The organism is Micromonospora sp. NPDC005979, from assembly GCF_040614415.1.
GTDB lineage: Bacteria > Actinomycetota > Actinomycetes > Mycobacteriales > Micromonosporaceae > Micromonospora.
Genome location: NZ_JBEXUR010000006.1, coordinates 226,409 through 281,824, shown reverse-complemented (window position 1 = coordinate 281,824; position 55,416 = coordinate 226,409). Strand labels below are relative to the sequence as shown.

At 71.2% G+C, this 55,416-nt stretch carries 56 protein-coding genes and 2 pseudogenes (2 of these 58 only partly in view); 28 read left to right on the top strand and 30 right to left on the bottom strand.

Annotation, left to right across the window (positions count from 1 at the left end):
- The 3 genes in view from ABZ272_RS13225 to ptsP are tightly spaced (at most 9 nt apart) and all read left to right on the top strand, a layout consistent with a single transcriptional unit that may run on beyond the window.
- Positions 1-652 carry the 3' portion of a zinc-dependent dehydrogenase gene (locus ABZ272_RS13225; RefSeq protein WP_355050169.1) on the top strand. The gene continues 389 nt to the left of window position 1, outside the view, so only the last 652 of its 1,041 coding nucleotides appear in the window; its start codon lies off the left edge, out of view; the stop codon is at positions 650-652.
- 9 nt (positions 653-661) lie between these two features.
- Positions 662-937 carry an HPr family phosphocarrier protein gene (locus ABZ272_RS13220; RefSeq protein ID WP_355050168.1) on the top strand — a complete coding sequence of 92 codons (276 nt, stop codon included), beginning with the start codon at positions 662-664 and terminating at the stop codon, positions 935-937.
- On the top strand, positions 930-2,615 hold the full coding sequence (gene ptsP / locus ABZ272_RS13215) for a phosphoenolpyruvate--protein phosphotransferase (protein WP_355050167.1): 1,686 nt from the start codon (positions 930-932) through the stop codon (positions 2,613-2,615). Before ABZ272_RS13220 ends, ptsP begins: the two co-directional genes overlap by 8 nt.
- On the opposite strand, the gene ABZ272_RS13210 is transcribed toward ptsP, so the two are convergent.
- The 9 genes from ABZ272_RS13210 to ABZ272_RS13170 all read right to left on the bottom strand — a co-directional run bounded on the left by ABZ272_RS13210 (position 2,579) and on the right by ABZ272_RS13170 (position 11,345).
- Positions 2,579-3,640, bottom strand: a complete 1,062-nt coding sequence (locus ABZ272_RS13210; protein ID WP_355050166.1) for an LLM class flavin-dependent oxidoreductase — start codon at positions 3,638-3,640, stop codon at positions 2,579-2,581. The genes ptsP and ABZ272_RS13210 overlap by 37 nt on opposite strands.
- Before the next feature lie 61 nt (positions 3,641-3,701).
- Positions 3,702-4,937 (bottom strand): vanadium-dependent haloperoxidase, encoded by a 1,236-nt coding sequence (locus ABZ272_RS13205; RefSeq protein ID WP_355050165.1) that lies wholly within the window; start codon positions 4,935-4,937, stop codon positions 3,702-3,704.
- 61 nt (positions 4,938-4,998) lie between these two features.
- Positions 4,999-6,045 carry an aldo/keto reductase gene (locus ABZ272_RS13200; protein WP_355050164.1) on the bottom strand — a complete coding sequence of 349 codons (1,047 nt, stop codon included), beginning with the start codon at positions 6,043-6,045 and terminating at the stop codon, positions 4,999-5,001.
- Positions 6,046-6,065: 20 nt separating this feature from the next.
- Positions 6,066-7,403 (bottom strand): LLM class flavin-dependent oxidoreductase, encoded by a 1,338-nt coding sequence (locus ABZ272_RS13195; RefSeq protein WP_355050163.1) that lies wholly within the window; start codon positions 7,401-7,403, stop codon positions 6,066-6,068.
- Positions 7,400-8,137, bottom strand: coding sequence for an ABC transporter ATP-binding protein (locus tag ABZ272_RS13190; protein ID WP_355050162.1), 738 nt, complete (start codon positions 8,135-8,137; stop codon positions 7,400-7,402). Before ABZ272_RS13190 ends, ABZ272_RS13195 begins: the two co-directional genes overlap by 4 nt.
- On the bottom strand, positions 8,113-8,949 hold the full coding sequence (locus ABZ272_RS13185) for an ABC transporter permease (protein ID WP_355050161.1): 837 nt from the start codon (positions 8,947-8,949) through the stop codon (positions 8,113-8,115). Before ABZ272_RS13185 ends, ABZ272_RS13190 begins: the two co-directional genes overlap by 25 nt.
- Positions 8,946-10,010: an ABC transporter substrate-binding protein gene (locus ABZ272_RS13180; RefSeq protein ID WP_355050160.1), complete on the bottom strand. Its 1,065-nt coding sequence runs from the start codon at positions 10,008-10,010 to the stop codon at positions 8,946-8,948. Before ABZ272_RS13180 ends, ABZ272_RS13185 begins: the two co-directional genes overlap by 4 nt.
- A complete protein-coding gene (locus tag ABZ272_RS13175) occupies positions 10,011-10,523 on the bottom strand; it encodes a flavin reductase family protein (RefSeq protein WP_355050159.1) in 513 nt (170 codons plus the stop codon).
- A gap of 330 nt (positions 10,524-10,853) precedes the next feature.
- Positions 10,854-11,345: a GNAT family N-acetyltransferase gene (locus ABZ272_RS13170; RefSeq protein ID WP_355050158.1), complete on the bottom strand. Its 492-nt coding sequence runs from the start codon at positions 11,343-11,345 to the stop codon at positions 10,854-10,856.
- Between the two features lie 328 nt (positions 11,346-11,673).
- On the opposite strand from ABZ272_RS13170, the gene ABZ272_RS13165 reads away from it, so the two are divergent.
- Positions 11,674-13,317, top strand: coding sequence for a lectin (locus tag ABZ272_RS13165; RefSeq protein WP_355050157.1), 1,644 nt, complete (start codon positions 11,674-11,676; stop codon positions 13,315-13,317).
- A 60-nt stretch (positions 13,318-13,377) separates the two neighbouring features.
- Here ABZ272_RS13165 and ABZ272_RS13160 read toward each other — a convergent pair whose 3' ends face one another.
- Positions 13,378-14,871 carry a sulfatase gene (locus ABZ272_RS13160; RefSeq protein WP_355050156.1) on the bottom strand — a complete coding sequence of 498 codons (1,494 nt, stop codon included), beginning with the start codon at positions 14,869-14,871 and terminating at the stop codon, positions 13,378-13,380.
- A gap of 107 nt (positions 14,872-14,978) precedes the next feature.
- Between ABZ272_RS13160 and ABZ272_RS13155 the strand changes: the two genes are divergently transcribed.
- The gene (locus ABZ272_RS13155) at positions 14,979-15,929 is read left to right on the top strand and encodes a hypothetical protein (RefSeq protein WP_355050155.1); all 951 of its coding nucleotides are present in this window, start codon (positions 14,979-14,981) and stop codon (positions 15,927-15,929) included.
- A gap of 37 nt (positions 15,930-15,966) precedes the next feature.
- Here the strand turns inward: ABZ272_RS13155 and ABZ272_RS13150 are convergent, their stop codons facing one another.
- From ABZ272_RS13150 to ABZ272_RS13135, 4 genes are read right to left on the bottom strand one after another with little or no spacing between them, the layout of a single operon-like run.
- A complete protein-coding gene (locus ABZ272_RS13150) occupies positions 15,967-16,737 on the bottom strand; it encodes a hypothetical protein (protein WP_355050154.1) in 771 nt (256 codons plus the stop codon).
- 49 nt (positions 16,738-16,786) lie between these two features.
- Entirely contained in the window at positions 16,787-17,758 is a 972-nt protein-coding gene (locus ABZ272_RS13145) for an ABC transporter permease subunit (RefSeq protein ID WP_355050153.1), read from the bottom strand.
- Positions 17,755-18,654, bottom strand: a complete 900-nt coding sequence (locus tag ABZ272_RS13140; protein ID WP_355050152.1) for an ABC transporter ATP-binding protein — start codon at positions 18,652-18,654, stop codon at positions 17,755-17,757. The genes ABZ272_RS13145 and ABZ272_RS13140 overlap by 4 nt, the downstream gene beginning before the upstream one ends.
- Complete coding sequence (locus tag ABZ272_RS13135) at positions 18,651-19,046, bottom strand: GntR family transcriptional regulator (protein ID WP_355050151.1); 396 nt, start codon at positions 19,044-19,046, stop codon at positions 18,651-18,653. Before ABZ272_RS13135 ends, ABZ272_RS13140 begins: the two co-directional genes overlap by 4 nt.
- Before the next feature lie 83 nt (positions 19,047-19,129).
- Here ABZ272_RS13135 and ABZ272_RS13130 point away from each other — a divergent pair, with 83 nt between their 5' ends.
- The gene (locus ABZ272_RS13130; RefSeq protein WP_355050150.1) at positions 19,130-19,567 is read left to right on the top strand and encodes a VOC family protein; all 438 of its coding nucleotides are present in this window, start codon (positions 19,130-19,132) and stop codon (positions 19,565-19,567) included.
- Positions 19,568-19,585: 18 nt separating this feature from the next.
- Here the strand turns inward: ABZ272_RS13130 and ABZ272_RS13125 are convergent, their stop codons facing one another.
- Together ABZ272_RS13125 and ABZ272_RS13120 are read right to left on the bottom strand one after the other, a co-directional pair.
- The gene (locus ABZ272_RS13125) at positions 19,586-20,188 is read right to left on the bottom strand and encodes an AAA family ATPase (protein ID WP_355050149.1); all 603 of its coding nucleotides are present in this window, start codon (positions 20,186-20,188) and stop codon (positions 19,586-19,588) included.
- Between the two features lie 216 nt (positions 20,189-20,404).
- Positions 20,405-21,271 (bottom strand): NAD(P)H-binding protein, encoded by an 867-nt coding sequence (locus ABZ272_RS13120; RefSeq protein WP_355050148.1) that lies wholly within the window; start codon positions 21,269-21,271, stop codon positions 20,405-20,407.
- Between the two features lie 70 nt (positions 21,272-21,341).
- On the opposite strand from ABZ272_RS13120, the gene ABZ272_RS13115 reads away from it, so the two are divergent.
- Complete coding sequence (locus ABZ272_RS13115; protein WP_355050147.1) at positions 21,342-22,235, top strand: LysR substrate-binding domain-containing protein; 894 nt, start codon at positions 21,342-21,344, stop codon at positions 22,233-22,235.
- Positions 22,236-22,309: 74 nt separating this feature from the next.
- On the opposite strand, the gene ABZ272_RS13110 is transcribed toward ABZ272_RS13115, so the two are convergent.
- Positions 22,310-24,157: a glycoside hydrolase family 15 protein gene (locus tag ABZ272_RS13110; protein WP_355050146.1), complete on the bottom strand. Its 1,848-nt coding sequence runs from the start codon at positions 24,155-24,157 to the stop codon at positions 22,310-22,312.
- Positions 24,158-24,316: 159 nt separating this feature from the next.
- On the opposite strand from ABZ272_RS13110, the gene ABZ272_RS13105 reads away from it, so the two are divergent.
- Positions 24,317-25,552: a low temperature requirement protein A gene (locus ABZ272_RS13105; RefSeq protein WP_355050145.1), complete on the top strand. Its 1,236-nt coding sequence runs from the start codon at positions 24,317-24,319 to the stop codon at positions 25,550-25,552.
- An 82-nt stretch (positions 25,553-25,634) separates the two neighbouring features.
- Here the strand turns inward: ABZ272_RS13105 and ABZ272_RS13100 are convergent, their stop codons facing one another.
- The 7 genes from ABZ272_RS13100 to ABZ272_RS13070 form a co-directional block, all read right to left on the bottom strand.
- Positions 25,635-26,201 carry a hypothetical protein gene (locus ABZ272_RS13100; RefSeq protein WP_355050144.1) on the bottom strand — a complete coding sequence of 189 codons (567 nt, stop codon included), beginning with the start codon at positions 26,199-26,201 and terminating at the stop codon, positions 25,635-25,637.
- A 109-nt stretch (positions 26,202-26,310) separates the two neighbouring features.
- A complete protein-coding gene (locus ABZ272_RS13095) occupies positions 26,311-27,153 on the bottom strand; it encodes an oxygenase MpaB family protein (protein ID WP_355050143.1) in 843 nt (280 codons plus the stop codon).
- Positions 27,150-28,367, bottom strand: coding sequence for an MAB_1171c family putative transporter (locus tag ABZ272_RS13090; protein ID WP_355050142.1), 1,218 nt, complete (start codon positions 28,365-28,367; stop codon positions 27,150-27,152). The genes ABZ272_RS13095 and ABZ272_RS13090 overlap by 4 nt, the downstream gene beginning before the upstream one ends.
- Before the next feature lie 7 nt (positions 28,368-28,374).
- Entirely contained in the window at positions 28,375-28,899 is a 525-nt protein-coding gene (locus ABZ272_RS13085) for a hypothetical protein (RefSeq protein ID WP_355050141.1), read from the bottom strand.
- A gap of 57 nt (positions 28,900-28,956) precedes the next feature.
- Positions 28,957-29,466: a hypothetical protein gene (locus ABZ272_RS13080; RefSeq protein WP_355050140.1), complete on the bottom strand. Its 510-nt coding sequence runs from the start codon at positions 29,464-29,466 to the stop codon at positions 28,957-28,959.
- Between the two features lie 295 nt (positions 29,467-29,761).
- Complete coding sequence (locus tag ABZ272_RS13075) at positions 29,762-30,811, bottom strand: SMP-30/gluconolactonase/LRE family protein (RefSeq protein WP_355050139.1); 1,050 nt, start codon at positions 30,809-30,811, stop codon at positions 29,762-29,764.
- Positions 30,812-30,899: 88 nt separating this feature from the next.
- Complete coding sequence (locus ABZ272_RS13070; protein WP_355050138.1) at positions 30,900-32,381, bottom strand: family 43 glycosylhydrolase; 1,482 nt, start codon at positions 32,379-32,381, stop codon at positions 30,900-30,902.
- 326 nt (positions 32,382-32,707) lie between these two features.
- Between ABZ272_RS13070 and ABZ272_RS13065 the strand changes: the two genes are divergently transcribed.
- On the top strand, positions 32,708-33,424 hold the full coding sequence (locus ABZ272_RS13065; RefSeq protein WP_355050137.1) for an alpha/beta hydrolase: 717 nt from the start codon (positions 32,708-32,710) through the stop codon (positions 33,422-33,424).
- Between the two features lie 34 nt (positions 33,425-33,458).
- On the opposite strand, the gene ABZ272_RS13060 is transcribed toward ABZ272_RS13065, so the two are convergent.
- The gene (locus ABZ272_RS13060) at positions 33,459-34,805 is read right to left on the bottom strand and encodes a PLP-dependent aminotransferase family protein (protein WP_355050136.1); all 1,347 of its coding nucleotides are present in this window, start codon (positions 34,803-34,805) and stop codon (positions 33,459-33,461) included.
- Positions 34,806-35,211: 406 nt separating this feature from the next.
- On the opposite strand from ABZ272_RS13060, the gene ABZ272_RS13055 reads away from it, so the two are divergent.
- From ABZ272_RS13055 to ABZ272_RS13010, 10 genes and pseudogenes are all read left to right on the top strand, one after another.
- Entirely contained in the window at positions 35,212-36,681 is a 1,470-nt protein-coding gene (locus tag ABZ272_RS13055; protein ID WP_355050135.1) for an anthranilate synthase component I family protein, read from the top strand.
- Positions 36,678-37,241 (top strand): annotated as a pseudogene (locus ABZ272_RS13050) (aminodeoxychorismate/anthranilate synthase component II); the annotation flags it as partial. The gene ABZ272_RS13055 and the pseudogene ABZ272_RS13050, both read left to right, overlap by 4 nt.
- 125 nt (positions 37,242-37,366) lie before the next feature.
- Complete coding sequence (locus ABZ272_RS13045; RefSeq protein ID WP_355050134.1) at positions 37,367-38,155, top strand: phenylalanine--tRNA ligase beta subunit-related protein; 789 nt, start codon at positions 37,367-37,369, stop codon at positions 38,153-38,155.
- Positions 38,152-39,387 carry an ATP-grasp domain-containing protein gene (locus ABZ272_RS13040; RefSeq protein ID WP_355050133.1) on the top strand — a complete coding sequence of 412 codons (1,236 nt, stop codon included), beginning with the start codon at positions 38,152-38,154 and terminating at the stop codon, positions 39,385-39,387. Before ABZ272_RS13045 ends, ABZ272_RS13040 begins: the two co-directional genes overlap by 4 nt.
- Positions 39,378-40,598, top strand: coding sequence for an MFS transporter (locus tag ABZ272_RS13035; RefSeq protein WP_355050132.1), 1,221 nt, complete (start codon positions 39,378-39,380; stop codon positions 40,596-40,598). The genes ABZ272_RS13040 and ABZ272_RS13035 overlap by 10 nt, the downstream gene beginning before the upstream one ends.
- 29 nt (positions 40,599-40,627) lie before the next feature.
- The gene (locus ABZ272_RS13030) at positions 40,628-41,932 is read left to right on the top strand and encodes a TrpB-like pyridoxal phosphate-dependent enzyme (protein WP_355050131.1); all 1,305 of its coding nucleotides are present in this window, start codon (positions 40,628-40,630) and stop codon (positions 41,930-41,932) included.
- Between the two features lie 59 nt (positions 41,933-41,991).
- Entirely contained in the window at positions 41,992-42,690 is a 699-nt protein-coding gene (locus ABZ272_RS13025) for a flavodoxin family protein (protein ID WP_355050130.1), read from the top strand.
- Positions 42,680-43,027 (top strand): cupin domain-containing protein, encoded by a 348-nt coding sequence (locus ABZ272_RS13020; protein ID WP_355050129.1) that lies wholly within the window; start codon positions 42,680-42,682, stop codon positions 43,025-43,027. Before ABZ272_RS13025 ends, ABZ272_RS13020 begins: the two co-directional genes overlap by 11 nt.
- On the top strand, positions 43,024-43,389 hold the full coding sequence (locus tag ABZ272_RS13015; RefSeq protein WP_355050128.1) for a chorismate mutase: 366 nt from the start codon (positions 43,024-43,026) through the stop codon (positions 43,387-43,389). The genes ABZ272_RS13020 and ABZ272_RS13015 overlap by 4 nt, the downstream gene beginning before the upstream one ends.
- Positions 43,386-44,846, top strand: a complete 1,461-nt coding sequence (locus tag ABZ272_RS13010) for a UbiD family decarboxylase (protein ID WP_355050127.1) — start codon at positions 43,386-43,388, stop codon at positions 44,844-44,846. The genes ABZ272_RS13015 and ABZ272_RS13010 overlap by 4 nt, the downstream gene beginning before the upstream one ends.
- Here ABZ272_RS13010 and ABZ272_RS13005 read toward each other — a convergent pair.
- Both ABZ272_RS13005 and ABZ272_RS13000 read right to left on the bottom strand, forming a co-directional pair.
- A complete protein-coding gene (locus ABZ272_RS13005) occupies positions 44,791-46,302 on the bottom strand; it encodes a PLP-dependent aminotransferase family protein (protein WP_355050126.1) in 1,512 nt (503 codons plus the stop codon). The two genes, ABZ272_RS13010 and ABZ272_RS13005, sit on opposite strands and share 56 nt — an antisense overlap.
- A 23-nt stretch (positions 46,303-46,325) precedes the next feature.
- Positions 46,326-46,820, bottom strand: coding sequence for a MarR family transcriptional regulator (locus ABZ272_RS13000; protein ID WP_355050125.1), 495 nt, complete (start codon positions 46,818-46,820; stop codon positions 46,326-46,328).
- 202 nt (positions 46,821-47,022) lie between these two features.
- On the opposite strand from ABZ272_RS13000, the gene ABZ272_RS12995 reads away from it, so the two are divergent.
- Both ABZ272_RS12995 and ABZ272_RS12990 read left to right on the top strand, forming a co-directional pair.
- The gene (locus ABZ272_RS12995) at positions 47,023-47,397 is read left to right on the top strand and encodes a DUF6069 family protein (protein WP_355050124.1); all 375 of its coding nucleotides are present in this window, start codon (positions 47,023-47,025) and stop codon (positions 47,395-47,397) included.
- 318 nt (positions 47,398-47,715) lie between these two features.
- Positions 47,716-48,090 carry a hypothetical protein gene (locus ABZ272_RS12990; RefSeq protein WP_355050123.1) on the top strand — a complete coding sequence of 125 codons (375 nt, stop codon included), beginning with the start codon at positions 47,716-47,718 and terminating at the stop codon, positions 48,088-48,090.
- Positions 48,091-48,131: 41 nt separating this feature from the next.
- On the opposite strand, the gene ABZ272_RS12985 is transcribed toward ABZ272_RS12990, so the two are convergent.
- The gene (locus ABZ272_RS12985) at positions 48,132-48,569 is read right to left on the bottom strand and encodes a DUF6223 family protein (protein ID WP_355050122.1); all 438 of its coding nucleotides are present in this window, start codon (positions 48,567-48,569) and stop codon (positions 48,132-48,134) included.
- 219 nt (positions 48,570-48,788) lie between these two features.
- Between ABZ272_RS12985 and ABZ272_RS12980 the strand changes: the two genes are divergently transcribed.
- The 3 genes from ABZ272_RS12980 to ABZ272_RS12970 all read left to right on the top strand — a co-directional run bounded on the left by ABZ272_RS12980 (position 48,789) and on the right by ABZ272_RS12970 (position 51,555).
- Positions 48,789-49,907 (top strand): histidine kinase, encoded by a 1,119-nt coding sequence (locus ABZ272_RS12980; RefSeq protein ID WP_355050121.1) that lies wholly within the window; start codon positions 48,789-48,791, stop codon positions 49,905-49,907.
- Positions 49,904-50,566: a response regulator transcription factor gene (locus tag ABZ272_RS12975; protein WP_355050120.1), complete on the top strand. Its 663-nt coding sequence runs from the start codon at positions 49,904-49,906 to the stop codon at positions 50,564-50,566. Before ABZ272_RS12980 ends, ABZ272_RS12975 begins: the two co-directional genes overlap by 4 nt.
- An 80-nt stretch (positions 50,567-50,646) precedes the next feature.
- Positions 50,647-51,555 (top strand): hypothetical protein, encoded by a 909-nt coding sequence (locus ABZ272_RS12970; protein ID WP_355050119.1) that lies wholly within the window; start codon positions 50,647-50,649, stop codon positions 51,553-51,555.
- A 119-nt stretch (positions 51,556-51,674) separates the two neighbouring features.
- Here ABZ272_RS12970 and ABZ272_RS12965 read toward each other — a convergent pair.
- Together ABZ272_RS12965 and ABZ272_RS12960 are read right to left on the bottom strand one after the other, a co-directional pair.
- Positions 51,675-52,061 (bottom strand): annotated as a pseudogene (locus ABZ272_RS12965) (helix-turn-helix transcriptional regulator); the annotation flags it as partial.
- 107 nt (positions 52,062-52,168) lie between these two features.
- Positions 52,169-52,306 carry a hypothetical protein gene (locus ABZ272_RS12960; RefSeq protein WP_355050118.1) on the bottom strand — a complete coding sequence of 46 codons (138 nt, stop codon included), beginning with the start codon at positions 52,304-52,306 and terminating at the stop codon, positions 52,169-52,171.
- A 184-nt stretch (positions 52,307-52,490) separates the two neighbouring features.
- On the opposite strand from ABZ272_RS12960, the gene ABZ272_RS12955 reads away from it, so the two are divergent.
- The 4 genes from ABZ272_RS12955 to ABZ272_RS12940 all read left to right on the top strand — a co-directional run.
- Positions 52,491-53,270 carry a basic amino acid ABC transporter substrate-binding protein gene (locus ABZ272_RS12955; protein WP_355050117.1) on the top strand — a complete coding sequence of 260 codons (780 nt, stop codon included), beginning with the start codon at positions 52,491-52,493 and terminating at the stop codon, positions 53,268-53,270.
- Between the two features lie 78 nt (positions 53,271-53,348).
- A complete protein-coding gene (locus ABZ272_RS12950; protein ID WP_355050116.1) occupies positions 53,349-54,143 on the top strand; it encodes an amino acid ABC transporter permease in 795 nt (264 codons plus the stop codon).
- A gap of 5 nt (positions 54,144-54,148) precedes the next feature.
- Positions 54,149-54,985, top strand: coding sequence for an amino acid ABC transporter ATP-binding protein (locus ABZ272_RS12945; protein ID WP_355050115.1), 837 nt, complete (start codon positions 54,149-54,151; stop codon positions 54,983-54,985).
- Positions 54,986-55,217: 232 nt separating this feature from the next.
- A protein-coding gene (locus ABZ272_RS12940) for a multicopper oxidase domain-containing protein (protein WP_355050114.1) crosses the window boundary here: on the top strand, positions 55,218-55,416 show its 5' end (the start). Its footprint extends 806 nt past the window's final position; the window shows 199 of its 1,005 coding nt (coding positions 1-199); the start codon lies at positions 55,218-55,220; its stop codon lies off the right edge, out of view.

The following is a 55,416-nucleotide window of genomic DNA, read 5'->3' as shown; positions in this document are numbered from 1 at the left end:
CGATGGGCTCAACCGGATCCCCGAGGGCCTCAGCTTCGCCGAGGCGTCCGTCGCCGAGCCCCTCGCCTGCGTCCTCAACGGCCAGAACCTCGCCGCGGTGGGGGAGGGCGATGATGTGGTCGTGGTGGGCTCCGGCCCGATCGGCTGCCTGCACGTCCGCCTGGCCCGCTCGCGCGGCGCGGCCCGGGTGTTCCTCATCGACCTCAACCGCGAACGCCTCGACCTGGCCGCCAACCTGGTCCAGCCGGACGCGACGATCTGCGGCGCGGAGACCGATGTGGTCGACGCGGTGCTCAAGCTCACCGAGGGTCGGGGTGCCGACGTCGTCATCACCGCCACGGCCGCTGGCGTCGCCCAGGAGCAGGCGGTGCAGATGTCGGCGCGGCAGGGCCGGATCAGCTTCTTCGGCGGCCTGCCCAAGGACAAGCCCGTCATCTCCCTGGACTCGAACCTCGTGCACTACCGGGAACTGACCATCGTCGGCGCCAACGGCTCCAGCCCGGAGCACAACAAGGAGGCGCTGCGGCTCATCGCCGACGGCTCGGTGCCGGTCGCCGACCTCATCACCCACCGCCTGCCGCTCGACCGCACCCTCGACGCCTTCGGCATCGTGGCGCGCGGCGAAGCGATCAAGGTGACCATCGAACCGTAGGAGGATCCGTTGCCCACCAGAACAGTCCTCGTCGGCTCCGCCAGTGGGCTGCACGCCCGCCCGGCGGCGCTGTTCGTCGCCGCGGCGGCGAAGCAGACGGTGCTGGTCACCATCCGTATCGGCGACAAGAAGCCCGTGCCGGCCCGCAGCATGCTCGGCGTGCTGTCGCTCGGCGCCAAGAAGGGCACCGAGGTCACCCTGGAGGCCGACGGCGACGACGCGCAGGCCGCCGTCGACACCCTGGCCGACCTCCTCGAACGTGATCTGGATGCCGTCGATGCGTGAACTTCGGGGACTCGGGGCCAGCCCCGGTGGGGCGGCGGGGCCGGTCTACCGGCTGGCCCCGCCGCCGGCCCTGCCCCCGTTGGCGGAGGCCGTCGACCCCGACACGGAGAAGACAACCGTCCGGGCCGCGGTCCTCGCCGTCGCCAACGAGCTGACCCGTCGCGCCGACACCACCCGGGACGCGACCGCCGCCGACGTGCTACGCGCGCAGGTGTTGATGGCGCAGGACGAGACGCTCCTCGACGCGGCCGACCTCGCCATCGACGACGGCGCGGACGCCCCGCACGCGATCACCGACGTGCTCGCCGAACACCGGGCCGCCTTCGCGGCCGCGGGCGGCTACCTCGCTGAGCGGGTCAGCGACCTCGACGACCTCCGGGATCGCCTCGTCGCGGCGTGTCTGGGGATGCCGATGCCCGGCGTGCCGAACCCTGGTCATCCGTACCTGCTCATCGCCCGCGACCTGGCGCCCGCCGACACCGCCGGCCTCGAACCCGATCTGGTCCTGGGTCTGGTCACGGCCGAGGGCGGGCCGACCAGCCACACCGCGATCCTGGCCCGGACCCTCGGCATCCCGGCCGTGGTCCGCTGTGCGGGCATCCTGGACCTGGCCGACGGCGAGTTGGCCAGTCTGGACGGCGCGAGCGGCGTCGTGGTGGCCGGTGTCTCCGCCGAGACGGTGACCAGCGTCAACGCGGATCGGCTCGCGGAGATCGAACGCCGTACCCGCTCGCAGGGACCCGGGCAGACCGCGGACGGCCATCGGATCGCGCTGCTGGCCAACATCGGTTCCGCCCACGACCTCACCGGCGAGGTGGAAGGTGTCGGCCTTTTCCGCACCGAGCTGCTCTACCTCGACCGCAGCGACCCGCCGTCGCACGAGGAACAGGTCGCCGCGTACCGCGACGTCTTCGCCGCGTTGCCCGGCCGCAAAGTCGTCGTACGTACCCTTGATGCCGGTGCCGACAAACCGCTGCCGTTCCTGCGCCTGGCCGAGGAACCCAACCCCGCGCTGGGAATCCGCGGCCTGCGGGTCGCGCGGCAGACGCCGTCGGTGCTCAGCACGCAGCTGGCCGCGATCGCGGCGGCGGCCGCGGCGACGGACGCCGACGTGTGGGTGATGGCGCCGATGGTGGCCACGGCGGCGGAGGCGGCGGCGTTCACCGAGTCCTGCCGCGAGCACGGCCTGCCCACCGCCGGCGTGATGATCGAGGTGCCGGCTGCGGCCCTGCGTGCCAGCCAGCTGCTGGACCACGCGGACTTCCTCAGCGTCGGCACCAACGACCTCAGCCAGTACACCTTCGCCGCCGACCGCATGTGCGGAGACCTCGCCGACCTGCTCGACCCGTGGCAGCCCGCGCTGATCTCGCTCCTGGCCACCTGCGCGGCAGCCGGCGTCGAGGCGGGCAAGCCAGTCGGTGTGTGTGGCGAGTCCGCCGCGGATCCCGATTTCGCCCTGGTGTTGGCGGGCCTGGGCATCACCAGCCTGTCCATGGCACCCCGCAGCATCCCGGCGGTGCGTGAGTCGCTGGCCGCGCACACCCTGGACGAGTGCCGCCGGATCGCTCAGGCCGCCCTCGCTGCCCCCAGCCCGGAGGCAGCCCGGGCGGCAGCCTCCGGTGCTTCGCGCAAAATCCCCGCTCAGGAGCGCAGCAGCGGTAGCAACTGCTCGCCCTGACGCCTGATCTCGCCCAGGTAGGGCGTGTCGGACAGTACGAAGTGAGTGACACCGAGCCGCTGGTATTTGCGTAGCGAGCTCGCCACCTCCTCGGCGGAGCCGACCAGCCAAGTGGTGCCTGCTCCGCCGCCACCGAACCTGCCGGGGGTGGTGTAGAGGTTGTCGTCGAGGACCTCTCCTCGTGCGGCGAGGTCGAGCAGGCGGCGCTGGCCGACGGCGGTCCGCCACCTGTGGTCGCGGGCGACACCGGTGCCCTTGGCCATGGCGGCGACCTTGGCTTCGGCGTCGGCCCAGGCCTGTTCGGTGGTGTCCCGCACCAGTGTGGTGACCCGCAACCCGAACTCCAGCGGTGCGTGCTCGCGTCCCAGTTTCTCGCTGAGCTGTTTGAGTCGCTCGATCCGCTCGGCCACGCCGTCGAGTGGCTCGCCCCAGAAGAGCTGGACATCGGCCTCGGTCGCGGCGACCTCCTCGGCGGCGGGGGAGGCGCCACCGAAGTAGAGCCGAGGATGGTGGCGACCGCCGTGAACGACCGGTCGCAGCGCCAGGGTGGAGCCGGTGACGGCGAAGTGCTCACCCTGGTAGGTGACGCTCTCCTGGGTCCAGAGCTTGCGCACGATCTGCAGAAATTCCCGGGTACGGGCGTAGCGGTGAGCCGGGTCGCTCTCGCCGTCGCCGTACGCGGCCAGGTCGTCCTTGCCCGAGACGATGTTGATCAGCGTGCGGCCCTGGCTGAGGTGGTCGAGGGTCGCGGCGGCGGAGGCGAAGTTGGCGGGCCGCCAGTAGCCGGGTCGGATCGCGATCAGCGGCTGGAACGTGGTCGTCCGGGCGGCGAGCGCGGTGGCCACGGTGAAGGTGTCGGGCCGACCCCAACCGGTTCCGATGAGAGCGCCGCCCCACCCGTGCTCCTCGAGAGCCCGGGCGTGGTCGGTGAGGGTATCCAGGCTGTTGTGGTTGTCGATCACGTCGTCGCCGCGATGGCCGGGCTGGACCTGGTTCGGGATGTACCAGAGGAATTCGAGGCTCATCAGTGGGTCTCCCCGGTTCGGGGGCGGGGCGGCGAGAGCCGCCCCGCCCCGATGGGTCCGGTCAGCGGAACAGCCGTGGTGCGTTGCGCAGCGTGTGCGCGGCCACGTCGCGGCCGAGCCGGACGCCGACCTCGTCCGCGGTACGGGTGTGGATGCCCGACCACACCCGGGCGTCGACGTTCTCCCTGGTGGGTTGCCGCCAGTCGCGGTAGGTCCGGGTGGCGCCGGGCTGGCTCGGGCTGGTGATGGTGTACGGCTCCCGGGCCTGCGGCCCCAGCAGCGCGGTGAGCACCTGTTCGGCGGCGCCGGAGTAGGTGTTGTGCCCGCTCGGGTAGTCCGGATGCGCCGGCGTGGTGTGCAGCGGCGTCCAGGCCGGATCGCCGCCCGCCTCGGCCCGGATGGCGGTGACCGGTCGCCAGCGGAGGTACGCGTACTTGGCGTCGGAGGTCGCGATCTGGGTGTCGACGAGCGCGACGTGGAAGATGGCCACGAGGCCCGCTCGCCCGGCGACCGACCCGGTGGACTGCGCGAGCGCGGCGCGCAGGATCCCGGTGTAGAGGGTCAGTGAGGAGCCGAGCCAGAAGGTCGCCGTGTCGGTCTGCTGCGGTGTGCGTACGGCGCTGTCCACAGCCCCGTACGCCCGGACCTCGGCGAGGTCCGCCCGGTAGGGCTCCGAGTCCAGGGCGGGCGGTGGGCCGGGCCGGTACCGGTCCGCGCGGTCGAGCAGGAACGGCCGGGCGAAGCGAGTTCCGGCCTGCTGAGCGGGGGAGAAGTCCGGTGGGGTGGGCTGCCAGCTTCCCGGGCCCGGTTGGGGGTTCGGATACGCCGGGTTCACCGAGGCCGCGTCGAGCCCGTCGCCCGTCCGCTGGGCCAGCAGCCGGCGTGCCTCGGCGCGGCCGGTGGCCGTGCCCCGGTCCTTGGCCCGCCCGTCCGGGATCCGGTCCAGTGTGGTCGCCAGTGCCGTGTCGAGCGCGGCAGCATTCTCGGGAATCAGGAAGCTCAGCGCGGTGTGGACGGCGGACGCGAGCGCGGCGTCCCGGTAGTGGCGGGGATCCCCGGTAGGCGCGGTGCGGGTGGCGCGGGCGGCGGCGAGCCAGCTGATCGCCCACGCGCGACTGTTGGCGACCTGCGGCCGGGTGCCGGTCGCGACGGCGGCAGCGGTGGCGTCGTACCACTCGAGAGCAGTGTCCGTCGTCGTGGTGGCCGCGGCCGGCACGGCGGGCAGGCCGGCGACCAGGACGGCGGCGGCGATAATCGCCACACCACGGCGCCAGCCGCGGCGGCTCGACAGGATCATGATGCGGTTGCTCCTCGGGTGGGAAGGGTGGAACGGGCGGGGAAGTGGTGTGCTCGGCTGCTCATCGGACCGGTCCGGCGACGCGTCGGCGGTTGGCCGGATCGGTCAGCGACGGCGGCTGGTAGCCGGCATCGGCGGGGTTGAGCGTGGTGCCGGGCGGGACGATGGCGTCGATGCGGTCCAGCACGTCCTTGGACAGCGTCACCTTGGCGGCGCCGAGCTGTGACTCCAGGTGTGCCAGGGTGCGCGGTCCGATGATCGCCGATGTGACCGCCGGGTGTTCGAGGACGAAGGCGATCGCGAGGTGGATGAGGGAGAGGCCGGCCTCGTCGGCGAGCGTGGCCAGCTCGTCGACGGCGGTCAGCTTGGCGGCGTTGGCGGGCAGCGTCGGGTCGAACCGGGCCGGCAGCCGTTCGGCGCGTCCGGAGATCGGCGCCTGCAGGCCGGAGTGGTAGCGGCCGGACAGCCAGCCGCCCGCCAGCGGGCTCCACCCGATGACCGCCAGCCCGTACCGCTGGGCCACGGGTAGCACCTCGCGCTCGACACCGCGGGCCAGGATCGAGTACGGCGGCTGCTCGCTGACCACCCGCTCCCGGCCGCGCCGCTCCGCGATCCACTGCCCTTCGACGATCGTGGACGGCTCGAACGTGGACGTGCCGATGTAGCGGATCTTGCCCTGACGTACCAGGTCGGTGAGCGCGCCGAGGGTTTCGTCGAAGTCGGTCTCCGGCTCCGGCCGGTGTGCCTGGTAGAGGTCGATCCAGTCGGTGCCCAGCCGGCGCAGGCTGTTCTCCACCGATCGGACGATCCAGCGGCGCGAGTTGCCGCGGTGTTGCGGGTTGTCACCGACCTGGCCGTGGAACTTGGTGGCCAGGAAGACGTCGTCGCGCCGCCCGCCCGCGAGGGCCTTTCCGACGATCTCCTCCGACTCGCCGTTGGAGTAGACGTCTGCGGTGTCGATGGCGTTGATGCCCTCGTCGAGGGCCCGGTGGATGATCCGGATACCGTCCTCGTGGTCCGGGTTGCCCCGTTGTCCGAAGTTCATCGCGCCCAGGGTCAGGGAGCTGATGCGGACGCCGGTGCGTCCGAAGGGCCGTTGGTCGACCATGACTTCTCCTTCGCGCTGGGTCAGCGGGACGCGGTGGTGAGTTGCCGCGTGAACTGGTTTGTCGGTCGGGTCAGCCCGTAGTGCTCGCGCAGGGTGGTCCCGGTGTACTCGGTGCGGAACAGCTTGCGGCGTTGCAGGATCGGCACGACGTGGTCGACGAATGTCTCCAACCCGGACGGCAGCACGGGAGGCATGATGTTGAATCCGTCCGCCGCGCCGCCGTGGTACCACTGCTCGATGGCGTCGGCGACCTGCTCCGGCGTGCCGGCGAAGGTGCGGTGCCCGCGCCCGCCGCCGAGCCGGCCGATGAGTTGGCGGACGGTCAGGCGTTCGCGCCGGGCCAGGGTGACGATCAGCGTGTAACGGCTCTTCGCGCCCTCGATCTCGTCCTCGCTCGGCAGGTCGGCGGGGAGTTCCCGGTCCAGGTCGAGGTCTTCCGGGGCGACCCGCAACGTCGTGGCGAGCTGCTGCCGGGCGTACTCCGGTTTGATCAACCGGTCCAACTCCTCCTCCAGCGCGCGGGCCTCGGCCTCGGTGGCCCCGATGGCCGGCACGATGCCCGGCAGGATCTTGATGGTGTCCGGGTCGCGGCCGGCCTGCGCGGCACGCTGCTTGAGGTCGCGGTAGAACGCCTGCGCCTCGCCGAGTGTCTGCTGGGCGGTGAAGACGGCCTCCGCGTAGCGGGCGGCCAGGTCCTTGCCGTCCTCGGACGACCCGGCCTGCACCAGCAGTGGATAGCCCTGGGGTGAGCGCGGGACGTTGAGTGGGCCGGCAACCTTGAAGTACCGCCCGGAGTGCTCCGGCGGATAGAGCAGCTCGTCGTCGCCCCACCGCCCGGCGTCCTTGTCGCCGAGCGGCGCGGCGTCGTCCCAGCTGTCCCAGAGTTTCTGGGACACCTCGATGAACTCGGCTGCCCGCTCGTACCGGTCCCGATGCGCCGGCAGGTCGTCCAGGTTGAAGTTCCGGGCCGCCTTCTCGCCGGCGGTGGTGACGATGTTCCAGCCCGCCCGTCCGCCACTGACGTGATCCAGCGAGGCGAAGCGGCGGGCCAGGTTGAACGGCTCGTTGTACGTCGTCGACGCCGTCGCGATGAGCCCGATGCGGCTCGTCGCTCCGGCCAGGGCGGTGAGCAGCACGGTCGGTTCCAACGTGCCGCCCGGCCGTCGACCGATGCTGTTCCAGAGCACCGGGCTGTCGGCGAGGAACAGCGAGTCGAGCTTGCCGCGTTCGGCAATCCGGGCCAGGCGCGTGAAGTGTTCGACGTCGGTCTGCGCGAACGGGTCGCTGTCGGGCAGGCGCCAGGCGGCCTCGTGGTGGCCGACGCCCATCAGGAACGCGTTGAGGTGCAGCATGGTCATCCTTCTGTCTGGTCGACGCCCAGCGCCCGCAGCAGGGTTTCGCGGTACGCGAGGAACTGCGGCTGTCGGTACGACCTCGGGGCGGGCAGGTCGATGGCGAGGTCGACGGCGATCCGCCCGCTGTCCAGCAGCAGCACGCGGTCCGCGAGAGTGATGGCTTCGTCGACGTCGTGGGTCACGAGCAGCACCGTGGGGCGGTGCCGGGCATGCAGCACGCGCAGGAGGGCATGCATGCGCAGGCGGGTCAGCGCGTCCAGCGCGCCGAACGGCTCGTCGGCGAGCAGGAGGTCCGGTTCGGACACCAGCGCCCGGGCCAGCGCCACGCGCTGCTGCTCGCCGCCGGACAGCTCATTGGGCCAGGCCCGATCCCTGCCGGCGAGGCCGACCTCGGCGAGCGCGGCACGGCCACGTTCGGTGGCGTCCGACCCGCGCAGGCCGAGGACGACGTTGTCCAGCACGCGCTGCCACGGCAGAAGCCGGGCATCCTGGAAGACGACAGATGATTTTTGCGGTACGTCGATCAGGCCTGAGCCGGTGGCGTCGCCGTCCAGGCCGGCGAGCGCACGCAGCATGGTGCTCTTGCCCGAGCCGCTGCGCCCCAGCAGCGCGACGAACTCGCCACTGGTGATCTCCAGGTCGAATCCGTCGAGGATCACCCGGTCCCCGAATCCTCGCGCCAGGCCGTGCACGCGCACGGCGCGAGACGCGGTCAGTCCGCCAGCGTGCGTCGCCACGACAGCGCCCTCCTCTGCGCGAGCCGGACGGCGCCGTCGGACAGCAGCCCGAGCAGTCCGTACAGCACGAGTCCAACGATGATCACGTCGGTCTGGCCGTACTCGCGGGCCAGCTCCATCATGTAGCCGATGCCGCTGGTCGAGTTGATCTGCTCGACGACCACCAGGGACAGCCACGCCCCGACGACCGCGAACCGCATGCCGAGCAGGAAGCCGGGCAGGGCGCCGGGCAGCACGATCCGGCGGATGAAGGCGGTACGCCGCAGCCGTAGCGACTCGCCCAGTTCGACGTACCGGCTGTCGATGGTGCGCAGCCCGTTGTGGGTATGTATGTAGACGGGAACGAACACGCCCAGCGTGATGGTGATGACCTTCATCTGCTCGCCGATGCCGAACCAGAGGACGAGCAGCGGAATCAGCGCGAGGGCCGGGATGGCCCGCTTGATCTGGACCGGGCCGTCGAGGATGGCCTCGCCCCACCGGCTCAGACCGGCGAGCAGGGCCAGCGCCGTGCCGACGGCCGTGCCGATGGCGAGGCCCAGGCCTGCCCGTTGAGCCGAGATGGCCAGGTTGTCCTGCAACCGGCCGTCGGCGATGAGGTCACCTGCCGTGGTCACCACGGCCCAGGGCGCGGACAGGGTGCGGGGGTCGATCCAGCCGGCGGCCGAGCCGGCCACCCACACCGCCAGCAGCAGGGTCGGGCCGATCGCCGCCCCGAACGGGATGGGGCGGCGCGGCGTGAGCCGGCGTCGCGGCCGGCCGGCGCGAACGGCGGCGTCCGACCGGGGTCGGGCCAGGGTCGAGGCGGTCACTGGGCACCTCCGGCAGTCAGTGCCTGCGCGCCCAGCGATTCGTACCGTCGGTCGTACAGGTCCTCAGCCGTGAGGCGCTTGTTGCCGGTCTCCTTCGCCAGCAGGTCGATGGTCTCCTGGTGCCGGGCGATGGCCTCGGTCCAGCTCGCCGGGATGTCGGCCACGCCACTGTTCGCGACCAGCCACCTGCCGTCGTCGGCGGTCAGGCCCTGGTCCTTGACGTAGTACCGCTCGATCCACTCATCCGGATTGGCCTCGCGCCACCGCCAGGCCCGCGCCCACGCCTGCACGTACTCGCGGATCGCCGCGGCCTTCGCCGGATCACCGAGTACGGTGACCGGCGCGTACAGGTGACCGGGGTCGTCGCGCAGGCCGTGCGCGATCGTCGTGCCACCGTCCCGGGTGTACTTGGTCTCGTACCGCTTGATCTGGACACCGCCGATCGGCGCGACCTCGACCTGGCGGCTGGCGAGCGCGGTGTTGTAGACGTCGCCCGTGCTCGGCAGCTCGACCAGCTTGACGTCCCTCTTGCCAAGGCCGGCCTTGTGCAGTACCCGCAGTACCAGTGCCCCCTGCGCCTGGCCCGGGCTGTACGCGATCTTCTTGCCCGCGAGGTCGGTGAGGGTGGCGACCGTGACGCCCGGTGCGATGCCGAGCCGGTAGATGGCGTGGTTGAGCGGGTCCTGGCGGAACTTCGAGGCCACGATCTTCGTGGGGATACCGGTCCAGTGCGAGTGGATCGGCGGGATGTCCGCCACCGAGCCGATGTCCAGCGCCTTCGCGCGGAACGCCTCCAGGGTCTGCGGGCCGCCGCTGATGTTCGCCCACTCCACCTCGAAGCTGAACTTGTCCGCCTCGCCGGAGAACTCGATCGCCTTCTGGTGCTCCTTGTCCCCGACGACGAGCTTGGTGCCCTTCGGCACGGCCTGCGGCAGCGGAGCGCCCGCGGCCAACGCCGCGACGGGTGTGTCGTCGCCGGCGCAGCCGGTCAGGCCCAGTGTGACCACGCCGAGGGTCGCGGACAGGAAGGCCCGACGGTCCAGGAGGGATGGTGAGGTCACTTACAACTCCTTCGTCGCTGGTTGCAGGGCGGCGTAGCGCCCCATGTGGTAGAGCAAAGGCGCACCGTCGCGGTGGCTGGCGGTCAGCGGTTCGGCGATCACGATGGTGTGGTCGCCTGCGGGTACCCGTTGGGTCACGCGACACAGGAGCCACGCGACCGGTTCGTCCAGCAGCGGCACGCGGTGCGGCCCGTACCGCCACGCCGGATGTGCCGCGAACCGGTCGATGCCGCTCGTCGCGAAGGTCCGCGCGACGTCCTCCTGGTCCGCACCGAGCAGGTGCACCGCGACGTGCTCCGCGTCGGCGATCGTCGGCCAGCTCGACGACGATCGGGCCAGGCAGAACGACACCAACGACGGCCGTAGCGACACCGACGTGAGCGAGGAGACGGTGAACCCGACCGGTGGCTCGCCCGCGGCGGTGACCACCGCGACCCCGGCGGCGTGCCGCCGTAGAAGAGCACGAAACATGGTCGCGTCGAGCGGAGTCACGGGTTCGGCGATGACGGTCATGGCTGTCCTCCTGGGTCGACGACGACAGCTACGCGCCGTCACGGGTACGCGTGGACCCAGGGCGGCGAGCAACCGTCGATCGGTACGAGGAATTGGCTGCCGGTCGTCGTCGATCCGGCGGCGCGAGTGGAAACAGAGGGGATCGCGGGCTCAGCGGCAGCAGCCGCAGGCGGCGGTCCAGCCACGGCAGCATCCCCGCGACACCGCGATGGCGGTGCCCTGAAGCAGGGTGTGTTGGCTGGTCACGGATACGACGCTATCCCACATTTCCTATGTGTCAAGTAGGATTTCAGGCGCTGGGACGTGTGGTGGTGTATCGACGTCCGTCGCTCAGCCGAGGCGGTCGACGATCGCGCCGAAGTGACGGGCCAGCCGCAGGGCGCGTACGTTGTCCGGCGCGATGTAGGCCTGCTGAACGAGGTGCCCGTGCGCGGCGGCCAGTCCGGCCAACCACCGGGCGACCGTCGTACCGACGCCGATGTCCTGCCAGTCGTCGGCGATCAATATCGCGACCTCCGGCGGCGCGTGCTCCTGCCAGAAGAGATGGGCGAGGCCCACCAGGCGGTCCTGGTCACCCGTCGAGATCAGGACGGTGTAGCCGTTGTCGGGGTGGGTCAGGTGCCGCCACTCATTCGCCCGGATCCGGTTCCGGCCCGCGTGGTAGCGGGCCGCCCGGCTCGCGGCGGAGCAGTCTCGCAGGTGGAAGTGATTGACGAGGCCCAGGTCGTCGGCCGTGGCCCGACGTATCCGCAGCATCTGACCCGCCGCGGTGGCCACCTCGGCGGCCGAGGTGGCTGCCTCCCGCGCTGTTCCAGAGCACACCTTCACGAGAAGCCTCATTCAGCGGAATCGGGGATGATCCAAGGTCCGTACCGTCGGCCCGGGTTGGGCCCTTCACCCGGCAAGATGCTCGCGGCGGAGGGCAAAGTTCGGGGCCGACGGGATGACCCGGCTCACATCCGGTCACCGGCCGGCCGCAGCGGTCGGCGGTCGACGATCCGCGGCCGGAATCCTCGTACTCTTAAGGTTCTTTGAAGTTCTTCCGCTCCGCTTGATGCTCGGCAAACCGGCTCACTAACCTCATCCCGTCCGGATCACCCTCAGCTCCGCGATCCGGGCGAAACGTCCCCTGAGGAAAGTTGCCACTGTCATGAGGCTGTCCCGCCGTACCCTGCTCGGCTCCGCGATGGCCGGCACCGCGGCCACCGTCGCCGGCGTCTCGCTCGACGCCCTGACGGCCAGTCCCGCCGCTGCCGCGGTCAGCCCGCCCGGCGACGTGGTCGGAAAGATCACCGTCGGCTACCAGGGGTGGTTCACCGGAGCCGGCGACGGAAGCCCGTTGTCGGGCTGGTGGCACTACGGTCAGGACTGGCAGAAGACCCCGTCGCCCGTCAACGAGGCGCTCAAGTCGTGGCCGGACGTGCGCGACTACGACCGGGTGTACAAGACCGGATACCAGAACCTGGGCAACGGGCAGCCCGCGTCGCTGTTCTCGTCCTACGACCAGCAGACCGTGGACACGCACTTCCGCTGGATGCGGGAGAACGGGCTGGACACCGCCGCGCTACAGCGCTTCAACCCGGTCGGCGGAGAGGGACCGATCCGCGACGCCGTCACGATCAAGGTCCGCAACGCGGCCGAGGAGTTCGGCCGCAAGTTCTACATCATGTACGACGTCAGCGGCTGGACGGACATGCAGCAGCAGATCAAGGACGACTGGACGAACAAGATGAAGGCGTACACGGTCTCCCCGGCGTACGCGAGGCAGAACGGCAAGCCCGTCGTCGGCATCTGGGGATTCGGCTTCAACGACAGCAACCATCCGTGGAGCGCCCCGGTCTGCCTGGACGTCATCAACTGGTTCAAGGCGCAGGGCGTGTACGTCATGGGTGGTACGCCGACGCACTGGCGCAGCGGCGACAGCAACGGCGACTCGCGGTCCGGCTTCTCCGACGTCTACCACGCGTACGACATGATCTCGCCGTGGATGGTGGGCCGGATCGGCGACGTCTCCGGGTCGGACTGGTTCTACACGAACGTCACGCTGCCCGACGTGCAGGACTGCGTGGCGCACGGCATCGACTACCAGCCCTGCGTGCTCCCCGGTGACCTGCAGGAACGTCAGCGTGCGCACGGCGACTTCATGTGGCGGCAGTTCTACAACGTGATCAGGGCCGGCGCGCCGGCGATCTACATCTCCATGTTCGACGAGTACAACGAGGGCAACCAGATTGCCAAGACGGCCGAGACGGCCGCGTTCGTCCCGGTCGGCTCGAAGTTCCTGCCGTTGGACGAGGACGGCACGAAGTGCTCGGCGGACTACTACCTGCGGCTCAGCGGTGACGGCGGTCGGATGCTCAAGGGCGCGATCGCGTTGACCCCCACCCGGCCGACCGCACCGGTGCTCGGCTCCACGCCGACCCCGCCCGCCGCCGTCGGCATCCGGTCCCGAGCCAACGGCCGCTTCGTCGGAGGCTCGCCGTTGGTCGCCTCGCTGACCTCGGCGTCGGAGACGTTCACCATCGTCGACGCCGGTGGCGGTCTGGTGGCCCTTCGATCCAGCAGGACCGGCAAGTACGTCTGCGCGGAGGAGGCCGGCGCGGCGGCGTTGGTGGCCGACCGCGACGCGATCGGCGGCTGGGAGACGTTCACGAAGGTGACGAACCCGGACGGCAGCGTCAGTTTCCGCAGCGCCGCGAACGGCAGGTACGTCTGCGCCGAGGACGCCGGCGCCGGCGCGCTGATCGCGAACCGCACGGCGATTGGCCCGTGGGAGTCCTTCGACCTCGTCTAGGCCGGCGGTCCTGGCCTGCGGCAGCGCGCCGCCGCAGGCCAGGACCGGCGCGGTGCCGGGTCAGGCCGGCACGTGTCCGGCCGTCCAGCACGCCGAGTGGCTGTGACAGGCGACGTACGCCTCAAGCGCGTCGTGCAGCGCGGCCCGGCGGGTGGCCGTGAGCCCGGCCGCGATGTTGTCGAGCTGGTGGGGGTCGGTGGTGCGGTCGTAGTACTCCCGCTCGCCGTTCGAGTACTCGACGTAGGTGTAGGTCGCCGTCCGCAGCGCCTCGTAGGTGATGGGGCTGCCGTTGCGCCGGTCCTGGGCGTCGGGGTCGTCGGCCGCCTGGTTGGGGCCGCGGTGCTCGATCAGCGCCCCGGTACGCCAGTTCGGCGCCGCTTCGCCCTGGGCGAGGGGGAGCAGGTTGCGCCCGTCGACGTGCGTGCCGACGTCCGCGCCGCCGATGCGTTGGAAGGTCGGCGCCAGGTCGATGTTCTGGACGATCTCGGCACGCTGCGAACCGGGGACGACACCGGGCCCGGCGACCACGAGCGGGACCCGCACATCGGTGTCGAAGGCGGTCTGCTTACCGCCGGTCAACCGGTACTCGCCCATGTGGAAGCCGTTGTCCGAGCTGAACACGACGTACGTGTCGTCGGCGATGCCGCTGCTGGTGAGCTGGGCGCGCAGGTTGCCGATCAGCCGATCGACGGCCTGGACGGACTGGGCGCGTTTGCGGAAGTTCGCGTCCAGGTTGCTCTTCTCCTGCGCGGTAAGTGGGCCGTTGCCGGCCAGCCAGGACGGCGGGTTGGCGGGCAGCCGGTCGTACGCCACGGTGCGCGGGGCGGTGAGCCCGGGGAAGTCGTCGAGGTCCTGGTTGGCCGGGGTGAACGGGCTGTGCGGGGCGAAGGTGGAGACCTCCAGCAGGAACGGCGTGTTGGCGGCTGCCGCGCGCTGGATGAAGTCCCTGCCCTTGCGGGACAGCACGTTGGTCAGATAGTCGGCGGGTTGACTGCCGTAGTGGACGACGGTGTGGTTCTCGTTGAGGTCGTAGTTGTACTCGGGGTACCCGTTGCCCGCCCCGTACCACTCCGACCAGCCTGGTGGGATGTACGGCTGCGACCCGCCCTGCGTGTCCGCCGGCTGGTAGCCGTTGAGGTACTTGCCCATGAACCCGGTCCGGTAGCCCTTGCCCTGGAGCACGGTCGCGAAGGTCCGGTTCTCGTTGCCCCGGTCCTTGAAGACCGCGAACCCACCATCGGCGCCACCGTTGGTGAACACGCCGGTGTCGTGCGGGAACTGGCCGGTCAGGATCGACGAGCGGGACGGGCAGCACAGCGAGTCGGTCACCGTGTAGTTGGTGAAGGTGGCGCCCTCGTCCTGTAGTTGCCGTACCTGCGGCAGGTACGGCACGAGGTTCCACGCGAGATCGTCGACGAGCACGAAGATGATGTTGGGGGCGGCGGTGGTGGCGGCTGGAGCCGGCCCGGCGCCGCGCGCCGGTGTCCACGCGGCGAGCAGGGCGAGCGCGGCCACGAGGGTGGCGGCGACGAGACGTCGATGGGTGATGACCATGCCGTCAAGCCTCACCAAGATTTGTCAGCATCTATTCAACAGGTGGTGATGATCCGATCAACACCGTGCCGCGTCCCGCTCCGGCGTGCGCTGACTAGCATGCCCTCGTGATCGAAGAATTGATCAGGAGCGCTGCGGCCGAGGACGACGACGCGATCGAGAAGCTGTGCGTGATCGCCGACGCCGACCCGCGGAGCCTGACCCCGTACCTGGGCGCACTGCTCGATGCCGACGTGCTGTGGCCCGCGAGGGTGTACCGGGCGGCGGGCGACGACCTGGTGCGCCGGGTCATCGAGCGGATCGACGGCGGACGCACGCCGGACCGGCTCAACCATCTGCTCGTCATCCTCGCGCATACCACGCACCCGCTCGCCGAGAGCGCTATGCGTCGCTGGTCGACGCGGCCGCCGGCCGGTGCGGACGAGTTGCACGTCGGCGTCCTGAGCTACGCGCTCGAGGGCGGCTGGACGGTCGACGCGGACGGCAGCCGCCGGGATCTCTGCGGCACGACCGCGTACCAGTGGGTCATGCGCGACATACCGCAACGTACGGACGGTCCCACCTGCCCGTGGTGTACCTCGCCACGGTGGATCGCCGCTGACCTCGACACGGCGGAACCCGCTGTCCGGGACGCGATGATGCACACCGGCTGGTCCGGCCGGCTGGTGATCGAGACCTGCCAGTTCTGCGCCTGCTACGCCACCCTGTACAGCCACGTCACCCCGGCCGGCGACAGCACCTGGTGGACCGGCAACACCCGCCCGAGCTACCTCGGTGACGCTCAACCGGAGGACCCGCCGGCGCTGGCACCGGTTCTGGGCCCGGCACGGTCGACCCCCTACCAGGCGAGTGCCTGGGATCAGGGCGGCTCGACGCTGGGCGGGCGGCCCGACTGGATCCAGGACGCCGAGCACGCGGACTGCCCCGGGTGCGGTCAACCGATGGACTACGTGGGTCTGGTCGGCGGCGCGGACTTGGACGAGTACGGCGAGGGCGCTTACTACCTGCACCTGCACCAGCCCTGTGGGTTCGCCGCGGTGAACTACCAACAGAGCTGATCGCCGTACCCGTTTGCCACCAGTCGCTTCGTGCTCGTCAGAGTCGGTGTAGACCGCCTCTGAGCTGGTGGATGACGTCCCACTGCGCTTCGTCGCCGGTGGGCCGGGGGAAGCCGCCGTGCTGGAAGGTCCAGTTCAGGTAGTCCACCAGGGGCATGCCGGCCTCGCCCACGAAGTGCGCGTCGGCCGATGCGTCGGGGAGGACGACGCCGTAGGGACCGCCGCCGCTGACGTTGTCCTTGTGGTAGTGGTCGGGCGCGACGGGCAGGAGGAATGGTTCGTCCTGGTCGTCCTCCCACTCCTCGATCTCATCCGCGTAGTACTCGAGGATGTCGCTGTTCGGGTAGCGGGACCCCGCCACCTCCAGCACGAGCGGATCGGCCGCAGCCGAGCTGGCCCATTGCGGGTGCGTTCCTACCAACCACACGTCGCCCACGATGCGGATCCATGACGACAGCGTCATCGGCAGTGGGCCGAGACGCTTCTCCAGCCACTGAAGGATCTCGTCCGCCTTCGGGCCGGGTGGCGTGTACGGCTCCGTCGGGGTCTGGCGGTCATCGTTCTGGTGGAATCGGTAACCCTGCTCGCGTAGGCGTGCGACAAGGGTTTCGATGTTGCTCCGGGCCCGGCGGGCCATCTCGTCGCACACCGCCTGTGCCGCATGGGCGAAGGCTGGCTCACGGACGCGGGCGCCAAGCTGCCGAATCTCATGCCACACGCGATCTTCTTGCCCGGCCACGTAGCGGGTCAGCCAGTCCGGATGCTCAGTCATCGCGATCATGGTGCCGCAGATGATCTCCTGGAGCAACGGTCCGTGCGCACCCCTGACCGATGGTCGCCGATGAAGAGGTCAGGCACTAGATCGTGCGACGCCGTACCCGCCACACCACCACACCGATCAGGACCGCCGCGACCGCGACGAACAGCGCGGCCTCGATGAGCTGGAACGTCCAGAACCGTTCCGCCGGGTGGTAGACCCCGAACTGCTGGATGCCCCGCGCGTGCAGGAACTGGTTGAGGTTGGTGCCGGCCTGGTTCGCGGCGTCCTCCAGTTCGTGGTACTCGGTCGAGCTGAGCCTGCGCCCGGTGGCGTCCGCGTAGCCGCGTTCGACCACCCAGTCGGCGAAGTCGGGCGCGGCCCGTTGCCCCGCGTTTGAGCCGCCGACGGGGACCGGCGCCATGGTGGTGAGCGGGGTGGCGTACGCGGGTCGGGCCAGCAACGCCACCGTCATCCGGGCGGCGAGGAACGCCCCGAGCGCGACGCCGAACGCGGGCAGGCTGCGCCGCAGGATCGCCCCGGCGGCGGTGGCGACGCCGAACGCGAACAGCGCGTACGCCACCGGAACAAGCCCCTCCAGGTCGAAGGCGTCGTACTGGAACCGCCCTTCCCACGCGTCGAACGGCTGACGGAACCAGGTGAGCACCGCCGTGAACATCCCGGTGAGGGCGACGGTGACGCCAGCCAGCGCCACGAGCTTGGCCGCCAGCCAGCGCATCCGCGGCACGGCCTGCGTCCAGGCGAGCTGCCAGGTGCCGTCCTCCAGCTCACGCGCGAGCAGCGGCGCGCCGAGGAACGCGCCGATCACGACGGGGACCAGATAGAAGGCCGCCAGGAGATTCTCGACGTTGCCGTACCCCTCGTCGAGCCGGCGGAAGGACGCCGTGCAGGCATCGTTGACACCGGCGTCTCCCGCACACCGGGCGGGACCGCCGGGGAACAGGTCGTGGGCCTGCGTCCCGAGCACGAACAGGACGATGGCGAACAGGCCGACGAGCAGACCCAGGACGCAGACCTCGGTCCGGTGCTGGCGCCAGATCAACCACGTCATGCCGCCACCTCCGACGGGACCGGGGCGACCGGCTCGGACGGCCGGCGCAGGTACGCCAGCACCAGGTCCTCCAACGCGACCGGCTGGGCCTGCCACCCGGGCGCGACCGGTATCCCGCCGTCGCGTACCAGCAGGGTCGTGTGCCGGTCGCTGTGGACCGCCTCCACGACGGTGCCGGCCCGGTCGAGGTCGGTGGCCGTGCGCGGGCCGACGAGCAGCCGGTGCTCGGCGAGGAGGGTGTCGATGTCACCGGTGAGCGTGACCCGACCCTGGTTGAGCACGACCAGGTGGTCGCAGACCCGCTCCAGTTCGTGCACGACGTGGGAGGAGAACAGGACGGTCACCCCGCCTTCGGCCACCGCGCCCATGAGGACCTGGAGAAACTCGTGCCGGGCCAGCGGGTCGAGGCTGGCCACCGGCTCGTCGAGGACGAGCAGGTCCGGCCGCTTCGCCAGGGCCAGCGCCAACGCGACCTGGGCCTGCTGCCCGCCGGAGAGGGTGCCGGCCCGGCGGTCGAGCGGGATGCCCAGCTTCGCCAGCCGGCGCTCGGCCAGCCCCTGGTCGAACCGCAGGTTGCAGGCCCGGCCGAAGCGGAGCATCTCGGCGACGGTGAAGCGCTTGTACAGCGGGTGGTCCTGGGCCAGGAACCCGACCCGGGACAGGGTCTGCGGGGTGCTGGCGGTGACGTCGTGGCCGAGGACTTCCACCGTGCCGGTGGTCGGTGCCAGCAACCCGACGGCCAGGCGCAGCAGCGTGGTCTTGCCCGCGCCGTTCGGCCCGACCAGGGCGATCACGCCGCCCGGCGGCAGGGTCAGGGTGCAGTCGCGCAGCGCCCAGCCCTTGCGGTACCGCTTGCTCACACCCTCGGCGCGCAGTGCGAACTCCGTCGCCGTCACGCCACGTCCTCATTCCTGGTCTGCTGGTGGACGGACGTGAAGAGCGCGTCGACCGCCTGCTCGTCGAGGCCGGCCGCGTAGGCGCGGCGCAGCCAGGTCGCCAGGCCGCGTCGCAGTGACGTGTACGTCGATGCCGACATCGCGGCCGACTGCTGGGCGTTGACGAACGTGCCCTGGCCGGGCCGGCCGGTGACCAGGTCCTCCTGCTCCATCTGCCGGTACGCCTTGGCGACGGTGTTCGGATTGATCGCCAGGTCCTCGACCACCTCGCGGATGAGCGGGAGGCGGTCACCGGGTTGCAGGAAGCCCAGCAGCACCGCCTGGCGGACCTGCTGGACGAGTTGCAGGTACGGCGGCACGCCGGAGTGGGTGTCGAGCCGGAAGACGAACACGGTAGCCCCCTTACTGCTTTACTAGGAACATAGTAAAGCAGTGGGTCGGGCGACGTACGACAGCGACCCTCTACGGTGAGGTGATGTCCGAGCAGTGGTCCCTGACCGTCGACAGCGCCCGCCCGCGCGAGCTTGCCGCGTTCTGGTGTCTCGCGCTGGGGTACGTCCCGGCCTCCCCACCGGAGGGGTTCGCCACCTGGGAGGCGTGGCACGCCCACTTCGGCATTCCCCAGGACGAGTGGGACGACGGCGCCTTCATCAAGGACCCGGACGGCGCCCGGCCCAGCATCTCGTTCCTGAAGGTGCCCGAGCCGAAGGTGGTGAAGAACCGTATGCACGTCGACATCCAGGCCGGCGGCGGCCGGCACGAGCCGTTCGACGTGCGGTGGCCACGCGTCCAGGCGATGGTCGGCAAACTGGTGGCCGCGGGCGGATCCGTGCTCGGGGTGGACGCGCCAGACGGTACGCCCGACCACGTGACGATGGCCGACCCGGAGGGGAACGAGTTCGACGTGCTCTAGGACATCGAAGTCCTCGGCCTACCGAGGACTTCGACGCACGCCGCGACGAGCGGGCGTCCAGCCTCTTCCAGCCCGGGTCCACGCCTCCTGGTCCACCGGCCGAGGACCCTGTTGCAGCCACCTGATGATGCTTTGGGCGTGCTCCTCGGGGGTCCCGGCGGATGACTCCAGGCGGAGGGCCTCGTCGAAGTACGGGAACGCATCGGCCCGCTCGCGAACGAGCGCTTCGTCGAGATCCGTGGCTTGATGACGGTCCCGGAATCGGCTCACGGCCTCGTCGGGCGTCACGAAGAACTCGACGACCCAGAGCGATGCAGAGGAGCCGGCCAACGCTCTCCGGAGACTGGCGCGCTGGTCACGCCGAGCGTAGGTGCACTCGAGGACCACCGTCTCTTCCTGATCCACAAACATGCGGGCGAGGAGGTGCGCGGCGTCGTAGGCGCGCAGGCGATCGTCACGATTTCGATCGGATCCAGGGAACAGGAGGTCGAAGAGGGTGTCGACCTGCAGGTGGATCCGACCGTGACCCGAGAAGGACCGCTCGGCGGCCAGGACCGCCCCTGCCGTGGTCTTGCCCGAGCACGGAGGGCCCGAGAGCAAGACGACCCCGTTGCTGGCCATTCCCCTCGCGTTTCATGATCGTTGAGGACGCGTCCCAGTTCGAACGGACATGGTCTGGAAGCGCCCGAAAGTCTATCCACCCGGATCCGCCGCAGTTTGGTCGCCAGCCCTCGTCCAGCGATTCGAGCATCGTGAGCAAGGGAAGCGAGTCGCCGGTGCCGGCGCCGAACGCCCGGCAGATGACCTCGGTGTGCCAGGACGTGGTGCCGGTGCCGGTCAGCCGACGGATGGGGCGAGCACCGATTCGCACCACTGGCGGAAGGTCGTCCCCAGGCCTCCGTCGCGGGCGGGTGGGTAGACGCCCGCCGTCTGCGCCTCGGCCATCTCGATCATGGCGTCCACGACCGCCGGGCTCGCTCCGGAGGCCGCGTACCGGGCGCGGTAGTCGGCGAGGGTGGCCTGCTGGTAGGTGACCGGCCGGCCCAGGGTCTCGGAGATGATCTGCGCCATCTCGCACGGGGTGTGGTCGACGGGTTCGCGCACGGGCACATCTTTCTGGCCGGTCCAGGTGGTGTCGGTGAGCAGGTCGGCGGCCCCGCCGGCGATGTCGGTGGTGGCTACCGCCGCGAGCGGCGCGTCGGGGTCGGCGGTGAGCACGAACATCCCCTGGCTCCTGATGAGGTCGACCTGGTGCAGCAGGTTCTCCATGAAGAACGCCGCCTGCAGCGAACGGTAGGCCGCGCCGCTGGACTCCAGCGTGTCGTCCATCGCCCAGGCCGCCGAGAGCAGCCCGGCCGGGCCGTGGAAGCCGCGGCCGAGCGAGGAGACGGCCACGACGCGGGGTACGGCGTGCGCACGTACCGCCTCCGCGATGGGGCGCGCGAAGCCGAGGTAGTGCTCGGTGACGTCCGGGGCGCCGAAGTCCGGTGGTACGAGCACGAAGAGCGCCGTGGCGTCGGTCAGCGCGGTCGTGAGCACGGCGGGGTCGGCGTGGGAGCCGACGATGACGTCGGCGTGCTCGCGAAGGGTCTCGGGCAGACGCGAGGGGTCGCGGGCGATCAGGCGCAGCGGTGCGTCGGCGGCGCGCAGGGACTCGGCGACAGCGGCGCCGATCGTGCCCGTGGGTGTCGTGATGACGATCATGGTTCCCATCGTCGCGCGGGCGATCGCGGGCGAGAAGGACCAGTTCGGGCGGCATTATTATCCTGAGGGTATGAATCCCGTGGAGTCCCGGCCGCTGCGTTACTTCGTGGCCGTCGCCGAGGAGCTCAACTTCAGCCGGGCCGCCGAGCGGCTCGGCATCGCCGCACCGGCCCTGTCGCGCGCGATCTCCGGGCTCGAGGCGGACCTCGGTGTCCGCCTCCTCGACCGCACCACCCGAAGCGTCGCGCTCACCGAGGTGGGCGCGGTGCTTCTCGCCGACGCGCGGGCAGCGCTCGTCGCGCTCGACGCCGGCACCCGACGCGCCCGGCGAGCCGCGGGTGTGCCCGGAGGCAAGCTGGTGGTCGCGGTGAAGGCCGACGTCGAGGGCGGCCTGCTCGAGGACGTGCTCGCGGCGTACCAGGCGGAGCACGCCGCCGTGCCGATCGAGGTCGTGTTCACCGGCTGGCGCGAGCAGCCGGCCCTGCTGCGCGCGGGCGAGGCCGACGTGGCGATCGTCATCGAGCCGTTCGACGCCGACGGTCTGGACGTCGAGCCGCTGCTGTGCGAGCCGCAGGTGCTGGCGCTACCGGCCGGGCATCCGCTCGCCGGACGGCCCCGGCTGCGGATGGCCGACATCGAGGCCGGGCATCAACGGACTGTTCCCGGCGCTCACGTCTACGTACGACACGGCGAGCAGGTGCCGCCGTTCGGCGACATGGTGCAGATGCTGCGCCAGATCGAACTCGGGCGGATGCTCGCCCTGCTGCCGGTCTCGCTCGCCGAGCGCAACGCCCGGCCGCAGCTCACCTGGCGTCCGGTCGACGACGCGCCGGAGGCCGCCTTCTCGGTGGCGTGGCCGCAGAACTCGCACTCGCTCGCGGTCGCCGCTTTCGTCCGGGTAGCCACGGCGATCTCGTCCCGCCACGGGACCGGCCGGATGGCGGACGCCGCGGAGACCGCCTGAGCACCCGTCCGGCAATCCCGTGACACTAGGCCCTGTTTCATAAGGGCGGCCGGCCAGTTCTTATGAAACAGGGCCTAGCGGCGGCGGTGGGCGTCGGCCTCGGCGTCGAGCAGGCTGTTGAGGGTCAGCGCCGTGTTGATCAGCGACAGGTGGCTGAAGGCCTGCGGGTAGTTGCCGATCTGCTCACCGGTCGCGGCGATCTCCTCGGCGTAGAGGCCGAGGTGGTTGCTGAACGTGAACATCTTCTCGAACGTGAGTCGGGCGTCGTCGAGGCGGCCGGACCGGGCCAGCGCCTCGACGTACCAGAAGGTGCACATGTTGAAGGTGCCCTCGTGGCCCGGCAGTCCGTCGGGGGAGTGGACCGGGTCGTACCGGTGGACGAGGCTGTCGGAGACGAGTTCGCGTTCGATCGCGTTCAGGGTGGACAGCCACAGCGGGTCGCTCGGCGTGACGAATCCGACCGCCGGCATGGCCAGCAGCGCGGCGTCGAGCACGTTCTCGTCGTACGCCTGCACGAAACTGCCGCGTTCCGGGTGGTACCCGCGGGCCATGACCTGGTTGTAGATGCGGTTGCGCTGTTCGGTCCAGCAGGTCAGGTCACCGGGGCGGCCGGTGCGGTTGGCCAGGCGGATGGCCCGATCCAGCGCCACCCAGGACATCACCCGCCCGAACGTGTAGTTACGGGGGTGGTGCCGGCTCTCCCAGATACCGGCGTCGCGCTGGTCCCAGTTGTGGCAGAGCCAGTCGACGAGCCGGACGGTGCTCTTCCACACCTGGTGTGAGACCCGGATGCCCTGCTCGTCGGCGAGGTGCATGGCGTAGAGCGCCTCGCCGTGGATGTCGAGCTGGAGCTGGTCGGCGGCGCCGTTGCCGATGCGCACCGGCCGGGAGCCGCGGTAGCCCTCCAGGTGGTCGAGCACCTCCTCGTGCAGGTCGGAGGAGCCGTCCACCCGGTACATGATCTTCAGTGGGTCCTGGTGCTCGCTGGCCGTGCGGATGCGCTCGTCCAGCCAGTCCATGTAGCGGCTGACCTCCTCGGTGAAGCCGAGGCCGAGCAGCGCGTGCACCGAGAACGACGTGTCGCGTACCCAGGTGTAGCGATAGTCCCAGTTGCGGCTGCCGCCGACCAGCTCGGGCAGCGCGGCGGTGGGCGCGGCGATCATCGCGCCGGTCGGCGCGTACGTCATGAGTTTCAGCGTGATGGCGGAGCGCTCGACCATCTCCCGCCAGCGGCCGGTGTAGCTGGAGCGTTCCAGCCAGCGCCGCCAGTAGTCCCGCGTCCACTCGAACATGCCCTGGATCTCCTCCGGCGGGAAGATCCGCGGTTCGGTGCCGCCCGTCTCCAGGACCACGCCGCCGACGTCGCCCTCGTTCAGGGTGCCGTACGCGACGAGGTCGCCGCCCTCGAGGCGGACGTCGCCGCGTTCGCGGATCAGCCGCCGAATGGGGTCGACGGGGTTGAACGTCAGTGTCGCGGACCGGCTGCGAAAGACGTAGCCGTTGGGGTGGGGCTCCAGTTGGTGCTCCTCCCGGGCGAAGTCGAAGCGGGGTCGGCACTCCACCCGGAAGCGCATGCTGCCCCGGACCATGGTGACGATGCGGACCAGCCGGTGCGCGTCGGTGGCCCGCTCACCGGTGACCGGCATGAAGTCCATGACCTCGGCCACCCCGTCGGCGCTGATGAACCGGGTGATCAGGATGGGGGTGCCGGGGAGGTAGAGCTGTTTGGTCACGTACCGCACGTCGTGCGGCGCGATCCGGAAGTAGCCGCCCTTGTCCTTGTCGAGCAGCGCGGCGAAGATGCTCGGCGAGTCGAAGCGCGGCGCGCAGAACCAGTCGACGGTGCCGTCGCACGTGACCAGCGCGGCGGTCTGCAGGTCGCCAATGAGTCCGTGATCTTCGATCGCCGGATAGCTGTCCACGTCTCTCCCCGGTTCGGCCGCGTCCTGCGCATCGAACTTAAGGGGGATTTGTCAAAGTTAGGGGATATTCACGTTGAACCACCCTGTCGCGTACCCTCGACGGCACATCCCCCTCGGCGGGCCGCTCGTTGGTGCGACGAGGGCGGACGGAGGGGGTAGATGTCGGGGAAACGCGGTGCGGACCTCCTGCGCCCTCCGGACAGCGCTGGCCGCGCCACGTTCCTGGAGCTCTTCTTCGACCTCGCCTTCGTGGTGGCGCTCACGCGGGTCTCGCAGCGCTTCGTCGAGCTGGACGGCGACACGGGGTGGGAACTCGTCAACGGGCTCGGTCGTACCCTGCTGCTGTTCCTGGCGCTCTGGCTGGTCTGGTCGCACACCACCTGGATCACCAGCCGCTACGAGCCGGAGAGCGCGATCATCCAGGCCGTCGTGGTCGGCACCATGTTCGCCGGCCTGGTCATGGCGGTCACCCTGCCCCGGGCGATGGAGGAGCGGGCGCTTCCGTTCGCGGTCGCGTACCTGCTGGTGATGGTGGTCCGGCCGATGGTGATCGCGGCCGCGCTGCGCGGCCATCCGCGGCGGCTGGTCGCGTTCCGGCTCTCCGCGTGGGCTGCGCTGAGCGCGCCGATCTGGCTGGTCGGCGCGCTCGGCCCGGAGCGACTGCGCCTGCCGCTTTGGGCCATCGCCGTCGGCGTCGACTACCTCGCCTGGTTCCTGGGGTGGCCGCTGCCGCGCCTGGGCGCCGCGGCGGTGTCGCACTGGCGGATCGCCGGTACGCATCTCGCCGACCGCTACCAGCAGATGTTCCTCATCGCGCTCGGCGAGTCGATCCTGGTGATCGGCGTGGTGTTCAGCGGCCAGGACTACTCCGCGGGTCGAGCGGCCGCCTTCACGGTCGCGTTCGTCACCAGCGCGCTGATCTGGCGGATCTACTTCCACCGCGCCGGTCTGCTGCTGACCGAGGCGCTGGGTGGGGCGGGTCAGCCCGCTCGCCTCGGTACGGCGTTGGAGCGGACGCACCTGCTCATCCTGCTCAGCGTGCTCCTCACCTCGGTCAGCTACGAACTGGTGATCGACGACCCGTTCGGCGCGCCCCGGCCGATGTGGCTGCTGTTCGTGGTGGGCGGGCCGGCGCTCTTCCTCGTCGCGCGGTTGCGGCTGGAGTACGAGGTGTTTGGCCAGCTCTCCCGATCGCGGACGATCGGATTCGTGGTCCTGCTGCTGGTCACGCCGGCGTTGACCCGCTGGCCGCCGATGGTCGGTCTGTGTGCGGTGGCCGGGGTGCTGACCCTGGTCGCGGTCCTCGACGCGCTGGGCAGTCGGCGGCACCCGCCACAGGTCCCCACCCCGCCGGTCGGGCGGGAGTTGCCCGGCAGTCGCGACTTCGAGGCGTGACGGCCTTGGCCGTGCCGCGAAGACGGCGCGGGGGTGGGCGACGCGGAGGCGGGCGGTCGAGTCGACCGCCCGCCCGGTGTCGTCAGCTCAAGGTGAAGGTCACGTCGTCGACGTCGAAGGCCGTGACGCCGTTGCCGGCCGTCTCGCTGCTCAGGAAACTCGCCGTCGCGGTGCGCTCGACCGCCGCCGTCCCGCTCGACATGCCGTACTCCCGCCACTGCGCCCCGCCGTCGAAGGCCAGCGAGAACCTCGTCTTCGGCGGAATGCCGGTGACCGCCAGCCCGACGTTCAGGTAGTCACCGCGGGTGGTCTCCGTCGTGATGGTGCGGACCCAGAAACGGACCGTCAGGTTGCAGTTGGCCGGCACGGTGACGGTCGTGCGCAGCAGGTCGCTACGCGTCACGTCCAGGCCGGCGAAGGTGGCGTACGCGTGACCGGTGTGCGCCGGCCGGGTCTCGTCGCCGAGCACGACCATGCGCGGGCCGACCGTCCAGCCGTCGGCGCCGCGCTCGAACGACGGGTTGGGGTGCACCTGCCCGGCACAGGGCGCGGCGGGTGCCGGTGGTGCGCCGGATGCGCCTCGGGCGGCGGACGCGCCGCCTGTGACCAGGAGCAGCAGGGCTGCGGCGGTGGTGGCGATTGCCTTCATCGGTCCTCCTCGAATCATAGAAGGTTGCCGATATCCGACCATCCGTTACGGTGGCCGCCACGTCAAGCCGTTCCCGAGCGTGGCGGCCTCGGCGCCGACCCGCCGCTGATCAGCGCGGGCCGAGCTGGCTGATCTCGTACCCCTGGGGGTAGGTCCGAGCACTGATGCCGTCGGCGAACAGCGGCGTGGCCCGGGGCGCCCCGAACCACCGCTGCCACCGCGCGCGTGTCCGCAACGCGAGGCGCAGCCCGGCCCGGACCGGCCACGGCGGTGTGTCGACCCGTGTCGCGCGCCGCAGCGGCTCGTCGTACATGGCACTGACCAGCGCGTTCCCCAGTGGCGCGAGCGTGCGGGGGAGGCGGGCGAGCATCAGCATCCGGGTGGCCCGCTCGATGGCCGCCGCGTCGTCGTTGGGCAGCAGGTGGGCGGCGTCGTGGGCGTCGAACCAGGTCTCGAACTCCTCGAACGACCCGGGGATGTCGGTGATGCCCATCCGGACGCCGAGCTGTCGGTAGAACAGGTAGGTGGCCTGCCGCTCGTGGCAGCAGGGCGGACGCCAGCCGTAGGCGCGCAGCCACCGAATCGGAATCACCACGAGGCAGCCCAGGACGTAGCGGAAGTCGTCGTTGTCGATGTCGTACGGACGGTGGATCTGGTTGACCCGCCGGAGCGCGTCCCGGCCCCGGGGCTGGTCGAAGCCGTTGAGGACCATCTCGTACATCAGCAGGCCGGTGTCGTCGATGCGCTTCTGGGTGCGCTCGGTCAGCTCGCCGGTGGTGGTGTGTACGGCGGCGATGGCCGGCACCGAGAAGGACCTGTTGAACGCCAGGTTGAGGCCCAGCTTCAGGTCCCACGGGAACTCGTATCGCAGCATCGTCTGATAGATGTCCAGGTAGTGGCGCTGCGGGTCCAGCGTGCGGATCCGCTCCAGGTTGTCGTAGCGACCCCTCATCGGCGTGCGTCTCCTACCGTCGGGCGCGGGCTGGCGGCGTCGAGCGTCCGGGCCACCACGGGTGATCGGGCGTAGGCGTCGGTGACGAGCGTCAGCCACGCCACCTCGCCGGCATAGCCACCGTCCGGCCGGTGCAGCTCGTCGGCGGGCTGCGGGGCCGCGGCCACCTGGCCGGCCCGATGCCGCCGCAGCGCGCAGGCCAGGTGGGCGGCCTCGATCGCCGCCTGCCGCTCGGTGGCGCCGAGGCCGGACCGTTCGGCGAACCGCTCGGCCAGGGCGGTCACCCCGCTATCGGTGTACGGGCGCAGCGCCAGGCGGCCGTCGCGGATCTCGGCAACCCGGCGGGTGAGCGCGTAGTCGCTGTCGCGCAGGGCCGCGAACCGGCGGCGCAGGGTGGGGTCGAGTTCCAGCTCGGGAAGGGCCGCGACGAGGTCCCGCCAGAGCGGTTCGAGCCGCCGGTAGGAGTGGAAGTCCTCCCACCGTTGGCCGATCTTGAGGGTCGGACCCCACGCCGGCATGGTGAGGCCGATCGTGATGAGCAACGCGCCGATGGTCACCAGCACCGCCGCGATCTGCCGCTCGCCGGTCGGCCGGTAGCCGGCCCAGTAGGCGACGAGGTAGACGATCTTGTTGGTGCTGTAGAGCAGCGCGACGGCGGCGCCCACGGCCGTGATGCGCAGGCCGCGGCGCAGCCAAGGGCGTCCGCAGATCTTCGCGAAGCCCCAGCACAGCCGGGTGATGTCGAAGCAGTACGCGAAGAACCCGAGCAGCAGGAAGATCAGCAGGTAGGCGGTGACGACGGGGTCGGTCGCGTACTCGACGGTCAGGCGCACCGGCTCGTCGTACGTGAGGGTGACGGCGAACAGACCGAACATGACGAGGAACGCGCATGCGGTGACCCAGACCCAGCGGCGGGCGCGGACGGCGGCCGTCGCCGGGGGCAGCGCGAAGTGCAGCAGCATGATCTCGGCGTTCGCCGAGATGGTCAGGGCGCCGGCGTGCGCCATCACCTTGGCGAGGTTGGGCAGGCCCGACACCTCGTCGATCGCGCTCGCGACGGGCGGGATGGCGACCGTGATCCCGGCGGCGAACGCACCGAGGCCCGCGCAGATCGCGCGGCGGGCCCGACTCGGATGCCGGCGCTGCAACCGCACCATGTACACGAACGCGACCCAGCCGGATGCCGCGCACACGGTGTAGAGGACGGTGTCCATTCCCGCGCTACCAGTGGGGGTGCTCGAGGGAGTGTCGCAGCCGGCCGTACAACTCGGCGTCCTTCCCGTCGACAGGCGCCTCGTCCGCCGCGCCGCGCCCGCTGCGGACCCGCCGCAGCAGCAGCGAGCCGATCATCTCGGCCTCGCGCTCCTCGGCCGCGGCGTAGCTGCTGCGGCCGAGACTGCGCCGCACGAGTTGCGGGTCGAGGTCGGGCAGCAGCAGCCGGGACGCGTCCGCGTCCAGCACCTCGGTCGCCTGGTGCCCGGCGAGCAGGTGACCCAGCTCGTGGCCGATGATCAGCAGTTGGTGCAGCGGCGAGGTGTCCTGCTCGTAGAAGATCGCGTCGAAGTCGTTCGTCGGCACGCACATCCCGCACACCGTCTGCGCCGGCAGCGCGATCGGCACCAGGTGGATGGGCCGGCCGCGCCGCTCACCGAGGACGTCGCACAGCCTCCGGACGTCGAAGGGGTCCGGCATCTCCAGCTCGTCGACGATGCGTTCGCAGCGTCGGCGTAGACGATGCAACCTCACGTCCGTGTTCCCCCACTCGTCGGTGTGCTCCCACCGCAGGATCTGCACGGCCACCCGCTACCGACGATCGTCGGACGCGGTCGTGCCGGTGCCCTCTGCCACGGCCCGTAGCCGGGCCACCATCTGTTCGATGAGCCGCATGTCGGTCGCGGAGAGGCCGTTGTCGGCGAGCACCTGCCGCAGCGCCACCCGCTTGACGTCCATCCGCCGAAGTTCGCTGAGCAACGTGATCTGGTCCTGGATACGTCGTGCCGCCGCGTCGTCGACAAAGTAGCCCGAGTTGACGCCGAAGGCGGCGGCCAGGGCGCGTACGTGCGAGGTGCGGGGATCGCTCGCCACGCCACGACGCAGCTCGCCGATGTAGGCGGCGCTGATCGTCACGCCCGTCTCGGCCGCCGCTTCGTTGATCTTGTCGGCGATCTCCCGATTGGTGTACCTGCGACCGGGCTCGTCGGCGTCGCCGAGCTCGTCAGGCGTGGGACGGATCTTGTCGAACAGGTACTCCAGCCGTGCTGCCAACGTGTCGAGGGGCGGCAACTCCCGCTCCGCGCGCCGACCGTCCACCATGCTCTTCACCCTCCGGCGACCTGAACGACAGTGTCGCAGATGTGCCCCGCCGCGAAACAGACGTTGACACGCGCACGGAACGTGAGCGTAAGCTCGCTCCTGTTCGGAGCAACACCCGTTGAGCGTGAACCCGTTGTGCTCAACGCTTGTTGCGCGACGGGTCCGATCGGGCCGGTCCGGGCCGAACCTGGGGGGGTAAGCGGGGAGGAATCCGCTCCGCGAGGAGCACAACGGGGGATTCCTCCCACGGCCCACCCGGGTCGTGCCGGTCCTTGTCGTCGCGGCACCACCTACCTCAGTACGGGTAGCCCGGAACGTTGAGCCGGACGCTGTAGAGGCCGGAGTCGTTCCGTGGACCCGAGGTGATGAACAGGGTCTGCCGGTCGGAGCCGCCGAAGGCGACGTTGGTCGTGCCGGTGAAGCCGGACCGGATCGTGCCCAACTGGACGCCCGTGGGGGAGTAGACGTGGACGAGCGAGTCCCCGCCCGAGGTCCAGTACACGTTGCCGGCGCAGTCGATCGTGCCGCCGTCCGGGCCTCCGATGTAGTTCACGAAGACGCTCCGCGCGCCGGTGCTGCCATCGGGCTGGACGGTGTACTTGTAGATCTTGTTCTCGGAGTAGGCGCCGACGTAGAGCGTGCTCCCGTCCGGCGACAGCGAGATGCCGTTGGGCTGACGCAGTTGGTCGTCCACCAGCGACACCTGCCCGTTGACGACGCGGAAGACGCTGGTGCGCCCGTTCATCTGGTCCGGGCGGTTGCCGCGCTGGAAGTTGGGGTCGGTGAAGTAGGTGACGCCGTCCGAGCGGACCGCGACGTCGTTCGGCGAGTTGAAGGCCCGACCCTGGTAGTTCGCCGCGACGGTGCTGCGGGCCCGGTCGCTCAGCCGGTACGCGGACACGTTGCGCTGGTCGTGGGTGGCCGCCACGAGCTGCTGGCCGTCGGCGCTGAGCGCGATGCCGTTGCTACCGGCGTTCGAGATGAACGTGTCGAACGTCGACGGCGGCGTGAACCTGCGGATCGTGGACGGCTGCACGTTGTACGGCCCGGCGCCGGCGGCCATGTCGGAGAAGAGCAGGTAGCCGCCGTCGGCGACCCAGACGGGCCCTTCGAGGAACGAGAAGCCGCCCTGGATGCGGGGCGCCGTCACGGAGCTCGCCGGCAGTGGCGAGCCGTAGCTGGCCCCCGTCGGGCAGGCGCCGGGCGGCGTGCCGGGCGGGCCGGCGAGCCGGGCGTACGCGCCTGCCTGGGCGGTCGCCGATCCTCGGGCGGCGGCGGGAACGGGTGCCGCGCTGACCGCGAGGCAGAGTCCGGCCAGGATGGCGATGGTGGGACGCCGGTTCATCGGTGCTCCAATCGGCGTCGACGGGTCGCGCGGACCGGCCGACGGTGTCGGGGGCGCGTGCGGGCGCGGCGCGGCCCGCCCGCCGGGGCTATTCCAGGTGGAAGGTGGCGGAGCTTCGCTCGGCGCTCGTGCCGACCGCCTCCAGGTAGAGCAGACCGTCGCGGTGGCGCACGTAGCGGCCCGGGTAGTTCTGTGACTCCAGCGAGACACCGGCGCTGTCGGCCAGGCCGGGCCGGCGTTGGAAACTCGCGTCGCTGGCGAAGACCGACGACCCGTCGTTGGCTGCGATGGACAGGGCGAATCCGTAGTGGCGCAGGTAGTAGCCCGGGAAGTTGGTCGACTCCAAGGACACGCTCCCGCCGCCGGCCAGGCCGTTCACGATGCGGAACTGGGAGTCGGCCAGGTTGGTCACGTTCGGCTCGACTCGTGCCCGGTAGTCGTAGTGCCGGACGTAGCTGGTTGTCAGGTCGTGCGACCGCAGCCGGACCGGGGTTGCCCCGTCGGGCACGGGGATGCCGAAGTTGGGGGTGCCGTCGGCGTTCCAGTACAGCTTCTGGAGGCGGGTCCGCCGGTTCGGATCGTTGAGGGGGTCGCCGCTGATGTCGCGGTAGTTCCGGTCGTGGTAGACCAGGATGTCGCTCTGCCCGTCCTCGGAGACGGTGAACGAGTTGTGGCCGGGGCCGTACTGGCCGGTGGCCGCGCTGGTGGCGAAGACCGGGTTCGGGCTCTTGCTCCAGGAGGCCGCGTCGAGCAGGTTCGCGGTGGTGGAGGCGCTGAGCATCCCGAGGCAGTAGTTGGCGTCGGTGGCGCTGGCCGAGTAGGTCAGGAAGAGGCGGCCGTTGCGCTGGATGACCGCCGGTCCCTCGGCGACCCGGTACCCGCGGGTCTCCCAGGCGTACGTCGGCACGACGAGCCGGGTCACGGTGCCCGTGATCTGCCACGGGTTGGCGCCCATCCGGGCGAGGTAGACGTTCGAGTTGGTGGAGATACCGGGCTCCTGCTGCGCCCAGGTCAGGTAGCGCACCCCGTTGGCCACGAAGGTCGAGGCGTCCAGGCTGAAGGTGTCCCAGGGCGTCGTGATGCGGCCGCGTTCGGTCCACCCTCCGGTGAGCGGGTTCGCGTTGGCGGTCTCCAGCACGTACATCCGGATGCGCCACACGTCGTCGGCCCGGCCGGCGGCGAAGTAGACGTACCAGCGGTTGTTGATGAAGTGGATCTCCGGGGCCCAGATGTGGGCGCCCATCTCTCCGCTGGTGTGCCGGTTCCAGATCGTGGTCTCCGCCGCCGTCGCCAGCCCCGGCAGCGTGGTCGCGCGGCGCAGGACGATCCGGTCGTACTGCGGCACGGTCGCGGTCAGGTAGTAGTAGCCGTCGGTGTGCCGGAAGATGTGCGGGTCGGCCCGCTGGTTGACCAGCGGGTTGGTGTAGTTCACGGCGGGCGCGGCCTGCGCCGGCCCCGCCCCGGGCAGTCCGGCGGACACGGCGAGCATGACCAGCATCGCGGCCAGGACCGACCGTCGGTGACGGCGGACGACGGGACCGGCGGTCCCGCGGTCGAGTGGCAGCGACATCTGTCCTCCGTGAGCTGTGGGTACCGCGCTGGTCGACGCGGCTCCCGGCGGCCAACCTGCGGCACGTCGAGGGCGCGAACGCCCGTGGGCAGGAACGTGTGACGGGTGTGTTGCGCCCAGGTAACGGCCTCAGTGTTGGCGCTAACATCGACGAGTGTCAAGGTCTTCCGGTAGTTCCCGGGCTAGCGCGCAGCACCCGACCACCCTCCCGCGACGGCGGGTGACGCGGTCGGTCGGAACGGAGGTTTCACCGTCGCCTGACGGGTACTCAGGCGCACCGGCGCGGCCGGTCGAGGACCAGCGTCACGAGCGAGGGAGCGCCTGTCATGCCCGATGCGGACCCCACCGTCGTTCTGGTGCACGGCGCGTTCGCCGAGTCGTCGAGCTGGAACGCCGTGATCGAGCGGCTGGGCGACGCGTACAACGTCGTGGCTGCCGCCAACCCGCTACGCGGCGTCGCGGGCGACGCCGCGTACGTACGGGACGTGGTACGGGGGATCGGCGGCCCAGTCGTGCTCGTCGGCCACTCGTACGGCGGCATGGTGATCACGCAGGCCGCGGCGGGCGACACGTCGGTGCGGGCCCTCGTCTACGTCAACGCGTTCGCTCCGGACACCGGCGAGTCGGCGCTGTCGCTGTCGGGACAGTTCCCCGGCAGCACGCTCGCCGACACCCTGGTGCAGTACCCGGTGACGACCGGCGGCAACGAGGTGGCGATCGGTCAGGACGCCTACCACGCCCAGTTCTGCGCCGACGTGTCGGACGACCTCGCCGCGCTGATGGCCCGCACTCAACGGCCGATCACCGAGCAGGCCCTGAGTGACGGGCTCACCGGAGAACCCGCCTGGCGGTCCCTGCCGAGCTGGTTCGTGTTCGGTGACGCCGACAAGAACATCCCGGTCGCCGTACACCGCTTCATGGCCGAGCGGGCCGCCCCGCGCGGCCAACGCGAGGTGGCGGGCGGTTCGCACGCGATGGCGGCGGCCCCGCAGGCCGCGAGCGAGGTCGCCGAGACGATCATCGAGGCGGTCCGGGCCACCTGACCGCGTACGCCGACGGCTCGACGGCGGCGGCCGATCAACCGCGACCGGTCGTCTCGCGGTACGCCGCGGCTATCCCGGCCAGGCCACGCCCCAGTTCCGGGCCGCGTACCCCGGCGTAGCCGAGCACCAGCGCCGGCGGACGGTCGTCCGGCCGTAGGGCGTAGAAACGGCCACCGCGGACCAGCACCGAGCGACGCCGGGCCGCGTGCACTACGGACTCCTCCGCGCACCGGGCCGGCAGCAGCAGGTACGCCTGGAGCCCGCCGTTCGCGCCGAGGAGGGTGACGTCGGGCAGGTGTCCGGCGACGAAGTCGCGGACCGCCTGCCGGCGCTTCTGCACGTCCGCGGCGAGTCGGCGCAGGTGCCGGTCGAAGGCGCCGGTGTCGATCAGCCGGGCGAAGGCGAGCTGTTCCAGGCCGGAGCAGCCGATGTCCCAGCTGGCCCGGATCCGCTCGACCGGCGCGGTCAGGTCGGCGGGGATGGCCAGCCAGCCGAGGCGCAGCGCCGGTGTGAGGACCTTGCTGGCGCTGCCGGCGTAGACCACCCGGTCGGGTGCCAGGCTCTGCACCGCCGGCAACCGGTGCGCCGGGGCGACGAGGGCGGCGTCGAAGTCGTCCTCGATGACGTAGCCGTCGACCTTCTTCGCCCAGGCCACGAGCTGTGCCCGGCGTCGTGCGGTGAGCGTGACCCCGGTCGGGAACTGGCTGGCCGGGGTGACCAGCACGGCCCGGACGCCGCTTGCGTCCAGCGCGTCCACCCGGATGCCGTCGGAGTCCACACCGATGCCCACCGGACGCAGGCCGGCCTCGGCGACGAACTCCCACTCGCCCGGGTGCCCCGGATCCTCCACCCCGAGCGTGTCGTGGCCACGGTCGCGCAGCACGCGGCAGAGCAGCGCGAGCCCCTGCGCGAAGCCGGACGTGACCATGAGGCGCTCCGGCCGGGTCCGTACCCCACGCACCCGGCCCAGGTAGCCGGCGAGGGTGTGCCGCACGACCGGCAGCCCGGACGGCGGGGCGTAGCCCAGCTCGCGACGGCCGGCCGAGGTGACCACCGCGCTGACCGCCCGGATCCAGTCCTGGCGGGGGAACGTCGAGTCGTGCGCGCTGCCGGTGCGCAGGTCGCAGACCGCCGGGGCGGGCGCGTGGTCGTCCGGGGTGAGCGCCGAGGCGACGTCGGCGCGTGCCGCCGCCGCCACGGAGGTGCCCGAGCCGTGCTGGGAGACGAGGTACCCCTCGGCGCAGAGTTGCTCGTACGCCTCGACGACCACACTGCGGGACACGCCGAGGTCGGCGGCGAGCTGCCGGCTCGACGGCACCCGGGTGCCGGGGCGCAGCGCGCCCTCCTCGATCTGCGTGCGGAATGCGTTACGGAGCTGCACTGCGAGCGTTCCACGCGATTGGCCATCTATTGACAGGCTTAGATTAAGGGTCAAGTGGTCCGCTCCGAGATCGTCGAAGTGGTATGGACAGCGTGAGCCGTGCCTGTGGAAAGTGTTGGTCGGGTGCGCAACCGCCCGGTGGCCGGCGAATCAGGGCGTATGTTCCGAGCGTGTCCAATGCGGACGCTCCGCCGCCGGCACCGGGGTGGTCGTGCGAAGTCCTTTCGCCTGGGGGAAGGGTCCGACCTGCCGCGTCGTCGGCGGGACCAGCGCCAACGGTGGTGCGGAATCGGGCTGTTCAGAGGGGGTTCCGCAAGTGTCCCTATTGTCAACCGAACGCGCCGCCTGGTCGATCCGAGCACATTCGTCGACCGATACACGTACCGCATTGATGGACTCAATTCCGGTGGAAGTGACATCTGTCACACTGCCGTCGATCGATCCGTTGTCGCTCTACACGGCACTCGCCGACAGTCTTTCCCACGACGACCTGTATCTGTTCGAAAGCCTGGACGGTCCTGTTCGGGACCGATATGCCGCAGCCGTCGGCTGGGGTCTTCTCGCCGAGGTGCGACTCATCGCCGACCGCCTCGAGCTGACCGCCGACGGTCCGCTGGGTGACGCCCTGGCCGCCGTGTTCACCGCCGTCCTGGGCGAGCCGGGTCGACGGGTCGCCACGGCGCGGGTCTGGCCCGTCGCCGGCCCGACCGAGGTGTGGGCCGCCGTCCGGGCGGCACAGCGCGCGTTCGCCGTGCGCACGACCGTCCCCACCGACACCTTCGCCTTCGGTTTCCTCACCACCCTGGCGTACGAGGCCGCGCGGGACATGGACGAACTCGGGACCGAGCGGGTGGTCGACGACGTTCCCCGTTGCACGCTCGCGCTGTTCCGGCGCACAGTCTGGTGGGATCTGCGCGCCGGCACGGTCCGCCGGCTCGACGCCAACGGCCCGCACCTGCCCCCGGACGACACCGCCCGTCTGCCCGAGCTGCCCGTGCTACCGACCGCCCCGCACCCGCACGTGCCGGACGCCCCGCCGCCGCGTCTGGTCCGGGACACCGTCGACGAGGAGACGTTCGCCGCCCGGGTGAAGCAGTGCCTGCGGCACATCGAGGTCGGGAACAGCTACCAGATTCAGATCGGCCACCGGATCGACGTGGAGACGACGCTGACACCGCTGGAGGTCTACCGGCGGCTGCGTCACCGCAACCCGTCGCCGTACATGTACCTCACCCCCTGGGCCGGCCGGACCGTCATCGGGGCGAGCCCGGAGCTGTTCCTGCGCATCGAGGACGGGCGGCTCTCGATGCGTCCGATCGCCGGAACGGCCCCCCGCGCCGCCGACCCCGAAACCGACCGACGGCGGGTGGTCGAGCTGACCACGAGCGAGAAGGAACGGGCCGAGCACGTCATGCTCGTCGACCTGTGCCGCAACGACATCGGCCGGGTATGCGTGCCGGGGACGCTCAGCGTCGACAGCATGTTCGACGTCGAGCCGTTCGCGTACGTGCACCACCTGGTCTCGACCGTCTCGGGCCAGCTCGCCGACGACGCCGACGTGTGGGCGGCGATCTGCGCGACCTTCCCGGCCGGCACCATGACCGGCGCCCCGAAGCTGCGGGCCATGGAGATCATCGACGGTCTGGAGGACGAGCCCCGGGGCGTCTACGCCGGCGCGGTCGGGCTGGTCGACGTCCGTGGGTACGCGGTGCTCGCCCTCTGCATCCGGACCGCCGTGCACGACGGCCGGCACTACCGGACCCAGGCGTCGGCCGGGGTCGTGGCCGACTCCACCCCCGGCGACGAGTGGCGCGAGACGCTGGCCAAGATGAGCGCCACCTACTGGGCGCTCACCGGTAGGGAGCTGCTGCCGTGAAGGTCCTGCTCGTCGACGCGTACGACAGTTTCACCCACATCATCGACCAGTACCTGCGGACCCTCGGCGCACGGACCGTGGTGGTCCGCTCCCGGGCGGCGACCACCGACCAACTCGTGGCCCTGCGGCCCGACGCGGTGGTGCTCGGCCCCGGCCCCGGCCACCCCGCCGAGTCCGGGCACGTGGAGCTGGTGCACGCCTTCGCCGGTCGGGTTCCGCTGCTCGGGGTCTGCCTCGGCCACCAGGCGATCGGCCTCGCCTACGGCGGGACGGTCGCGGTCGCCCGGCACCTGATGCACGGCAAGACCAGCGTGGTCACCCACGACGGCCGGGGCGTCTTCGAGGGCACGCCCGCGCCGCTCACCGTCACCCGCTACCACTCGCTGATCGTCGCGGACCCGGTGCCCCCGGCCCTGCGGGTGACCGCCCGGTCGTCCGACGACGGCTACGTGATGGGGGTACGACACCACACGCTCGCGGTGCAGGGGGTGCAGTTCCACCCGGAGAGCGTGCTCACCGAAGCCGGCCTGCGGTTGTTCGACAACTTCCTGCGCCACGCGTCGACGAGCGCGCAACGGCCACCCGGATTGGCCTCACCGGATCACCCCGGATTGGCCACAAGCGGTGGTCGTCCCGCTGCGTACGGTCGGGCGGACAATCGGACCCGACTCTCACGAGGATCACGATGACCCAGCTCAGCGACGGTGCGGCCACTCTCACCGTCCGCATCGACGACCGGGTGTTGACCGCGGTGCCGGACTACGTGCTCGGCGTGCTCGCCGTGGCCCTGGTCGAGGTCGTACCGGCGCCTCCCGCCGTGTCGGCGTTGCTGACCGCCGCCGAGGACGCGCTGCACGGCGCCGGCCTGGACAAGGCCGGCGTGGCCGACCTGCCGGGCATCGCGGCCTGGCGCGAGGCGTACCGGGCGGTGGGGGTGAACCCGAACCGGTTCCCCTGCGCCGCCGAATCGATCATCCGCCGGGTGGCCAAGGGTGACCGGCTGCCCCGGATCAACGCCCTGGTCGACCTCTGCAACGCCGTTTCGCTCGGCGCGGCGCTGCCGGTGGCGTCGTGCGCCGTCGACGGCCTCACCGACCTCGTGGTGCGGCCGGCCGACGGCACCGAGACGTACCTGCCGCTGGGCGTTCCCGACGCGCCCGAGCATCCCGAGCCCGGTGAGGTCGTGTACGCCGACGCCGACGGGCGGGCCCACTCGCGGCGCTGGAACTGGCGGCAGGGTCACCTGGTCCGCACCGACCTGGGCCCGCACGCGTTGCTGCTCACCGTCGAGTCGGCCCACCCCGGCGGACGGGCGGAGGTGGTGGACGCGCTGGCCCGCCTCGGCGGCGTCCTCGCCGAGATGTCCGCCGGCCCACGGCAGGAGGCGGTGCTCGACCGCGACGCGACAAGCGCCGTCCTGCGTACCGCGGACCCGCTGAGCCCGGCGGGCAGCAACGGTCGGAGCCGTCGATGAACGACGCGATCCTGGTGATCTACCGCCCGGCGGCCGGTCGGTACGCCGCCCAGTTCCGCGCCGTGGTCGCCGCCGCCGCCGAGCGGGGCGTGGCGACCGTCGCGCTGCTGCCGAGCGGGCAGCCGTCCGCCGACACCGCCGGTCTGCCCTGCTACCACGCCGACCTCGACGACCGCGAGGCCGTCCGTTCGGTCGTCGCGACGATCGTCGCCGAGCACCCGGTGCGGCGCGTCTTCCCGCTCTTCGAGGGCGACGTGCTGACCGCCGCGCACTGCCGACGGGACCACGGCATCGACGGGCTCGACCCGGAGGGGGCGCTGACCTTCCGCGACAAGAACGTCATGCACCGCCGCGCCGTCGAGCTGGGTGTGCCGGTGGCCCGCTCGTGCCGCCCCGAGACGATCGGGGCGGTCGCCGAGTTCGCCGCCGAGGTCGGTTGGCCGGTGGTCGTCAAGCCGTACGCCGGCTGGGCCTGCGGCGACACGCACCGGGTGGACTCCGCCGAGGACCTGGCCCGGGTGTGGCCGCTGATCGCCGACGACCGGCACGACTACCGGGTGGAGGAGTACGTCCGGGGCGCCGAGTACCACGTCGACTCGCTGCTGCGCGACGGCGAGGTGGTCTTCGAGCAGCTCTCCCGCTACACGTACTCGGTTCTGGAGTTCCGCGACGAGCCCGGCGGCACGGTCTCCCGCAAACACGACCTGACCGACGCCGAGCGGCGCATCCTGGCCGCCAGCGCCACCGTGCTGCGGGGCTTCGGGATGCGGACCGGCGTGGCGCACGTCGAGTTCTTCCTCCGCGACGACGGCGAGGTGGTCTTCGGCGAGGCGGCGGCCCGGGCCGGTGGCGGCTCGATCGTCCCCGCCATCGAGGCCGGGCGGGGGATCAACCTGGCCGGGGAGTGGTGCCGCCTCGAACTGGACCCGGAGCACGTGCCGACGACCACGCTCGGGCCGGAGATCGGCACCGAGTACCTGTGCTCCGACCGGTACGGGCGGATCACCTCGATCACCTCGGCAGCACAGTTGCGGGCGCTCGACGCGGTACGCGACGCGGACGTGTGGAAGCGCGTCGGTGACGTGCTCGCCGCGCCGACCGCCTCGAACGACGTGCTCGGCTGGTACGTCTGCGAGGGGCGGGACTTCGACTCCGTCTGCGCCCGCTTCAAGGTCATCCGTGACTCCTTCGAGGTGCGCACCGAACCGGTGGGGGAGTCGCCATGTGGCTGAGCCGGTTCCGGGCCCTGCCCCGCCCGCTGCGGATGCTGGTGTACGCGTCCTTCATCAACCGGGCCGGCATGTTCGTCTTTCCCCTGCTCGCGGTCTACCTGGTGCAGAGCCGGCACCTCAGCACCGGCGAGGCGGGCGTGCTGATCTCCGTGGGCAGCACCGGCCTGCTCGCCGGCAGCCTGCTCAGCGGGCCGGTCTGCGTCCGCGCCGGTCGCCGCGCCGCGCTGGTGGCGAGCCTGCTGCTCAACGCGGCCGGCTACCTGGGACTGGCCCTGGTCGACGGTCCCACCTGGACGTACGCGGTGCTGCTCTTCGTCGCGCTGGTCGGCATGGGCATGTTCTCCCCGGCGGCCAACACGCTGATCGCCGACCTGACCGAGCCGGGCGAGCGGCCCTTCGCGTACACCGTCAGCTACCTGGCCAACAACCTCGGCATGGGGGTCGGCCCGCTGCTCGGGGGGTTCGCGGCGGCCCTGTCGTACGAGCTGATGTTCGCCGGGAACATCCTGCTCGGTCTGCTCGCGGCGGCCACCATCTGGCTGTTCGTACCCGCCGAGACCCGCCGTGCCCCGACGACCGCGCCGGTCGTCACCACCCGCTGGGCCGGGCTGCGGCGGGATGTCGACGTGGCGCTGCTGGTGCTGGTCTCCTTCTGTTACGTCGCGCCGCTGATCGGCCTGGAATACACGCTGCCCCTCGCGGTCACCACCGTGCTGCACTCGTCGGTGGCGGTGGTCGGCGCGGTCTACACCATCAACAGCGTCGTCGTGGTCAGCGCCAGCCTGCTGATCGAGAAGCGGATCAAGACGTACTCGACCCGGGTCCTGCTGATCGTGGCCGGCCTGCTCTGGTCGGCCGGCATGGCCGTCCTGGTGTTCGCCTTCTCACTGCCCGCCGTGCTGCTCTCCACGGTGGTCTGGACCCTCGGGGAGATCATCGCCTCGGTGGTGGTGCCCACCTACATCGCCGACCACGTCGAGGAACGGCGGGTCTCCAGCTTCATGGCCCTGAACGCCTTCGTGCTCAGCTCCGCCCGGCTGGTCGTGCCGATGGGTCTCGGCTTCGTCTGGCAGACCCAGGGGCACCGGCCCGTCCTCCTGATCCTTTTGCTGACCCCGGTGGTCGGTGTGGTCGCGTTCGCGGCGCTGCGAATCCGACCGACCGTCCGGCCCGTGCCGGCGCCCGCCGAACCGGCCACCGCCAGTCCCTGAGACCCACCCACCCCTCATCGGAAGGCGCCATGACGACGTCGAAGTTCGTGCTGCCCGAGAGCGACATCCCGACGACCTGGTACAACGTGGTCCCCGACCTGCCCAAGGGGCTCCCCCCGATGCTGCACCCCGGCACCCGGGAACCCCTCACCCCGGCGGATCTCGAACCACTCTTCGCGAGCGGCATGATCGAGCAGGAGTTCAGCACCGACCGGGACGTGGAGATCCCCGGGCCGGTGCTGGACATCTACCGCCAGTGGCGGCCCAGCCCGCTCGTCCGCGCCCACCGTCTGGAAAAGGCCCTCGACACGCCGGCCCGGATCTACTTCAAGTACGAGGGGGTCAGCCCGGCCGGCAGCCACAAGCCGAACACGGCCGTGCCGCAGGCGTACTACAGCAAGCTCGACGGCGTGCGGCGGCTGACCACGGAGACCGGCGCCGGCCAGTGGGGCAGCTCGCTCTCGATGGCCTGCACGTACTTCGGCCTCGACTGCGAGGTCTACATGGTGCGGGTCAGCTACGACCAGAAGCCGTACCGGCGAGGGCTGATGGAGACGTTCGGCGCGTCGGTCACGGCGAGCCCGAGCGACCGTACCGAGGCGGGCCGGGCCGCGCTCGCCGCCGACCCGCACTCCACCGGCAGCCTCGGCCTGGCCATCTCCGAGGCGGTGGAGGCCGCGATGGTCAGCGGTGGCGCCGCCAAGTACGCCCTCGGTTCGGTGCTCAACCTGGTGTTGATGCACCAGACGATCATCGGCCAGGAGGCGCTGCTCCAACTCGCCATGGCCGACGACTACCCGGACGTCGTGGTCGGCGCGGCCGGCGGTGGCTCCAACTTCGCCGGGCTGGCCCTGCCGTTCCTGCGCCGCCAACTGGGCGGCGGCCCGGCCGTGCGGTTCATCGCGGTCGAGCCGTCCTCCTGCCCGTCGCTGACCCAGGGCACCTACGAATACGACTTCGGCGACACCGCCGGCCTCACCCCGCTGACCAAGATGCACACCCTGGGCCACGAGTTCCGCCCACCGGCGATCCACGCCGGTGGCCTGCGATACCACGGCATGGCGCCGATCATCAGCGCGCTGCGGGACATCGACCTCATCGAGGCGCGTGCCGTGCCGCAGAGCGCGTGCTTCGAGGCCGGTGTGCTGTTCGCCCGCAACGAGGGGATCGTGCCCGCGCCGGAGTCCACCCACGCCGTCCGGGTGGCGGTGGACGAGGCGCTGCGCTGCCGGGAGACGGGCGAGTCCAAGGCGATCGTCTTCTCCCTCTCGGGGCACGGCCACTTCGACATGCAGGCCTACATCGACTACTTCGCCGGAAAGCTGACGGACTGACCTCGCTGGGGCGGACGCCGTCGTGGCGTCCGCCCCCGCGCCGAGCACCGGGGGCGCCAATGCACAGCGAAGCAGCCACCATCCTCGCCATCAACGGGTCGGAACGGGCCGGCGGCAACACCGACCACGCCATCGCGCACGCGGGCCGGCTGATCGCCGAACGCGGCGCGACCCTGCGCACGATCGTGCTCCGCGAGCACCGCATCTCGCCGTGCAGCCTGTGCGGCGACTGCAACAGCCGTACCCTGCCCTGCCGGGTGGACGACGACGTCCCCGCCCTGGTGGAGCAGATGGCCGCCGCCGACGGACTCATCTACGCGGCCCCGGTGCACGGCTTCGGCCTCGCCCACCTCATGCAGGTCTTCATCGAGCGCGCGGGTGTCGGCTACCTGCGGTTCAACCGGCCGCTGGCCGACAAGGTCGGCGGCATCATCGTCACCGGACGTCGGTACAGCGACTCCTCCGTGCACAACCAGATCGTCAACAACCTGCTGCTCAACCGGATGATCCTGGTGGGCAGCGGATTCCCCGTCCTGTTGCGCAACACCACCGGCAGCCCCGGGCTGACCGACGCCGAGGGCGTCGACGCGCTGGAGCGGATGGTGCACCGGATGCTCGACATGGTGCAGCTGCTCAAGCGGCATCAGCGGGTCGACGGTGGCCCGGTCCTACCGCGCCGGGACCGCAACGAACGCGTCCCGCGGCCCCGCCGCGCCGAAACCGTCCAGACCAGAGGAGATATCGAGAATGTCCACTGAACAGGTCGCCGCCCCGGTCGGCATCGACTTCCCGGCCACCGAGTGGGAGAGGTGGGACAAGCCGGGCGCCGAGGGCCGGGTCAAGATGACGTACGTGGGCGGCCAGCGGCTGCGCCTGCTGGAGCTGCCACCCGGCTTCGACGAGCACCACTGGTGCCTGCGCGGGCACACCGGCTACGTGCTCCAGGGCGAGTTCACCATCCACTTCCGGGACCGGTCGGTGCCGTGCCGCCCCGGGATGGGGTTCGTCATCCCCGACGACGAGGAGCACCGGTCGCAGGGCAGCGACGCCGAGCCCACCGTCGTCTTCGTGGTCGACGAGGTTCCGCAGCCGTGAGCGACCAGCACAGCGTCGCAACGCCGGCCGGGTCGACGCCGGCCGGCGACGCCGACGGTCCGGCCCGCATCGCCGAGCTTCGGGTCGCCATCGACGGGCTCGACCGGCAGATCATCGCCCTGCTCGCCGAGCGCACCCGGGTGGTGCGGGAGCTGACCGTGCACAAGACGGACGAGACGACCGTCCGCTCACCCGAGCGGGTGCGGCAGGTCCTCGACCGCGTACACGCCCTGGCGGTCGGGCACGGCATGCCGCCCGAGGTGGCCGTCGGCACGTACCGCGCCCTCATTGAGGAGCTGACCCTGATGCAGCTCGACATGCTGGCGGCCCGCCGCGCCGCCGCGGCGACGGACACCAGATGAGCCACCGTCGGCCCGTCGACCTGCGGCACGCCCTGGCCAGCCTCGACCCGCTCCCCGGTGAGCTGGTGCGGGTCACCACCGAGCTGCCCGCCCGCTACGGCGTGTCCGCCCACTACGCCCGCTGGGCGGGCGCGCCCGCCGCCCCGCCCACCGGCGCCGGCCCGGCCGTGCTCTTCGACCGGGTACGCCCCGACGACGGACCTACCCGGGCGGTGCTGATGGGCCTCTACGGCACCCGTCGACGAGCTGCCGGCCTGCTCGGCTGTACGCCCGCCGAGCTGCCGCACCGGCTGCTCGACGCGGTGGGCGCCCCCCGCCCGGCGGAGTCCGCCGCCGACGCGTCCCGCTGGCCGCGCGAGTCGCTGCCGCTGGACCTGACCGCGCTGCCGGTGCCGGTCCTCACCGACGAGGACGCCGGGCCCTACCTGACCCTCGGCGCGGTGCTCGCCACCGATCCGGACACCGGGGTCCGCAACCTGTCCGTGCACCGCATGTGCGTGCAGGGGCCCGACACGCTGACCATCTGGATGGTGCCGGGACGCGACCTGGAACTGGCGTACCAGGCTGCCCTGCGCCGCGGTCGTTCCCTGCCGGTGGCGATCCACCTCGGCCTCAGCCCGGCGGTGCTGCTCTCCTCCTGCTGCCCGACCTCGCTGGTCCCGCCCGACCTCGACGAGCTGGCGGTGGCCGGCGCGCTCGCCGGCCAGCCGGTGGAACTGCTGCCCTGCGCCACGGTGGACGCCGAGTTCATCGCCCACGCCGAGTACGTCATCGAGGGTGAGCTGCTGGCCGACCACGCGCCGGAGAGCCCGCACGGCACGGTGGCCACGCCGGAGTTCCTCGGCTACCAGGGCCGCGCGCATCCCTCGCTGCCGTTGATCCGGGCCACGGCGATCACCGCTCGGGAGAGCCCGATCCTGCAGGCGGTCTCCGGGCCCGGGCACGAGCAGTCGATCCTGCTCGGCTTCGGGATGGAGGCCGCCGTGCTGGACGTGCTGCGGCGCCGGGGCACGCCGGCGCTCGCGGCGCACTGCCACACCGCCGGCGGCGGTCAGCTCATGGTGGTGCTTCAGTGGCCGGCCAAGCGCGGGCCGGAGGACGACGTCGCGGTGCGCGCCGCCGCCGAGGCGGTGCTGGAGCAGTTCCGGATGGCCAAGCTGGTGTTGTGCGTGGGCGAGGACGTGGACATCGAGTCCGACCAGGATCTGTGGTGGGCGATGGTCACCCGGTTCCAGGCCGATCAGGACCTGGTCGTGCTGCCCGACCGGGAAGGCTTCCCCCTCGACCCGAGCCAGCACACCGGCTACTCGCCGTCGCTCTCGGCCGACGGGCGCACGGCCAAGGTCGTGTTCGACTGCACCGTCCCGTACGCCCAGAGCGCGCGGTTCCACCGGCCCCGCTTCACCGAGCCGTCGCGTCCCGCACCGCGGCGGCCAGTAGCGCCACTCCCTCGGTGATCCGAGCGGTGGGCAACGCCGCGTACCCGATCAGGAAGGTCGGCTCGGTCGGCGGTCGGGTGACGAAGTAGCCCGAGGCGGGGTAGACCCGTACGCCCCGGGCGGCGGCGGCGCGCACGATCTCGGCCTCGTCGACGTCGTGCGCCCCGCCCAGGGTCACGAGCACGTGCAGCCCGGCCGCCGTGCCGGAGATCCGTACTCCCGCGCCGAAGTGCTCGTACAGCGCTTCGAGGAGCCGGGCGCGGCGCTGACGGTAGAGGCGGTCCATCCGGCCGATGTGCCGGGCGTACGCGCCGGAGGAGATGAACTCGGCCAACGCCTCCTGGGTCACCGTCGGGGTCAGCCGGTCGGTGATCCACTTGATGCCCAGGAACGGCCGGACGAGGTGCGGCGGCAACACCGCGTATCCGATGCGCAGCGACGGGAAGAGGGTCTTGCTGAAGCTGCCGACGTAGACCACGTCCGCGTCCTGCGGGTCGGCGGCCAGCGACGCGAGCCGCTCCTCGGCGAAGGTGAACTCGTTGTGGTAGTCGTCCTCCAGCACCGTCGCCGCGTGGTCGCGGGCCCAGCGCAGCAACGCCCGCCGTCGCCGGTCGGACATGATGAACCCGGTCGGGAACTGGTGCGACGGGGTGACGTAGACGAGGCGTACCCGGGCCGGGTCGAGGCCGTGCGCGCGGACCCGGCAGTCGATCTCGTCGACCCGCAGGCCCTCCTCGTCGACCGGGACCGGCACCACGGCGGCCCGCGAGTAGCCGAAGATCTGCCGCAGCACGGTGTGGCTCGGATCCTCGATGACCACCACGTCGTCCGGGCCGACGAGGAGCCGGACCAGGATGTCCATGGCCTGGGTCGCGCCGCTGGTCACGACCGTGTCCTCGCGCCGGGCGTCCAGCGCCCGGCTGCGTCGTAGCAGCGCGGTGATCTGCGTACGCAACGACGGGGAACCCTCGGCCGGGCCGTAGCCCAACGCCACCGCGTCGGCCCGGCTCACCGCGTCGGCGAGCGACTGCCGCCACCGGGTCACCGGAAAGCTGGCCAGCGCCGGGGTGCCGTGCCGGAAGTCGTACGTGCCGTCCGGTCGGTGCATCGGCGCCGGTTCCCAGGGCTTCCAGAGGGGACTGCCGGCGTCGGTGGGCAGTGGGGGCTCGGGTCGCAGGTGCGCGCGGGCGGCGCGGGGGACCCGCGGTGGCGCGTCGGCCGGGGCGGCGCTGACCCGCGTGCCGGAACCCCGCCGGGACGTGAGTACCCCGTTGGCCCGCAGCAACTCGTAGGCACGGGTCACCACCGTGCGGGACACCCCGAGCTGGTGTGCCAGTTCACGGCTGGGCGGCACCGCGTCGCCGGGGCGCAGCCGGCCGGCGCGTACGGATGAGCTGATCTGGTCGCAGAGTTGCTGCTGCAACGGCACCGCGCTGGCGCGGTCCAGCGTGACGAGGAGCTGGTCCGAACTCACCTGGGCATGCTCCCCGATCGAGGTCAGGCTGCCCGGGAGGATCGCCTGCGGGCGGGACGGTCGGTCTGCACGAATGTCGACAGTCGGCCCTGCACCAGCCGATCGAGCACATCCAGGAAGATCGCGCGCTCGCGCGACGGGACCGTGGCGAGGATGTCCGCCTGCAACTCCGCGACGATCTGCCGCGCCTCGGCGACCAGCCGCTCGCCGTCCGGTGTGACGGTGACGATGCGGGCGCGTCGGTCGGTCGTCGAGGTGCGACGCCCGACCAGGCCGGCACGTTCCAGCTCGTCGAGGGTGACGACCATCGTCGTCTTGTCGATGCCGCACATCTCGCCGAGCTGGCTCTGGGTGAACTCGCCGGTGAGACCGCGATCGAGCACGCAGTAGGCACGCGTCGAGATGCTCAGGCCGGAGAGGGCGGCGGCGTGTTCCTGGGCCAGCGCGTGGGTGGCCCAGGACATCAGAAACATCAGGTCGGGCGCGGTGCCATCGGGCCCGGAGGTTCCGGTGGTCATGGCGGCAGCCTAGCAACTGGTTCGTGGTTCGAACTATCTCGTAGCGGAGCATCGTCCAGCCGGCAGACAAGTTAAGAACGAGATAGTTAAGAACGGAACCTTCTGGTACGGTTCGATCTCGACACCGTATCCCTCCATTGAGGAGTCACCCCTGATGTCTGCCCAAGCCTCTGCCCCCCGTGCCGTCGACGGCGCTTCGCGCGTGCGGAGCCGGTCCATCACCCTCGTGGTCGCCGTACTCGCCGCCGTGGCCGTGTGGTCGATCGCCACCGTCGCCGGCACGCGGCTCACCGTCGACCAGGGCGCCGGCCCGCAGGACGTCACGGTGCTCGCCGTGATCGTGACGTCCGCGCTCGCCGCCCTGCTGGGCTGGGGCCTGCTGGCGGTGCTCGAGCGCCTCTCGGCTCGCGCCACCATGATCTGGACCGGGATCGCCGTCGTCGTGCTCGTGCTGTCCCTCGTGCCGGCGTCCCTGGTCGACGCCTCGGCCGGCACCCGGGTCGCCCTCGTGCTGATGCACCTGGTGGTGGGCGCGGTCGTCATTCTCGGCTTGCGCCAGGGCGCGCGCCGAGCCTGACGACCAGCGGCCCACGCAAATCGGGGTTCAGCGGCTCTGAGCTGCGGTTTTGTCGGATCTGAGCAGGTGATTTCTGGGCCCGCGAGTGGTACGACTGAGGCACGGGGGCGATGGCGGAGACCCGCCCGGGAGTCCGCCGAGTGGGTGCCGCGGCACCGTCGACAGTGGGATTGGCCGATCCGGTCGGCGCTGTCGTGGTCAGTAGGAGGTACCGATCGTGCATCGCAGAGGCACCACGACCCCGACCCGGTCAGCCCGGACGACTGTCGCTCGACACCGCACGGCCGGTGCCCCACCATCGTCAGCGGCGCGACGACCATGACGGACAGCAGCGAGAACGCGGCCGCCTACGAACGCGGCGTCGGGGCCGGACGCATCGAGCAGCGCCTACAGGGGCACGACGAGCATCTGCGCCAGATCAACGGTTCGATCGACTCGATGACCCGGGCGTTGCAGGTGCTCACCGAGGAACTCCGGGCCAACGCCGCCCTGTTGAACGCCAACGTGTCCTCGGGCCGACGGGACGTCGCGGAGCGGGAGAGGATCGCGGCCGTCCGGGTGGAGGAGGCGGGCATCGTCGATTCGCGGAGGACGGGCCGCTGGACCGCGTGGCAGCGCTGGTTCGCCGTCGTGGGCGCGATCATCCTGGTCGTGAACTTCGGCATCGGGCTCTACCTGGCGTTCAGCCGCTGACCCGCTCGCCGCTGGCGGGACCGCTGTGGGCCGAGCACCTCTCAGTTGCGGCTGCGGCTGAACGCCAGTCCGCCGAGACCCAAGGCGGCCAACCCCACCACCAGCGCCACGTACGCCCCGCCCCGCCCGTTGCCGGTGCCGATGCCGCCGTCGGAGGTCGCCACCACCAGCGCCCCGAGGGCCACGCCGAGCAGCCCCGCCGCCAGGGCCACGGTGACGCCGAGCAGCCCACTGCCGGTGCCGACGCGACTGGTGGGGCGGGCCAGGGCCCACACGCCGACGATCACCCCCGTCAGGCCCAGCAGACCGCCCACGCTCGCCCCGAGTCGCCCGGCGCTCATGGTGGTGACGCTGGCGGCCAGCGGCGCGGACGTGGTGTACGCGGCGGCCGGTGCCGCCAGCCCGAATACTCCGGCCACGGCGGACGCGGCAGCGGTGAACACCAGTCGGGCCCGCTTTGGACTTCCTGAGGGGAACATGTGCTTCTCCTTCGTCGTACGTCTCGTTCGTCGTCGTTAGATCCTGTCGCCGGTTCGACCGTGGGTCGTCCGGCAGGCGGAGGCATTCTGGGCTGCCGCCACCGGCGCAGCCGGCTGCCGCGCACGGGGCAGATGTCGCCCGAGTACCGCGGACGCGGTAGTCGCCGGTCGTTCGCGCGCAGGAGTCGCCCGGGGCGTACCTCGGGCTAGGGTGCGCCCATGAGCACAGGGCGTGCCGGTGTCCGGGACTGGGTCATCGCCGTCGGCGTGGCCGCGGTGCTGCTGGTCGCCGGGCGGTCCGCGGACCGGTCCACGATCGACGCCGACCTGCTGGGCTACGCGCTGCTGGCCGCCGGTGGTCTGGCGTTGGCGGCGCGTCGCCGCGCGCCGGTCGCCGTCCTGGCCGTCACCGGGCTGTGCGCGGTGGGCTATCAGGCGGTCGGTTTCGACGTGCCGGCCGTGGCCTTCCTGTTCGCGGTGTACACCGGTGTGCGGGCGGGTCACCGCGTCGTCACGGTCGTCGCCGCCGTGCTGATGCTCGTCGCGTTGCCGCTCACCGCGCTCGCCCCACCCCAGGACCTGCCGCTGGGCGACGCGCTCGCGCGGGCCCGGGGGGCGCTGGAGGTGGCGTGGTTGATCGCCGCCGGCGCGGCGGGGGAGGCGTTGCGGCAGGCCGAGCGGCGGGCCGACGAGGCCGAGCGTACCCGGGAGGAGACCGCGCGCCGACGGGCCGACGAGGAGCGGCTGCACATCGCGCGGGAGCTGCACGACTCGCTGACCCACCAGATCTCGATCATCAAGGTGCAGGCGGAGGTGGCCGTCCACCTGGCCCGTCGGCGTGGCGAGGCGGTGCCGGAGGCGGTGCTGGCGATCCGGGAGGCCGGCCGGGAGGCCAGCCGCGAGCTGCGCGCGACCCTGGAGGCGCTGCGGGACGACAGCCGGAACCCGCCGCGTGGCATCGACCACCTGCCGGAGCTGGTCCAGCGGGCTCGGCTGGCCGGGCTGGACGCGACGTTGACGGTGCAGGGGCGGCGACAGGCCGTGCCGGTGGCCGTGGACCGGACCGCCTACCGCATCGTCCAGGAGTCCCTCACCAACGTCGCCCGGCACGCCGCCGCGGCCAGCGCGTCGGTCCACGTCGACTACCGTCCGGACGCCCTCGCGATCCGGGTCGACGACGACGGCGCCGCGACGCCGGCCGCCGCCCCGGCGCCCGGCGTCGGGCTGCTCGGGATGCGCGAACGGGTCACCGCCCTGGGCGGTCGCCTGCACGCGGCCCCCCGCGACGAGGGCGGCTTCACCGTCCACGCCGAACTTCCCGTCGGGCCGTCCGCGTGATCCGCGTCCTGCTGGTCGACGACCAGGCGCTGCTGCGCAGCGGCTTCCGCGCGCTCCTGGACATCGAGGACGACATCGAGGTGGTGGCCGAGGCGGCCGACGGTCTCCAAGGGGTCGCCCTCGCCCGACGTCACCTGCCCGACATCGCGCTCATCGACATCCAGATGCCGGTGCTGGACGGTATCGAGGCGACCCGGCTCATCGCCGCGGACCCCGCGCTGGCCTGCGTGCACGTCGTCATCCTGACCAACTACGGCCTCGACGAGCACGTCTTCCACGCGCTCCGCGCCGGCGCCGCCGGTTTCCTCGTGAAGGACATCGAGCCGGAGGACTTCCTGCACGCCGTACGCGTCGCCGCCCGGGGGGACGCGCTGCTCGCGCCGTCGATCACCCGCCGCCTCATCGACCGGTACGTCGCCGAACCGCAGCACCTGCGGGTACCGACCGGGCTGCGGGAGCTGACCAGCCGGGAACGCGAGGCCGTCGTCCTGGTCGCCCAGGGCCTGTCGAACGACGAGGTCGCGGCACGAATGGTGATCAGCCCGCTGACCGCCAAGACCCACATCAACCGGGCCATGGCCAAGCTGCACGCCCGCGACCGCGCCCAACTGGTCGTCGTCGCGTACGAGTCCGGGCTGGTGGCCCCGCGTCAGCACTGAGGTCGGCGGGCCGCCGGACCAGGGACGGCGTCCAGGCTTGCCGCGCGGCGCCCCGGTCGACCCGTGCCATGATTGCGCCCATGGGCAAGCAGCAGCACGTCGGCGGGGCCGACCGGCACAGCGGGTCGGGAACCACGGCCGACCGTCCGACCGACGGCGGGGCGGACGCGCGACTCGCCCTCGCACAGGACCCCGCAACGCCACAGATGACCCTCATCGACCTGGCGTCGGACGCGTCGGTCACGGTGCGCAAGGCGGTCGCGGCGCGGCCGGACGCGCCCGCGCAGGCTCTGCGGACGTTGACCCGCGATCACGATCGTCAGGTCCGGGAGGCGGTGGCGCGCAATCCCGCCACGTCGATCGGCAACCTCCTGCGTCTCGTCAAGGACGCCGACCGGTGGGTCCGATGGGCCGTCGCCGGCAACCCGGCCTGCGACGAGTCGGTCCGCCGGGTGATGGTCGCCGCGCCCGACAAGGAGCTGCGGGGCCTGCTCGCCGAGACCCGCGAGTTGGAGCCCCACCTCGCCGCCGAGCTGGTCGAGGACGCCTCACCCGAGGTACGCGAACGGCTCGCCACCCACACCCACGACCCCGAGGTCATCGTCGCCCTGTTGGCCGACCGCACCGTCCGCGTGCGCAAGGGGCTCGCCCGTAACCCGCGGACCACCGCCGCGCAGCGCAGCGCCCTGGCCAGGGACCCGGCGGTGGACGTGCGGGCGGCCCTGGTCCGCGCGTTGGAGTTGGACGAGGCGGATCTGGCGGTTCTGGTCGACGACCGTGCCGTGCAGGTACGCCTGGCCATGGCCACGTCCGAGCTCATCCCGTCGCGTGTGCGGAAGGCGCTCGAGAACGACCCCGACGACATGGTGGCCGCCGCGGCGCGCGATCATCGGCCCGGCGCCGGCAGCTCGCCGGTGGTGCGGGCACCCCGGATCGGGTCCCGCCGCCCCGACGGCGGCTCCCGCCGGCAGGGACGCGCCGACACCTGACGTCGGCGGGGGCCCTACGGCGTCCGCGCGCTCGGCTCACCGGCGCGATGGTCCCACCCGCGACGGGGCCGGCGGGTGATCCCGGTGCCGGTCGATGACGCCGCCTCGACCGGAAGGTCCCGGCCGGCGAGGCGGCGGAGCAGATCGCGGATCTGGCGCTTGTCCGCGGCCGAGACGGTGTCGTCCAGCAACCGTCGGCGGATGGTGCCCATGTCCGTCTCGACCTCCGCCAGGGCCCGGGGCGTCACGGCCGCGTTCGGCATCGCGAGAGGCCGGATCGCGGCGGCGATGGAGAGGTCGAGGGTGGCGCAGAGGCTACGCACCTTTGCCAGCTCGGGGTAGCGCTGCCAGTCTCCGGCGAGCCAGCGGAACAGCGTCGAGCGGCTCACGCCGGTGTGGTGGGCGATGTCGCCGACGGTCCAACCGTGTTCCTCACGGGCGTCGTCGACGGCCTGGCGGACGAACTGCGCGAAGGCCATCTGAGGTGTCGTGGGGTAGGTGTCCATCCTCAGGTCCTGCCCTCCCATCCGGGTTGATCTGCCCTGCGGTGACGGCGGTACCACTGATCGTCTATCAGCTTCTGCGGCGGCGCAGCGGCGCTCGGGACCGTGGCCTACTCCTTCGGGGTGGTACGGATACTCAAATGCCGGTCGTGGCGGCGGATCGGCAGCAGCGTACGGCGGTCCGCCAGGGCGAACGGGTGGGCCTGGTCCCGTTCGCCGTCCCCTTCGTGGCCGACTGTCCCGTTCACGGACTGTGATGGTCGCCGCAGCACTGCGACTACAACGCGTGACCTGAGTTACCGTTCGTCGAATCAGGTACCGTCCCCTGTCACACCGTCTTCGCACCAACCTGGCTGCCCGCACAACGGGGAGCCGAACCGGAGGGACACACTCGTGAGGGTCCGTAGCGCAGTCCGTCAGGCTGGCCTCGTCGTGGCGATCGCCGCTCTGGCGGTGACCGCGGGATGTGCCAAGAAGGACGACAGCGAGGTCCAGGCCAGCGGGGTCAAGCTGGTCGAGGCCGGCAAGCTGACCGTCTGCACCCACCTGCCGTACCCGCCGTTCCAGTCCAAGGACGCCAGCGGCAAGGTCACCGGGTTCGACGTCGACGTGATGGACCTCGTGGCCAAGGAGTTGGGCGTCGAGCAGACGATCATCGACACGCCCTTCGAGGGCATCAAGTCCGGCCAGGACCTGAACACCGGCAAGTGCGACGCGGCCGCCGCCGGCATGACCATCACCGCCGAGCGGCAGAAGGTGATGAACTTCTCCGACCCGTACTTCGACGCGACGCAGGCGATGCTGGTCAAGACCGGGAAGCCGTACAAGTCGCTCGACGACCTGCGGGGCAAGAAGCTCGGCGTGCAGGCGGCCACCACCGGCCGCGACTACGCCCGCAAGTTCGAGAAGGAGAAGGGCCTCCAGCTCGTCGAGTTCGAGGATCTCGCCGCCCTCCAGCAGGCCGTCGCGAACGGTCAGGTCGAGGCCGCCGTCAACGACCTGCCGGTGTGGACCGAGTACCTGCGCAAGAACCCGGGTGGGTTCGAGGTGACCGCCGAGTTCGACACGGGCGAGCAGTACGGGTTCTCGGTGAAGAAGGACGGCAACCCGGAACTGCTCAAGAAGATCAACGAGACGCTGGCCAAGGCCAAGCAGGACGGCTCGTACGACACGATCTACTCCAAGTGGATCGGCAAGCGCCCGAACGCCTGATCGACGCTCCAAAGGGGTAGGGTGCGCGGACCGCGTGCCCTACCCCGTCGGCACAATCCGGGAAGGCAACGAGCCAACGTGAAGCTGCGCCGCCGCCAGCGGGAACGACTGTCCCTCGGTATCCAGTACCTGGTCTTCGTCGCGATCATCGCCGCGGTGCTCCTCGCCGCGGACTGGGGCAGGCTCAAGGACGCGTTCTTCCGCGTCGACATCATCGAGTCGATGTTCCCGACGATCATCACCGTGGCGCTGCGCAACACGATCCTCTACACGTTGGGCGCGTTCGCCTTCGGCCTCGTGTTCGGCACCGTCCTCGCGCTCATGCGGTTGTCCCGGGTGGCGCCGTACCGCTGGCTGGCGACCGCGTACATCGAGCTGTTCCGGGGGCTGCCGGCGCTGCTGGTGCTCTTCCTCGTCGGGTACGGCATCCCCATCGCCTTTCCGGAGCGGCAGATCCCCGGCGGCGTGTTCGGCTCGATCGCGATCGGTCTGGGGTTGACCGCCGCCGCGTACATGGCCGAGACCATCCGCGCCGGCATTCAGGCGGTGCCGAAGGGGCAGATGGAGGCGGCCCGCACCCTCGGCATGTCGCACTTCACCGCCATGCGCACGATCGTCATCCCGCAGGCGTTCCGGATCGTCATCCCGCCGCTGACGAACGAGCTCATCCTGCTCACCAAGGACTCGTCGCTGGCGTACGTGCTGGGCGTGACGGCTCAGACCATCGAGGTCACCAAGTTCGGCCGGGACATGCTCAACGACCGGGTGAACGCCACCCCGCTGCTGGTGGCCGGCCTCGCCTATCTGGTCATCACCCTGCCGCTGTCCCAGGTGGTACGCCGCCTCGAACTCCGCTACGCCAAGGCCCGGTGACCCGCATGACGACCAACCCCTCCCGTCCCGCCGTCGAGATCCGTGACCTGCACAAGTCGTTCGGGCCGATCGAGGTGCTCAGGGGCATCGACTTCGAGGTCGGCCAGGGCGAGGTCGTCTGCGTGATCGGGCCGTCCGGCTCCGGAAAGTCGACCCTGCTGCGCTGTGTCGACCTGTTGGAAGAACCCACCGCCGGCACGATCTGGGTGAACGGCGTGGAGATGACCGACCCGGACGTCGAGATCGACGCGGTCCGCCGGGGCATCGGCATGGTGTTCCAGTCGTTCAACCTGTTCCCGCACCTGACCGTGCTCCGCAACCTCACCGTCGCGCAGCGCAAGGTGCTGCGCCGCTCCCGCGCCGAGGCCGAACGGATCGCGCGGGCCAACCTGGAGCGGGTCGGCCTCACCGACAAGGCCGACGCGTTCCCCGCGCAGCTCTCCGGCGGGCAGCAGCAGCGGGTCGCGATCGCCCGGTCGCTCTCGATGGACCCGAAGCTGATGCTCTTCGACGAGCCGACCTCGGCGCTCGACCCGGAGTTGGTCGGTGACGTGCTCACGGTCATGCGCGGGCTCGCCGAGGACGGCATGACGATGATGGTGGTCACCCACGAGATGGCGTTCGCCCGGGACGTCGCCGACCGGGTCGTGTTCATGGACGGTGGCGTCGTCGTCGAGCAGGGGCCGCCGCAGGAGGTGCTGGGCGCGCCGAAGCACGAACGGACCCGCGCGTTCCTCTCCCGCGTCCTCGACCCGACGCACGCCCGGCTCGGCCAGCCCGAGCAGTCGCCCGCGCCGCTGGAGACCCCCAGCCTGCCGGTCGACGATCGCCACGGTCTCTGACACCACCAGCGCCGGCCGATCGATGGCCGTTGTGATGTCGCGGTAATCTTCCTGCAATCAGACCCTGTACTTTCGTCGATGGATTACATAAGTTGGGTTCATCCATCGAAAGTTCTGAGTCTTCCGAGCGAAGTCCGCGACGATCCTCACCCCAGTCGTGCTGCCGCCTCGTGCTCGGCGGTCGATGCACCCTGCGCTCGTCGCGTCTTCGCCCGGTCGGGAACGGAGACCCATGGACGATCACGCCGTTGGCTCCCACCGCCACCTGTCCCGTCGATCACTGATCGCCACCGGGGCGCTCGCCGCCGGAGCGTTGGGCGCGTCCGCCCCCACGCTCGGGAGCGCCTTCGGAGGCAGCCCCGCGCAGGCCGCCGCCGGAGTGACCAGAAAGGTCACCATCTACGCCGAGCAGTTGCCCGGCGGACTGTACG

What these genes read in the sequence shown, in the direction of transcription:
- ptsP (WP_355050167.1), top strand. Translation starts at nt 930, where the DNA reads ATGCGTGAACTTCGGGGACTCGGGGCCAGCCCCGGTGGGGCGGCGGGG.
- ABZ272_RS13210 (WP_355050166.1), bottom strand. Translation starts at nt 3,640, where the DNA reads ATGAGCCTCGAATTCCTCTGGTACATCCCGAACCAGGTCCAGCCCGGC.
- ABZ272_RS13205 (WP_355050165.1), bottom strand. Translation starts at nt 4,937, where the DNA reads ATGATCCTGTCGAGCCGCCGCGGCTGGCGCCGTGGTGTGGCGATTATC.
- ABZ272_RS13200 (WP_355050164.1), bottom strand. Translation starts at nt 6,045, where the DNA reads ATGGTCGACCAACGGCCCTTCGGACGCACCGGCGTCCGCATCAGCTCC.
- ABZ272_RS13195 (WP_355050163.1), bottom strand. Translation starts at nt 7,403, where the DNA reads ATGACCATGCTGCACCTCAACGCGTTCCTGATGGGCGTCGGCCACCAC.
- ABZ272_RS13175 (WP_355050159.1), bottom strand. Translation starts at nt 10,523, where the DNA reads ATGACCGTCATCGCCGAACCCGTGACTCCGCTCGACGCGACCATGTTT.
- ABZ272_RS13165 (WP_355050157.1), top strand. Translation starts at nt 11,674, where the DNA reads ATGAGGCTGTCCCGCCGTACCCTGCTCGGCTCCGCGATGGCCGGCACC.
- ABZ272_RS13160 (WP_355050156.1), bottom strand. Translation starts at nt 14,871, where the DNA reads ATGGTCATCACCCATCGACGTCTCGTCGCCGCCACCCTCGTGGCCGCG.
- ABZ272_RS13145 (WP_355050153.1), bottom strand. Translation starts at nt 17,758, where the DNA reads ATGACGTGGTTGATCTGGCGCCAGCACCGGACCGAGGTCTGCGTCCTG.
- ABZ272_RS13130 (WP_355050150.1), top strand. Translation starts at nt 19,130, where the DNA reads ATGTCCGAGCAGTGGTCCCTGACCGTCGACAGCGCCCGCCCGCGCGAG.
- ABZ272_RS13125 (WP_355050149.1), bottom strand. Translation starts at nt 20,188, where the DNA reads ATGGCCAGCAACGGGGTCGTCTTGCTCTCGGGCCCTCCGTGCTCGGGC.
- ABZ272_RS13120 (WP_355050148.1), bottom strand. Translation starts at nt 21,271, where the DNA reads ATGATCGTCATCACGACACCCACGGGCACGATCGGCGCCGCTGTCGCC.
- ABZ272_RS13115 (WP_355050147.1), top strand. Translation starts at nt 21,342, where the DNA reads ATGAATCCCGTGGAGTCCCGGCCGCTGCGTTACTTCGTGGCCGTCGCC.
- ABZ272_RS13105 (WP_355050145.1), top strand. Translation starts at nt 24,317, where the DNA reads ATGTCGGGGAAACGCGGTGCGGACCTCCTGCGCCCTCCGGACAGCGCT.
- ABZ272_RS13100 (WP_355050144.1), bottom strand. Translation starts at nt 26,201, where the DNA reads ATGAAGGCAATCGCCACCACCGCCGCAGCCCTGCTGCTCCTGGTCACA.
- ABZ272_RS13095 (WP_355050143.1), bottom strand. Translation starts at nt 27,153, where the DNA reads ATGAGGGGTCGCTACGACAACCTGGAGCGGATCCGCACGCTGGACCCG.
- ABZ272_RS13090 (WP_355050142.1), bottom strand. Translation starts at nt 28,367, where the DNA reads ATGGACACCGTCCTCTACACCGTGTGCGCGGCATCCGGCTGGGTCGCG.
- ABZ272_RS13080 (WP_355050140.1), bottom strand. Translation starts at nt 29,466, where the DNA reads ATGGTGGACGGTCGGCGCGCGGAGCGGGAGTTGCCGCCCCTCGACACG.
- ABZ272_RS13075 (WP_355050139.1), bottom strand. Translation starts at nt 30,811, where the DNA reads ATGAACCGGCGTCCCACCATCGCCATCCTGGCCGGACTCTGCCTCGCG.
- ABZ272_RS13070 (WP_355050138.1), bottom strand. Translation starts at nt 32,381, where the DNA reads ATGTCGCTGCCACTCGACCGCGGGACCGCCGGTCCCGTCGTCCGCCGT.
- ABZ272_RS13065 (WP_355050137.1), top strand. Translation starts at nt 32,708, where the DNA reads ATGCCCGATGCGGACCCCACCGTCGTTCTGGTGCACGGCGCGTTCGCC.
- ABZ272_RS13045 (WP_355050134.1), top strand. Translation starts at nt 37,367, where the DNA reads ATGACCCAGCTCAGCGACGGTGCGGCCACTCTCACCGTCCGCATCGAC.
- ABZ272_RS13040 (WP_355050133.1), top strand. Translation starts at nt 38,152, where the DNA reads ATGAACGACGCGATCCTGGTGATCTACCGCCCGGCGGCCGGTCGGTAC.
- ABZ272_RS13035 (WP_355050132.1), top strand. Translation starts at nt 39,378, where the DNA reads ATGTGGCTGAGCCGGTTCCGGGCCCTGCCCCGCCCGCTGCGGATGCTG.
- ABZ272_RS13030 (WP_355050131.1), top strand. Translation starts at nt 40,628, where the DNA reads ATGACGACGTCGAAGTTCGTGCTGCCCGAGAGCGACATCCCGACGACC.
- ABZ272_RS13025 (WP_355050130.1), top strand. Translation starts at nt 41,992, where the DNA reads ATGCACAGCGAAGCAGCCACCATCCTCGCCATCAACGGGTCGGAACGG.
- ABZ272_RS13020 (WP_355050129.1), top strand. Translation starts at nt 42,680, where the DNA reads ATGTCCACTGAACAGGTCGCCGCCCCGGTCGGCATCGACTTCCCGGCC.
- ABZ272_RS13010 (WP_355050127.1), top strand. Translation starts at nt 43,386, where the DNA reads ATGAGCCACCGTCGGCCCGTCGACCTGCGGCACGCCCTGGCCAGCCTC.
- ABZ272_RS13000 (WP_355050125.1), bottom strand. Translation starts at nt 46,820, where the DNA reads ATGACCACCGGAACCTCCGGGCCCGATGGCACCGCGCCCGACCTGATG.
- ABZ272_RS12990 (WP_355050123.1), top strand. Translation starts at nt 47,716, where the DNA reads ATGACGGACAGCAGCGAGAACGCGGCCGCCTACGAACGCGGCGTCGGG.
- ABZ272_RS12985 (WP_355050122.1), bottom strand. Translation starts at nt 48,569, where the DNA reads ATGTTCCCCTCAGGAAGTCCAAAGCGGGCCCGACTGGTGTTCACCGCT.
- ABZ272_RS12980 (WP_355050121.1), top strand. Translation starts at nt 48,789, where the DNA reads ATGAGCACAGGGCGTGCCGGTGTCCGGGACTGGGTCATCGCCGTCGGC.
- ABZ272_RS12970 (WP_355050119.1), top strand. Translation starts at nt 50,647, where the DNA reads ATGGGCAAGCAGCAGCACGTCGGCGGGGCCGACCGGCACAGCGGGTCG.
- ABZ272_RS12945 (WP_355050115.1), top strand. Translation starts at nt 54,149, where the DNA reads ATGACGACCAACCCCTCCCGTCCCGCCGTCGAGATCCGTGACCTGCAC.